Origin of the sequence: Aquimarina sediminis (assembly GCF_002895435.1) — a bacterium.
GTDB classification, from domain to species: Bacteria; Bacteroidota; Bacteroidia; order Flavobacteriales; family Flavobacteriaceae; genus Aquimarina; species Aquimarina sediminis.
The window spans coordinates 115343-173013 of record NZ_POYJ01000011.1 but is presented as its reverse complement, the minus strand read 5'-3'; the positions used below and the strand labels follow the sequence as shown (position 1 = coordinate 173013).

The window sequence follows — 57671 nt, the reverse complement described above, 5'->3', positions numbered from 1 at the left end:
TACGACTTATCGTGCTACCGTATTTTATTAAGATAATTTATACATGAAAAAGCTTGATAATAGGCAATTAGAAAGTATTCTTCAGTTTAGGAATGAAGATATTATTTCCAGATTTAGTGATATGTATCGACTGGACATAAATGAAGTGAATGATATATTTGATGAAACACTTAAATTTTTGTTTATAAGCCAAATTCCAGGAGTTTTTATACCAGATGATCTTTTGATTATAGACGAGATGTGGCACAATATGATCTTGTTTACACCACAATATCATGAATTTAGTAAACAATATTTCGACACACCATATTTTCATCATATCCCAGCTTCTAAAAATGAAAAAGATGAGCGTAAAAGGGAGATGGTTAAAAACCCTGAGAAGACAAAGAAAGAATATCTGCAAAAGCTAGAGTTTTTATTATCTGTTACCTATGATTATTTGGGAGAAGAAACCGTAGAAAAATGGTTTAGAGAGTATGCAACCAAATATAGTAAGGAACAGATCAAAGCATTAAGAAGGTAACCATGAGTATTTTCCCTAAAAGAACAGTCCCAGGCAAAACAGTAACCATTCATTGGAATTTTAATATCTCTTCGCTAAAAAACGTACATATATTTCCATGGGTGAGAATAGGAGTAAAAGATCCTAAGGGAAATGTTACCATGCTCTTTGAAGAACATGTGTTGGGTTTGCCTGATGCTGAAGATCATGTAGAAGAGAATGAAAAACCCAAGTTAAAATATTTAAACAAAAATATTCCTCTTTTGTTATTGGCAGATTATTTAGAAGGAGCATGTAAAAGAGAGCGATTGATAGAAATACTAGAGAATATTCAATCAGGAAGGCATTACTATTTTACATATAAAATCCCTGAAGATGGACCAATTGGTAAATACACACTTATTTCTGAAATACATAACTCAGGAAGTATAAAGTACTCGAAAACTATAGCTGATGATTTCTTTTTTGTTGAGAAAGTAACTGTGGATAGAATTGTAGAAGGTAAAGAAAGGAAAGCAGTTGTCGTTAATCATTCTTCTGAGAAAACTCCGATAAAAGTAGTCACATGCCTACAAAATGACAGAGAAGAACTAAAAACAGAAGTGTCTGTATTTGAAATAGAACCTCTCCAAGAAACAATAATAAAACTTTCTTCAGACAAAGAGTTTTTATTGTACAATGAAGAAAGAGAAGTACTTTCCTTAACAAGTGAATCTCCTTCATATTTATTGAGAAACCAACAAGTATTAGAAATATCTAAAAATGATCAACTGACTTGTTTGTTAAAGAAAGATAAGGAAGAATCTTATCGCCTGGATGAACAATCTAAAAGATTGTGGGATAAATCAAACGGACTTCTTCATAAGGATGGTATATCTGAAGAAGAAAAACTGATTTATGAAGAAATGAATTCAGAAGAATTGATTCATGAAATTACTTTGTAGATACATATCAACTTGTAACATTCAAAAAATGTTGGAAACTAGTATACGAGACATAAAAAAAACTACCCCAGTTATATGCAGTACATTTTATTTTTTATAACTGTGTTTTTTACTTTTCCTGAAACTATATTAAGTCAGGAAGGAGTAATTTCTGGTGTTGTGATCAATGAAAAAGGAGAGCAATTGTCTGGAGCTCATATATTTTTATCAAGTGCCAATAAAAGTTTGACATCTGATGACTCTGGATTTTTCAAGATTAGAAATTTAAATCTAGGTGAGCACCAAATTATAGTATCTCATTTAGGATATCAAACACAACAAAAAACAATCATCCTTTCAAAAATTGAACCCGAGACAAAAATAACTATTCATTTAATAGAAGAATCAGATCAATTAAATGAAATTACTGTACTAGGAGCCTCTAAAGCAACAAAAATAAAGAATGGCACAACTACAGTATCAATTGTAGAAGCCAGTAAAGTTAATAGCAGATCAGTAACCACATCAGATTTATTAAGTACAGTTTCTGGGGTGCAGATAAGGCAAAGTGGAGGTGTAGGTAATTCCACAGAAATCTCTATTCAGGGACTTAGTGGTAGACAAGTCAAGTTCTTTGTTGATGGTATTCCTATGGATTTTTTATATCCCGTAGAAGAATTAGGGATTGGCTCATCTTTAGCAATGCTTCCTGTTAACCTAATTAAACGAATGGAAGTATATAAAGGTGCAGTCCCAGTTGCGATGGGAGTAGATGCTTTAGGAGGAGCAATTAATATAGTAACAAGAAAGGAAAAGCATGATTTTCTGGAAGCGACAGTAGCGCATAGTTCATTTAATACCTGGAAAGCTACAGTAAATACCAGAAAAGTGTTGCCTTCTGGTGTAACAGCAGGATTGGCGGGATACTACACCTACTCAGATAATAGTTACACTTTAGAAGATGTAAATATTGTTAATGATCAGGGTAATCCAGAAAGTATTTCAGCCAAAAAATTTCATGATGCGTTTAGAAGTTATATGATCAAAGGAGATATTGGGGTTATCAATAAGTCTTGGGCAGATCAGATCACTCTTAATTTTTCGTATGCAGACCTTTATGACGAGATTCAACACAATTTTGAAATGAGACAGCCTTATGGGGAGGCACTTAATAGAGTATCTACTTTTAATAATTCATTACAATATCAAAAAAGTGATTTGATAAAAAATCTTGATGCAAATCTGTATTTTGGATATAATAGTATCATTACCAGGTTTGATGATAATACACTAAATATATACAATTGGCGAGGTGAAATTATAGGACAAAGAACATCAGGAGGAGAAATTACTGCTTCTCAGAATAAGCTAAAACTTAACGGAGAAAATGTTTCAGGTCGAATTTTTCTCAAATATGATTTTTCTGCCACTTCTCGACTTATTTTTAATGGAGTAGCTTCTTTCTTCAGAAGATCAGGAGAAGACCCTGTAGCTGCAGCGTTTTATGGAAATGACTATTATCAAAACCCGGTACATATTCATAAAATTACTAATGGAATAGGGTTAGAAAAATATTTTTTAGATAAAAAAATAACTACCAGTAGTGCTCTAAAATTATATCAATATAAAGCAAAAGGGTTTGAGATAACAAATAATGAGATTAATGAAATAGAACAGCAAAAAACAGCATTTGGAGTTAGCCAGTCTTTTTCCTGGAAATTTGTTCCTGAATTTTTAGGTAAATTATCTTATGAATATGCTACTAGGTTACCCGATAGAATAGAGACATTGGGTGATTTTAGTCTTGCAGTAGCTGCTAATCCTAATTTAAAACCAGAAAGAAGCCATAATATTAATCTAGGAAGCAGTGTTAAAAAACAGACTTGGAATGCCGAGATCAATGGATTTTTTAGAGAAGTAGAAAATATCATTATTCTTCAGGCTGTTCCTCCTCCTGTTCTAAGTACCTATGAGAATTTGTTAAAAACAAGAATTTTGGGATTAGAAGGAGAAATTGGTGTTATGCCATTACCATGGCTAAGCATCACTCTAAACGGAACATTTCAGGATTTGCGAAACAGATCTAAAAAAGAAAACTCAGGAGTCTCAAATGATCGTTATTTTGGAGCTCGCCTACCCAATAAACCTTACCTGTTTGGTAATAGTGAAGTGCAAATCACTAAAAACAACCTCTTTAAAAACAAAGACAAAATGCAGTTTTGGTGGTCTACCCGTTATGTCGAAGAGTTTTTTCGATATTGGGAAATTGATGGACGAAAAGAGGACAAATTGGTTATTCCAACACAATGGCTTCATAATCTCGGAATAAGCTATACAGGTAAACAAAAGAGATACACACTAACTCTCGAAACTCAAAATATTTTTAACCAACAGGCTTTTGACAATTTTGGAGTTCAAAAACCTGGAAGATCCTGGCATCTTAAGTTAAAAACTTCACTATTTAAATCATAACACAAAAATCACAATGGTAAACAAAAAGAAACTAAAACAGGCAAGGCACATAATCGTAAGGATTTTGATTTTGGTCACAATAAGTATGACTTCTGGGTGTAGTAGCGATGATGACTCTACGATACCGCAAGAAACAGGAGTAGAAGTAAATCATGCCTTATCAATAGTATCGGGGGCAGGAGAGGTTAAAACAACCTTTTTACAAGGACTTACAGATCTTAATGTATCTTCAATAGATAATACTAAGGGTACAGAAGTAGGGCAATTCTCATCTATTTACTCAGATGGAAAATCGATGTTTACTGCAGGATTTGGAGCCCCTGCTACAATGAAAAAATATGTCTTTGATAAAGAGGGAAAAGCAATTCTGGATCAAGAAATTATTATTCCGGGATCTAATTCTTTTTCTTCTCTCGAAATTCTTAATGAAACTACTGGGTATGCCACAGTTGGTGGAGGAATATCTAAAGTAATTCAATTCAACCCCAATACAATGAGAATTACCGGAGAAATAAATATAAAAGATGCCGGTGATGGGCTTTTTTATTCTGATATGATTATAAGAGACTCTAATTTGTTTATTGCCCTAAATGATTTTGGAGGATCGGGTACAGCAAAAGTTGCAGTAGTAGATCTAAATACAAATTCCTTAAGTAAAGTTATAACAGACGATCGTACTGCTACTCTTTTTAATACCCTTACTACTGAAATTATGACGGTAGACGAAAAAGGAGATATTTATATTCAAGCTTCAGGATTGTTTAGTGGTAAACCAAGTGGTGTTCTTAGAATCAAAGCTGGACAAACCGATTTTGATACCGAGTACTTTTTTGATTTGAAGGCGGCTGTTGGTAAAACGTGCTTTGGATTATATTACTTTAAAGATGGAGTGGCATGTACTACAGTTTCTGAAAATGATGATAATTTTTTTGGTATAGATGGAACTAATCCAGTATTTAGATATCAAAAAATAGATCTTTCCAAAACACAAGATATGGGAGATTTAGATGCTTCTTTACCTAATACATTTGCAGCTTCTCGTACCTCATTTATGAAACAGATTTCTGAAGAAAATGTTCTTTTCCCAATTGCTGGTACAGAAGAGGATGCTCTGTATAGTTATGAGATTAGTTCAGGAAAAGTTTCAAAAAAGATGAAGAGCACCAGTGGATATATTACCGGGTTAATCACCTTAAAGCAATAGAAGATGCTGGAGACAATTGATTTGACAAAGAAGTATGGGGATTTTACGGCTCTTAATTCGTTAAACCTTAAGATCAAAGAAGGTGAGATTTTTTGTTTGCTAGGAGCCAATGGTGCTGGAAAATCAACTACGATTAACCTGTTTCTGAATTTTATTAAAGCTACCCATGGGAAAGCAATGATTAATGGTATGGATGTGTCCAAACATGTCAAAGAAACCAAACAAATGCTATCGTATATTCCTGAAAATTTGATGTTGTATAAAAATTTGACAGGCTTAGAAAATCTTCGTTTTTTTTGTGGATTAGGAGGAAAAAACCAAAGTAAAGATGAACTCGTAGATTTATTAGAAGAGTCTGGGTTGCAAACAGATTTTATACATAAAAGAGTAAGTAGCTATTCTAAAGGGATGCGCCAAAAAGTAGGAATAGCATTGGCTAGAGCTAGAGGAGCAAAAGTATTATTACTAGATGAACCTACTTCGGGATTAGATCCCAAAGCAAGTAATGAGTTCTCTGAATTGTTATTAAGTATGAAAGAGAGAGGAGTTACCACACTAATGGCGACACATGATCTTTTTAGAGCAAAAGATACTGGAACACATATCGGAATTATGAAAGAAGGTGTGTTGTTAGAAAAATTTGAATCTAAAGATGTTAGCTTTCAGGACCTTGAAAGATTGTATTTAAAGCATATGCATAATTAAGATGATGAATACGATACTGCTGATTGCCAAAAAAGAGATACAAATTGCAATACGCCAAAGACTAATAACCGCTTTGGCGATAGTAATAATGAGTCTTCTTAGTGTTGCTTTGTATGCTGGGTATGTAGCTTATGATCAGCAACGAACCTTAATAGAACAAGCTCATGAAGATAACAGAAAAGAATGGCTAGAGCAAGGAGATAAACATCCGCATATAGCAGCACACTACGGTACTTTTGTCTTTAAACCCAAAACAATACTAAGCTTATTTGATTTTGGGTTAGATACCTATACCGGCACTTCAGTATATTTAGAAGCACATTATCAACATGAGTTCATGTTTCGCCCGGCTCAAGCTCATAGCAGTATGATTCGATTTGGTGAGCTAAGTGCTGCATTGGTATTTCAGGTGCTAATCCCTTTGTTAATTATTTTTTTAGCATTTCAGGCATTTACACAGGAAAGAGAAAACGGAACTCTTAAACTATTAGTTAGCCAAGGTATTTCTTACACCCCTATTATTTGGGGAAAAATATTGGCATATCTAAGTATACTTTTGACCATTGTTGTTCCATTTTTTATTGTAGCTTTTGTTTTGTCGGCTTTAGTCAATGATTCGGATAGTATACCTGATGTTGGATTACGAGTGTTTTTTTTGATACTCATTTACCTGGTTTACTTGGCGATTTTTGTAGCTTTTTCGGTTTGGGTCTCCATACGATCATCTACAGGAAGAAATTCGTTACTTACTTTACTTACCTGCTGGATTCTTTTTATGATTATTATACCAAAAACTACAGCAAATTTTGGCGAGAGTTTTTATCCTTTACCATCTATGAAAATCTATAGAGAAGCTATTCAAAGAGATATTAAAAATGGCTTGGATAATAGAACATCAAAAACTGTTAGAGAAGAAAAGTTGAAGGAAGAATATCTAAAACGTTATAAAGTAGATTCAATTCACAAATTACCTTTAAACTTTGAAGGAGTACGAATGCAGAAAGGAGAAGATTATGGAAATATGGTATACGATATACATAAGGATAGCTTGATTGATCTTTTTAATAGACAAAATCGAATAAGTAGCTTATCCAGTTTTGTTTCACCGTATTTGGCAGTTCGTAACTTATCGATGGGACTTACAGCGACAGATCTTAATACATCAATTCATTTTCAGAGAGAAACAGAAAATTATCGTCGAGAATTAGTTCGGAAAATGAATAATGATATGGCACAAAACTCAAAATATGGTGAGTTTTATGAGTATAAAGCAAACAAAAATCTATGGGAAACGGTTAAAGATTTTCAATACACAACTATTACAGGCTATGATATACTCAGTCTATATTTTATAGAGTTGTTATCGTTAATCTGTTGGGGAATATTTGTATTCGTTCTTCTTAGTTATTCATCTCGTAAAATGAAACTGGTATTATGAATAGAGTAACTATTACATTATTGCGTTATGAGTGGATTTCTTTTACTAGAAATACTTTTCAAATAGTAATGTTGGGGTGTACTTTCTTGTTAGGTCTTTACTCGATATATTATGGACAATCTGAGATCAAAGTGCAGAGAGAAACGATTAATGATGTGATGAAGATCGAAAAAGAAGAATTTCATCAGTATCAAACGAGTTTTAAAGAAGAATTAGCATCAGTAACACAAAAAAAGAAATTAGATATAGCATCTGATCCGGCATATGCCTGGCATAGACATGGATATCATGCTATATTACATCCTCATGATTATGCTGCATTGGCGATTGGGCAATGTGATTTGCACCCATATTATTATCGCCTTACAGGAATGAGCTTGCATTATCAGCTTTTTGAAAATGAAATAGCGAATCCTGTAAAATTGTATGTAGGCAATTTTGATTTGTCATTTGTATTTATCTATCTCTTCCCTCTATTGATTATAGCATTTTCATACGGGTTATATGCTATAGAAAAAGAAAATGGAGTGTTGCCGTTACTACATATTCAGACGGTTAGTATACGCAAGATAGTCGTTGTAAGGTTAGCGTTTTATTTCTTCCTGATCACAGGGTTGGCACTTTTGATTTCATTTATAGGATTGATTACCTCTGGTAATATGTTTACTTCCGAAAATGGACTGGCAGCTTTATTTTGGCTACTTAGTGTTATTATATATTGTGCTTTTTGGTTTGCTGTATTGTTCTGTATCATAAGTTTTAAAATGAATTCATCTTTTACAGCGATTACGGCAGCAGGAGTGTGGTTATTGTTTCTTATAGTAATACCAGCAATTCTTAATGTTTGGGTATCTACAAAATATCCATTGGATAGTATCTCTCTAGCAGAGATTACTCGTAGAACCAGTCTAGAAAATGAAGATGATGATAATGAAGCAAAAGAAGTTATTCACGAATTTTTAGAACATAAGCCTAACCTTCGAGGTTCTGATAGCCTTTTACATAATAATACATTAGCAAAAGCATATGCAGCATTAACATCATTAAAAGATATACATCATAAAAAAGATGTAGATGCCTATAATAACCAAGTGTATCAAAGAAATCAAAAAATAGCAGATTTACATTGGATAAACCCAGCCGTAAACATGCAGGGGATATTTATTCATATTGCAAAAACGGACCTCAATACTTTTCATCAGTTTCATACCTCTATAGAATCTTTTCATAGCAAGATTTCTGATTTCTATTTTCAGAAATTGTTTTGGGATAAGCAAATAAGAGAAGAAGATTACTCTCAATTACCATCTTTTACTATAAAGAAGGATGAAGTAAAATGGAGTACTCTTATCATGTTAGGAATAATGAAAGTTGCTATTACAATGATTTTATTCCTATGGATTGGTTATGCGAAAATGAAAAACAAGGGAATATGAAAAGTATATTAAGTGTAGTATTAATCGTTATATGTTGCATAGCTGGAATATCACAAGAGAGAAGTCAAAATTTTCCTCCTCCCGATGATTCCCCAAATGTATATGCAAAACGTGCAACAGGGGTAATAAAAATTGATGGAAAGTTAACAGAAAAGGATTGGGAAGAAGCTTCGGTAACCACAGATTTTTTCCGAATGGAACCTAGGCAAGGAGGAACCTATAGATACAAAACTGAGGTTCGTATTTTGTTTGATGATAAACAATTATATGTAGGGGTGTTCTGTAAAGATTCATTAGGTAAAAAAGGAGTACGAGTTCAGGATTTGAGAAGAGACTTTAGTGATGGAGAAAATGATATTTTTAGTATACAATTGGATCCTCAAAACCTTAAACAATATTGTGTGTCTTTTCAGACAACTCCCTATGGTAATCAAAGAGATTTGCAAAATTTTAACGATGAGAGTACTGATAATGACTGGAATGCGCTATGGTCTGTTCGTACCCACAGGGTAGATGAGGGATATTATGCAGAATTTGCGATACCCTTTACATCTATTCGGTATGATGTTAATAAAAAGGATGTTACATGGGGTATAACATTTAGTAGGTTGGCAAGAAGGGATTATGAACGAACCGTTTTTCCTGCGATTCCACAATCTTTTTCTCCTTATAGAATGACTTATGCTGCAAAGTTAAAAGGGTTAGAGCTTCCAGGTTCAGGGGTTAACCTAAGAGTAGAACCATATTCTTTATATCAATACGCCAGAACAGATTCAGAAGGAGAGAAAGTTACGGATAGCAAAATAAAATTTGGAGGTGATGCAAAATGGGCTATAAGCCCACGTTCTGTATTAGATATCACTGTTAATACTGATTTTGCACAAGCTGATGTAGACAGAGCGGTAAACAATCTGGATAGATTTAATATTTTTTTTCCCGAGAGACGACAATTTTTCTTAGAAAATTCTGGAATATGGGCAGGAGCCTCTAGTAATTTGGTTAGACCTTTTTTTAGTAGAAAAATCGGATTAGAAGGTAGGTTTAATGCTGTTCCTGCACCAATAGATGTAGGAACACGTTTTACAGATAGAAATGATAAACGTACTCTGGCAGGGTTATACATTCATCAGAGAAATACAGATAATGCCCCCAGTGCCAATTTTGGAGTATTTCGGTATTTGCAAAACTATGGCAAAGAAAATAATATAGGGGTGATGCTAAATCATCGTTTGGATGAAAAAAGTAGAACCCTAAATGTAGAAGAGAATAATAATACCACAGCTACTATCGATGGTTTTATTAGGATCAAAAATAAATGGACTATTTCTTATTTAGCTTCAACTTCCTATGATGAGCATTCAAATGAGTGGGGAGCCTCAGGAAGCATATCTTCGGGATATACAAGCAATAAAATGTATTGGGGATGGTCTACAGATGTGGTAAGTAAGAATTACAACCCGGGAACGGGGTTTGTTTTTCAAAATGATGTTATAAAACATAATCCAGGAGGGTATTTTATTCTAAGGCCAAAGAAGCTACCTTGGATTCGACGTTGGGACCCTGGTTTTTTTGCTAATTACTATCATGATTTTGAAAATCCTGAAAAATTTCAGCAAGCAAACCTATACCTTTTTCCTGTTTATACATTTTTTAAGGATAATAGCTTTATAGAGTATGCCGTAACACCTTCTTGGCAGAATATAAACTTTGACTTCAAACCTTTAGGGCTGCAGATAGAAGAAAAAAGATATTTCTATACAAGACAGTTTGTACGTTATAATTCTGACCGATCCAGAAAGTTATCTGCTTCTCTTAAGTATGAGTGGGGAGGTTTTTATAATGGGAAAAGAAATACCATTACGGCCGGAGCGCGGTATGCTCCACTACCACATATTGCATTAACAGCAGATTATGAGTATAATAATCTTAAGGATATTGGTGTTTTAGAAGAAGATCTAGAAACAAATCTGTATTCGGCAAGCCTTCGTTTGGCAGTTTCTCCTAGAATGCAGTTATCAACCTTTTACCAATATAATTCTTTTAATAAGCGAGGAGGGTGGAACACGAGGTTTAGTTGGGAATATATGCCATTATCATTTATCTATCTGGTGTTTAACGATACTCAAATCCAGTCATTAGATCCTACGCAAAGAAACCAGCAGTTTATTAGCAAAATTACCTTTTTGAAACAATTTTAGGTGTGAAGAAAAAACCTGATATATTAAAAGATAATCTTTGGCAGTTAATGTGGAAACTTTCTTTGCCGGGGATTTTAGGAATGATGGTTATTTCTATTAACTCTCTTGTAGATGCCATATATGTGAGCCATTTTGTTGATGTAAAAGCGTTTGCAGGGATTTCACTTTTGTTTCCGCTCACTTTGGTAATTACTAGTGTTACTGTTTTTATTGCTGCTGGATCATCTTCTGTTTTAAGTAGAGCCATTGGAGCCAATGATATTGAGAAACAACAAAAGGTGATTCCCAATATGATCGCATTGTCACTCATTAGTACAATGGTATTGATGATTATTGGTCTATTGTTTTCTAAAGAACTGGTAACTTTTATGGGAGCCAAAGGAGCTATGCTCGATTATGGAATTTCATATTTCGAAATATCTGTTTTGGGAATTTTTTTTAGTATCTACGGTCTTTCTGCAAATGGGCTTATCAGGTCTGAAGGTAAAATCAAACAGGCAATGACATTTACAGTAATCTCTGTATTGTTAAATATCTCATTGACTCCTTTATTTATTCGTACTTTTTCCTTGGGTATAGATGGAGCCGCATGGAGTAGTATATTATCTATGTTGATATATTCGATAATGACTTCTTTTTATTTTATTAATGGAAAGGCATCTTTTAAGACAGGAAGCTTTGGAGTAAGGATTGAAAAAAGTATCATTAAAGATGTAGTCAATGTAGGTACATCTGCTTTTGTGATGCAATTGTCTAATGTGATAAAGCAGTTTTTTTTATTTAGAACTTTGGCGGGATATGGCACTTCTCATGATATTGCTTTTTTTAGCGCAGCGTTTAGATTGTTCTCCTTCTTGGCAATCCCCGTTTTAGGACTTTTACAACCAATGCAACCAATTATCGGAATTAATTTTGGAGCGTCTAATTTTTCTAGATGTATTGAAGCGATGAGAACGTTTAGAATTGGAGGTATTTCATTTATTTTGATTTTGATGGTGCCCGTGCTAATTTTTCCTGAATATTGTATACAACTAATGGTTCCTGATATGGTTTTAAATACTCAGGAGATTTTTAATCTAAGAAGTATTTTGACCGTGTTGTTTTTGTTGCCAATTGCGTCTAGTAGTATTATTTTTTTCCAAGCAATTGGAAAAGGAAAACTTGCCAGTATGTTTCCGATAGGAAGACAAATTGTTTTATTCCTACCATTAATATGGTTTTTACCTCAAATATTTGGAATTAATGGCATTTACTATACTTTGGTTATCGAAAATATACTCTATACATTAATCTTGTGGATCGTTTCTTATTCTGAATTGAGAAAACTCATTGGTCCTGCTACAGAAAATATTGTTTTTCAAAAGTAAAACAGATCATTTTTTCTGCGCTACAATATGAAAAACGTGCCAATACTTTTCTTTTCCAGAAATTGTTTTACCCTGTTTTTCTATCTCTTTGTAATATTCGATATTAAAATTGGTAAATAAATCTTTAATCTGTTTCTCAGTATGAAATGTCATTTCTGTATTAGAATTCCAGGAATCATTAATGCCAAAGAAATGCCCGCTAAAAATCCCTTTTTCAGTTAGCGAGTTTGTAAGATGATACCATAATTTGTCAAAACCATTAGGATGGCAAAATGGTAAGCTAAATGTGGCATTAACGAGCTGACATGCAGGTAGTTTCTTAATATTTTCAAAGGGGTTTAAATCCAATTGAAGTTGTTTTGAATATTCTTCAGGAGTATTTTCTTTAATTCGTAATAACGCTTCATTTTGTTTGTCAATCGCTAGCACATGCCAGTTTTCCTGAAGCAAAGCAAAAGTATCTATGCCATTTCCACAACCCAAATCTATTGCCAATTTGTTTTGTTGTGCTGTTTCGTTTTTTTGAAAAAGAGAAAGAGCAAAGTTTAAGGTTGCAGCAGGAGGGTGTTTTTTTTTGTCAAAAAAATGATAATGAGAATTCCAAGTGTTGTTCATTACTTTCTTTAGCTAGAAAGGCATCCGTTACAAATACCATTGATTGTGTAATTTATCTTTTGAACTAAGAATTTTTCTAAAGTCTTGATTTTAGGTATTTTGATATCCTCTAGACAATACGTTTGTGAGCATTGCTTACAGATCAGATGCACATGCTCATCTGTATGTACTTCTTCAGGGCATTCATGGCTACATAATGCATACCGTATGCCGTGACTATCCTCAGAAGCTTTATGTAATATTCCGTGTTTTTCAAAAGAGCTTAATGCACGATAAATTGTTACTCTATCATGATTCACTTTCATATGAGAGATTACTTCTTTGGCAGATAATGCATACGTATAGTTCATAAAGATTTTAAGCATTTCTATTCGAGCAGAAGTTTTTTTCAGCTTATGTGATTGAAGTAATTCTTCAATGTCTTTTTGTGTACTCATAAATAGTCCTTAGCCAGAATAGAAAAAAAACGTATGAATATGATTTTATCATTTTTTTCAATCTACTCTTAATTTTTACCCTATTCCAAATATACTTAATCTATGTAGAATATGGGTGGTTTAACGCCTTAAAGAATGTATAAATAGCATGTATTTATATGAAAAAATCTTATTTGATGGAGTTTTTTATACCCTCGATATCCTTTTGAAAAGGGATCTCGAATGTTATCGGATAATGTATAAAGGTGTCTATATCAAAATAGCATCAAAAATTGTCCCTTTTTCTCATGCACAATTGTTTTATAGATATAGTTAAATACTTAAAAAGAAAATCATGAAAAAAATCATTATTGTTTTATTAGTTTTTGTACCCGTGTATAGCAGTGTTTGTCAATCAGATATAAAAGAAGGGCAAAAAGAGTTTATGTATTTTGTCTATTCAGATGGTAATCGAGTGGCCGATCTATCATCAAAACAACAGCAATTACATATTCAAAAAATTGGAGCTTATATTCAAAAGTTGGCAAAAGCGGGGAACCTAAAAGATGCTCAACCCTTGGGAATGGAAGGAATCAAGATATCATTTAAAAAGAAAGTTTTTAGTGAAACCTCGATAAGCAAGAATAAAATGACCATTGCAGGGTATTATCATATTCTGGCAAATGATATGGAAGAAGCAATCACTATTGCCAAAGCCGACCCAAGATTTGAAGAAGATGGTTGGGAAATAATAATCCGACCTATAAAAAAAGTGGAAAGGATCAATTAGAAATTACAAAATTAACTTTTTCTAGGTATTTGTCATAATTTACTTGTAATGAAGTACTTATTTTTTTAAAAATTTACTAAAGCCAGATAGTTTTGTCTGGCTTTTTATTTGTATTTACTATTTTTATATACCGATTGGTATCCACTATGGTAAAATAGAAAAATAATGGTAATACTCACCAAAAACGAAATTGAAATAAACTCAAATATTAACGATGTTTTTGAATTTACTTCTGACATGGGAAATTTTGGGTTATGGTTTCCTGATGTTATAAGCATTAGGTCTAAGGATAAATTACCTAGTGCTACTATAGGTAAAGAGTATTTGGAAACAGCTAAAAAACCTTTTGGAGGTACTGTAAAAATTTTAATCCAAGTAAAGGAGGTAATAAAAAATAAGATCTATGTTACCGAAGGAAATTTTTTTCCATTGTTTCCAAGAATGACTTTGAATTTTAAGAAAAGGAGTGAGGATAAAACATACCTTTATTTTAAAATGGAAAGTAGGTCAAAAAGCTTTTTCTTTAAAATGTTTCTTTTGCCTATTGTTAAATTAATTTTGAAAAAAAGAGCTAAAGCGGGATTAATTAATCTCAAAAAAATACTCGAAAGTAAATAATGTCTATAATCCAAGATGAGTTTATGCATATTGGTTATATGATTAAGATACTTGGTATGGTAGCGATATGTATATATGAATGTTAATACAATTCAATACAGAGTTAGTACTCTTACTCTTATAAAATAAAGTTAAACTTCTTTTTTTAATAGTATTACTATTATATATTTGCACAGCATATGAAAAACCTGCAAATAAATATCACTATCAGTCCTGAACTGTATACTAAAAATCCTGAATCGACAGACTTGGGAAAGAAAATAGTAAGCACCAGTATCGATATGATAGATGAATTAGGATTTGAAGGGTTTACATTTAAAAAACTTGGAGTACGAATAGGTTCTAATGAAAGTTCTATTTATCGTTATTTTGATAGTAAGCACACCCTTTTGGTATATCTTATAAGTTGGTATTGGAGTTGGATAGAATACAAATTGGTATTTGCAACAACAAATGTTAACTCACCAGAAGTTAAGCTTACAAGTGCAATACAGATAGTAACAGAACCTGTAATACAAGATAATTCATTTTCATACATTAATGAAGTTGTTCTTAATAGGATAATTATTGCAGAATCTTCAAAAGCGTATCATACCAAAGATATCGATAAAGAAAATGAAAAAGGATATTATAAAACGTATAAGCGGGTTGTAGAACGGATAAGTGATATTGTATTAGAGGTAAATCCTGAGTTCGAATTTCCTCATATGTTGGTTTCGACAGTTATTGAAGGAGCTCATCATCAACGTTTTTTTTCAAAACATTTACCATCTCTTACAGATGTTAAAGAAGGAAAAAATAATATAGTCCGTTTCTATAATGATCTAGTAATAAAAATGATTAAATGAGTTTAAAGAGAATATACATAAAAGCATTTTTCAGGCATTTCATGATAGTAATGATGCTGTTTGCTATGGGTATTCAACCAATAACTCAAATGTTGGCTTTGGTTACAGATTTCACCTATGAATTAGTAGAGGTGGATAGTGAAGAAGACACGGATAAAGAAGAGAAACAAGAAGATGATCATAAGGACAATAAATTAAAATTACAGATAGTAAGTCCATTTGATCATTCTCATTATTCTATTGCTGTTTCTAATGATACCAACAATTCACTGATATGTTACGGTTTTGATATGGAGATTCCTATTCCTCCACCGGATGTAGTTTAATACTTTGATAACTATGTGGATGCAGCGATATACTGTTGCCAATAGCTACTAGATTACTAAACTATACTACTAACCGAGATGGATTAATACACTATAAATCCTAGAATTTTTAATGCCCTTTTTTAATTAAAATGAAAGAAACAATGTCTCCGTGGAAACGTTTCACAAGCCTTCTACAACTCGATAAAAAAGATATTCGTCAGATTTTTTACTATGCTATTTTTGCTGGTCTGGTAGCACTTACCTTACCATTAGGAATACAAGCCATAATTAATCTTATACAAGGAGCACAAGTCTCTACATCCTGGATCGTTCTGGTTGTACTTGTTACAATTGGGGTGGCTTTTCAGGGAGTTTTGCAGTTAATGCAGGTAAGAATTCTAGAAAACATGCAACAAAAAATATTTACCAGAGCTTCTTTTGAATTTGCATACCGTTTTCCGAAAATTAAAGTAGAAGAGCTTCGTAATTATTATCCGCCAGAATTAGCCAATCGATTTTTTGATGTACTGACGATACAAAAAGGACTTTCAAAGATCTTGATAGATTTTCCGGCTGCGGCGCTTCAAATTATATTTGGATTGATGCTCCTTTCTTTCTACCATCCTTTTTTTATTATTTATGGATTGCTATTGGTATTACTTATTTATGTAGTATTCAAATTTACTGCCAAAAAAGGTTTGGATACCAGTATTTTGGAGTCGAAAAGTAAATATAAAGTGGCACACTGGATACAAGAAGTATCACGTTCATTAATTAGTTTCAAACTTTCGGGTATTACAAATCTCGCAATGAATCGCAATGATGATCTTACAACTGAGTATCTAGAAGCACGGGAGAGTCATTTCAAAGTGTTAGTACTTCAATTTATTCAGCTTATTGGTTTCAAAGTTTTAGTAACCGCTGGATTATTGGTTATAGGTGGCTTATTAGTACTTAATCAACAAATGAATATTGGTCAGTTTGTAGCCGCAGAGATTATTATCTTATTAGTGATCGGTTCTGTAGAGAAATTGATCAAAGGACTTGAATCTTTTTATGATGTATTGACTTCTCTAGAAAAAATTGGTCAGGTGGTAGATAAAAGTTTAGAGGTACAATCTGGTAAGGATCCATTTGCCAATACAGATGAGTTACATATAGAACTAGATGGTCTTAAATATACTACCGTAGAAGAGAAGGAGGTATTGAGTAATATTGATTTTAATATAGAAAAGTCAGATCGTATTCTTTTTGATGGAGCGTCCGGAAGTGGAAAAACCACTTTGCTAAAGATTCTTTCAGGTCTTATTTCACCAACAAGTGGAGCTCTATATATCAATGATGTCTCTATAAAAGGGATTTGGCTTAATAAATATAGATCATATATAGGACAGGTATTACCAGGGCAGTTCCCTTTTGAAGGTACAATTTTGGAAAATATTACTTTTGGTCGTACTGACATACCGCAAGAACAATTACACAGTGTACTTAAGAATACTGGGTTACTTTCTTTTATCAAAGAGCAGCCCAATGGGATTAATACTATATTACATCCCGAGGGTCAACAGATACCATTTACGGTATCCAAGCGTATTGTCTTGGCTAGAGCAATTATTCATAACCCCAAATTACTTCTTCTCAAAGACCCATTAGAGCATTTTGAAAAAGATGAAGCTACAAGAATTATAAAATATTTAACCGCAGCGGAACGCCCATGGGCACTTGTGGTTTCTAGTAGGAATAGGCAATGGAAAAATGATTGTAACCAAACCATTACGATTTGCGAAGGGAAAATAACCTCAAAAAATAAGAATAATGCTTAATATATCTCATAATCAACTTAATAAAAAAGTATCCCTTGAAGGTTATACAGCTTTTTCAAAAGCATTTACTTCGAAGCATAATAAGCTATTTAATCGTTTCTTAGGAGCATTTGCTATAATGGGGATCATCGTTCTGTTTTTACCCTGGACACAAAACGTAAGTGGTAATGGTTTTGTAACTACGCTTACTCCGGATCAACGTCCTCAAACAATACAATCACCAATTCCCGGGCGTATTGAAAAGTGGTATGTAAAAGAAGGTGATTTTGTTAAAAAAGGAGATACAATTCTATTTATTTCTGAAATAAAAAATGCCTACCAAGACCCACAATTAGTAGAACGAACTAATAGACAACGAGATGCCAAAAGCCGATCAGTAGTCTCGTATCAGGAGAAGATCAAAGCGCAAGAAAGCCAAATTATAGCATTAGGGAGTCAACGTAAGCTAAAACTCTCGCAAGCAGAAAACAAATTACAGCAAGCACGTCTAAAAGTTGAAAGTGCAAAAGTTGATTTTCAGGCAGCCGAAACTAATCTGGATATTGCAAAACGACAGTACGATCGTACCGTAATATTAAAAAATGAAGGGCTAAAAGCGACCGCAGATGTAGAAGCAAAACGTTTAAAGCTTCAGGAAACACAGGCCAAGCTTGTATCTCAGGAAAATAAACTATTGGTTAGTGAAAATGAGGTTACTAATGCAGAATTAGAAATTAACAGAATTGCTGCAGAATACGCAGATAAGATTGCTAAGGCAAGAAGTGATCAGTTTACGGCAGAGTCAAACCAATTTGAAGCAGAAGCACAGGTTACCAAGCTCGAAAACCAATCGACAAACTACAAAATGCGTAATGCCCTGTACTATATTACTGCTCCCCAGGATGGATATATCAATAAAGCTATAAAGGTTGGTATCGGAGAGACTTTTAAAGAAGGAGAAAAGCTGGTGGGTATTATGCCTACCAATTATGATCTGGCTGTAGAAACTTATGTAGATCCAATTGATTTGCCATTGATGCATATCGGTGAGGATGTACGAATAGAATTTGACGGCTGGCCCGCAATTTTCTTTAGTGGTTGGCCCAATGCCTCTTTTGGAACCTATCCAGGAAAAGTGGTAGCTATAGAAACGTTTATAAGCGATAATGGAAAATTCAGAATTCTGATTGCTCCAAAAGAAGGAGAAAATGTATGGCCCAAAAATGTAAGAGTAGGCTCAGGAGCACATACTATTGCTTTGCTCGAAGATGTGCCTATCTGGTATGAAATGTGGCGTCAGCTTAATGGGTTTCCTCCTAATTATTATACCCCAAAGGGGAAAGAAACTTCTAAAGAGAAAAAGTAAAATGAAAATAGGTATAAATTATATAATAGTACTGGTTTTACTAATTTCAATAAAAAGTGTAACCGCTCAAAATGATCATGAACCCTTTGACAACTCTCTTACTTTTGAAGAATATATTGGGTACGTAAAAAAACATCATCCTCTCATGAAACAAGCCGAGATCATTTTAAATATGGGAGAGGCTAAATTGCTAAAAGCACGAGGAGGTTTTGACCCTAAGATTGAAGTTGATTATGATAGAAAAAAGTTTAAAGGAACAGAATATTTTGATCAACTCAATGCAACATTTAAGATCCCTACCTGGTATGGAGTAGAGTTCAAAGCAAATTTTGAAAACAATACAGGAGAATACCTAAACCCTAACCTTACGGTACCAGATGAAGGGTTGTATAGTGCAGGCGTATCATTTTCTCTTGCCCAAGGTTTTTTAATCAATGAAAGAATGGCATCACTAAAAAAAGCGCGATTCTTTATAAAACAAACCAAGGCAAATCGAGATTTACTGGTTAATAACCTAATTTTTGAAGCAAGTAAAGCATATTTCGAATGGTTAGAAGCTACTAATGAGCAACGTATTTATAACACCTTTCTGGAGAATGCTTCTACTCGGCTTGAAGCCATTAAACAAAGTGTAGAGGCAGGGGATAAAGCAGCAATAGAGATTACAGAAGCACGAATAACATTACAAAACAGACAACTAAATCTGGAGGCAGCTTCTCTTAAAAAAAGAAAAGCGATACTCAAGGTAAGTAACTATTTATGGATCAATACTATTCCTGTAGAGATAAGAGAAGATATAATGCCAGTATTACCCGAACGCAATCATATCGAAAATTCTTTAAAATTAGATGGGATTACAGATACTTCTACTTTATTAGAGACTCACCCTAAATTAGTAAGTCTTGATGCTAAGATTGGAGGACTATCTGTAGATCGTACTCTAAAACGTAATAAGCTATTGCCAAAAATAGATCTTCAGTATAATTTCTTGACACCCGAGTATCAACAGATACATACATTTACTACAACAAATTACAAAGCTTTTGTCAATTTTAGTTTTCCAATATTTCTTAGAAAAGAAAGAGGAGATGTACGCCTTATCAATTTAAAATTACAAGATGCAAATTTTGAAAGAGCAGCTACATCACTAAAGCTTCAAAATAAGATCGAAGCAGTATATCAAGAGATCAATTCATTATCTACACAAACAGAACTTATTGAAGATATTGTTACAGATTATAAAACATTGGTTAGTGCAGAAGAACGTAAACTATTTTTGGGAGAAAGCTCTTTGTTTTTAATCAATTCGCGAGAACAAAAATTGATTGATGCTCAACTGAAAGAGAATACTCTTAAGATAAAACAGCTTACAGCTACAATCAACCTGTATTACGCCTTGGGAGTAGCGATATAGATGTTAGTTTAATCCGTCATATTATGCATTAGAACTGCAATGATTTTCTAATGCATAATACGGGTTGAATGTTGTATCTTCCATCTTTTTTTAGAAAAGTATTTAAACCACTTCAATAATTATAACAATGATATTAGCATTCGATACCTATTACTATGATAATAAAGCAAAAACGGTATGTGTAAGTTTTGAAAACTGGAATGATAGTAAGCCCCTTGATATTGATAGCGAAATCATAGAAGGAGTAGAGGCATATGAGCCAGGATCTTTTTACAAAAGAGAGCTCCCATGTATACTTAGCCTTCTTAAAAGAATGCCTATTACTGACATAGATTATATTATTGTAGATGGTTTTGTTTTACTTGATGATGAAGGCAAATTAGGCTTAGGAGGACATTTGTTTGATGCTATAGATAAGAGCGTACCTGTTTTGGGTGTGGCAAAATCAGGATTTCATGAAAACAAAAAAAACGTAAGAGAACTGTTACGTGGCGAAAGTATAAAGCCTCTTTATATATCAGCAATTGGTGTTGAGCTGGATAGAGCTTATGATATGATAAAGTCTATGCATGGAGATTTTAGAATGCCTACCTTATTGCAGATATTAGACACTAAAACAAAAGAAAAAGTAGACGAATCAATTTGATTTGTATTCATGTTTTCAGTGCATAAGATGTTATATGCGCTTCAATTGATTTTGAAATATCATGAAAGATATTGCCCTACAACTACAAAACATAGCTAAAGAATCAATGTATTCGTATTCAGAATTGGTTGAGCTTTATGCTATGGAGGGTTTGATTCGTAGAGTGGCGAGATCAGAATATAAAGATCTTTTTGTTTTGAGAGGGGGTATGATGTCTCGATTTTGGTATTCTCCCGGGAAATGGATGCCCCAAGATGTGGATTTTATGGTTGATGTACCAGTAGATCCAATAGAAATGGAATCTCGATGGCAAGATATCTTACAGGATAATCTGATACATGATGGGGTTTCATTTGATCCTGCAACGTTAAGAAGTGAAATCATATGGATCGATGCCAAAGACCCCGGATTAAGGTTGTTTGTTTCTACAGTTTTAGAAGAAGTAAACATCTCTTTTTTACTACAAATAGATATAAGTTATTCTGATCCAACTATTCCTGCTGCTAGTTTTCAAGAATATCCTTCTATAATCCCTAACCAATCTATTTATTGTAAAATGGTATATAGAGAGACTTCTGCTGGATGGAAATTCTATGGTTTATTTGAACGTAAACAAGATAAATGGCGACCAAAAGACTTGTTTGGGCTTTATTGGCTGATCAAGAACTATGACCTTGATTTATCTCAGGTGATGAACTCTTTTAAGGAGACCTCTTTTGAACGAGGAACTCCTCTCGAGATAGCAGCAAGATTTTTTGAAGGTAAATTTGGGCAAGGAAAAAATAGTCGTAGTATTTGGAGAGCATTTTGTAAGACACACCCCAGTTTTAAGATAACAGAAGATCTACAAGAAGTGCTCACAGTTGTTCGAACAACGCTACAGCCTTTGTATATGGATATGATCGCCAACTATAGTTATATCTCTAAAATAGGAAATACAGGATTCCCGATAATAGAACATATAGACCAAGTGTTGCCGGCAATAAAAGATAGAGATGAGTTTCAGGTATTCAAAAAAGAGGGCTATCAGATAATTGATTATACTATTCCTTTAAAGTATTCTTTTATTCCGATTACTCAGGCAATACACTCTTCAGTAGCAAATATTTACGCACTTCGTAGAGAATGCCGAGGTTTGATTTTTGACTCAGAAGGAACTTTAGTAGCCCGAAAGTTTCATAAATTTTTTAGGATAGGAGAAAGAGAAGAATCGCAAATAGAAAACATAGATTGGTCTTCGTCATGCCGGGTAACTGAAAAACTGGACGGCTCATTGGTTTCTCCTGTATTATGGAATGGAATACTAAGGTGGACAACCAGAAAAGGACCATCTGCAATTGCTGATCAAGCGGCAACTTTTGCGGATAATACTACGAGGGCTATTCAAAAAGAAACCTCTGATATAGGTTACCTACCCCTGATAAAAGAGCTGTTAGAAGGAAATTGGACACCAACATTCGAATGGTGTAGTCGTCAACACCCTATTGTTCTCGATCATCCTAAAGATCGCTTGGTATTAACAACCATAAGAAATAATCTAACTGGTGGATATCTTAATTATGATACCATGGTTACAATGGCAAAATACCATAAGATAGAATATGTTAAACAGGTACGATGGATTCACTCTATTGAAGAAGCTAAGGATTTTATACAAAAGATATCTTCCGAAAAACAAGGAGAAGGATATGTTTTAAGGTTTGATGATGACCGTTTTTATAAGGTTAAAAATAATCAATACATAAAATTACATGATCTGGTAGCGCACCCCCATAAAGAAATTTATATATGGCAAGCTACATTAGAATTAAAAATTGATACCATGCTGGATCTTGTTGCCCCTGGTCTGCGCCCCCAAATAAAAAACTTTTCGATAGGGTTATCTCAGGCTATTCATAGACAAAGCATTTGGCTTCAAAGTTATATCGAAAGCGCTAAGAACACTATCGATAAAAAGACAAAAGATAATCAATTAGCAGACAAGATGTTTGCTGTAGAATATGCATCTACACTTGATTTGATAAGAAAAAAAATCTGTTTTATTGCCTGGCATAAACTTAGAATGAATACTGGTTCGATGGATTACGAGCAAATCATTAGAGCGTTTCTTATACCCAGATGTAAGACCAGAAGAAGTTTGTCAAAAATGAGATCATTGATTGATGTTACTTTTGTTGATAAAGGTTTTCCCGATACAGGAGGATACTGATACCATTACATTAAAATTACTGTAAGAGAAAATCAGGTATTTTTTAAGATTTAATTGGTAATATTGTTATTCATGATCAAAAGATGAAAGGAAAAATTATATATCTCTTAACGAGGAACAATTACAAGCTCAAAGAATACCAGGAATTTTTTCATAATTATAATATTACCGTAAAGAAAATTGCAGATTTTACTCCTTTCAAAGATGCAAAAGAACTTCTGGAGAGATATTACGATATCCTAAAAAAACCACAAGTGTTTACCGTAGTTTTTGACGAAACGCATTTGTTTAGCAAAAAAGATAACACACGTATTTATAATGTGAATAAGGATAACGACCTGGAATTGGTATATACTAAAACAATTCTTTATTATCTCGAAGGAGAAAATATATCTTCTATATCCTCAACAACATATGATGGAGTGATAGACTATGCTGCAAGAAAAAAGGAAACAAATGTATTTGGTTGGGATGATATTTTTATTTTAAAATCTACCGGACTTTCTTACCAGGAATTGAAAGACAGAAAAATGAAGAATCATTGCCGACAGGAGGTACTTTCTAATTTTGTAGAGAACTATTTATATTATAGAGAGAATATAGATCTTAATTATAACAAATTGAATCAGAAAGAAGTCATTGAATTTTCAAATAAAATCTTTGATTTCGTCGCTACAAACAGGTATCTCAATTTGGAGTCGGTAAAAGAAAAGAAACTGAATGTTCTTTTTCAATACGCCCTTAATAACGGAGGTTTTTTTCGCTCATCAAAAAACAGGAGACAAAAAAACTACTGGGTTCCAGGTTTGAATGCTGGAATTCCTTTGGTTCCTAAGTCTGATGAGATTCATGAGATTACTTTTTTTGTTCACGATCTATGTCATTTCATTATACCCGATCTGATTTTTAATGGGGTGTCCAACACATTGTACGACAATGTTTATATCATCTATAGAATGATGTCTGAAGCCTTAACACAGGTAGTGGCGGATATGATTTTTATAGACTGCCTGGTCAAAGATGAGGTTACTTACGATTTTTCAAAAAGAAAGATTTATCCGCTATACGCAGCTATTACCAGGAAGAATCCTCATGTCACTCTGAAAGAACTCATGTATGCTAATGTGCAATACTCAATTTTGGGAGATGATTCGGGCTATAAAAAACTTATAGATATTAATGATATACCTGTACTAGTAGATTTCAAAAAAAAGTACGAAACTTTTTTTATAGAAGATTTTAAATGGACACAACGAAATCTTGAAAACATGAAAGCCAATTCAAAATCTTTTGGGAGGTGGAGCAAAGAAAATCAAGATGTTTTTAAAGACCAGCAATTGTACACTATTGAAGAATACGTTACCTCGGTATTACATTTGGAATTAAGTTCAAGTATTGCGACTTCTCAATTAGTCAATCTGATCTTTAATCAGGTGATGAATCAGTATGATACAATTTTAAATTCTTTACAGAAATATTCGATAGAAGAGCAGATTTCTAATTCGTTTAAAAAATATATGCTGGGACAGATAATGATTTTTTATCGAATAGATTTTTTACACTATAGTAGGTTTGTCAAAAATAAAATAGCACAACAATTACGAAAACAACAAATAAGCCTTTCGGATATTAGAAGAATTAGATCGTTTTATAATGATTATCTGTCATTATTAGAATCAGAATACCATCTTATTAATAAGGATGATATGGAAACATTTAAGGAGGTATACCCCATATTTGATACTTTTTTTGTCTTTTATGATACATCAAAAGAGAAGCATGATAATTTAAAGCAGGTTGCTGCACAGTATTTAAAAAACTAAAAACGAGATGTCTCAAACACCATTAACCCCATACCAGGTAAAACACAAAATAATCATTGAAGCAGCAAACGGGATAGTTGAAGATATTTTTGTGTTAAAAACAGGGGTGTTACTGACTAAGAGAAGTAAGATTACGCCAGAGGCAAAAGTACTTTTTGATACTCTAAACATAGATACAGACAGACCCGAATACGAGCAACATGCCGAATTCAATAGTCGGATAACCTATCTATCTTTTAAAGATAAAAAAGGAGATTCTAAAGTGTTTAATGAACGTATGATTCATGAGTATCAGCATAGAAGTGTATACAATGATGAGTATGTTACTTTTTTGATAGCAGGTTGTGCCATTGAGACCGAATTAGAATTTCTTGCCCATAATGAAGCTACTGTAGCAAGACTTACTTCGTCAAGAACCAATGCACAGAATACTCCTTTGTTCAAAATAATTAACAGAGGAAATAACCAGGAACTTGTAGAAAAACAAAAGGAAATTTGTAAAACCTATGTAAAAGAAAAAAAGCTTTTTGAAACTTCGGGAAAACAATTCGACAATGAAGTAAGCAATATACTGGCTCCTGGAAATAAAGCCGTTTCTTTTACGATTACCATGTCTGTCAAAGATTGGCATAAAACACTTATAGGGCGTTTAAGTCATGAAGGCGTAGAAACAGATATGTTACTGGTTTTAGAAGACATCGCCACCCAGCTTAAATCCAATTACCCAGTTTTTTTTAATACTGTTGACCAGTATTATAAAATGGGTAATGGTTTAAAATATGAAGGGGAGTAATATGTATATAATAGTACGATATTTCGCTATTTGTAGTCGATTAGACTTGTTCTACAATTATTGTAAAACCAATTGTCATATTCTGGATACCTTACGCAAGTATGGAAGAGGTTATTGGCAAGTATAAATGTTGGCAACCTATTGCTATTACTGACCCGCGCACTGGGTTGAGGTTCCAGCGCGCCGCTGGTCACTCTCTGTACTGCGGGGGTCTGTTTTGCCCTTGCGCGGGACACATACCCTATACCGATGGTCGAGACCAATAGTGCGGGGGACATAGACCCTAGTGCGATGGTAGTGCTACACCTGCCGATGGACGATAAAAATATGCGGGGCTGATATATATTATTAGTGAATTATTTTAAAAACAGATGATAGGATTCTGTAAATATCTTATTTTGAGATGTTCTAGCGTTACTTTGACTCTGTAACCCAAACAGAACGATATACTTGATAAAGAATATGGGTTTTACATTGGACTATTCGTTTTATTTGGTTAGGTGGTAATTGCCAGTCAGTATTTGTCAAAGAGATTAGAAAACGGGTATTTAAACCCAGTTTGATAAGCTTATGTATGACTAAGAATATTAAATTATCTTTAACTAAACAATATAGTCTCACTTTAGTTAATAAAATATATCTTATTTGATGATTTTGAAACTAAGTTGGCTACGTGCAATTAATGCATCAAACACATAACGGATTAAAATAAAAAGTTATCTTCGCGCCCGATAAATGGTTTTTCACCTAAGGTGAAAATTAAAAGGGAATCTGGTGAAAATCCAAAACTGTTCCCGCAACTGTAAGACTCATAATAAAGTAATGCCATATAACCACTGTAGCAAGGCTATGGGAAGGAGGCAAAATACCGAGTTAAGTCAGGAGACCTGCCATGAATTGTAATAATTATTAACTCTCGGGTAAAGAGTAAGAATAATGATTCCTACCATTAGGGTAGAATGTTTATTTCTACAATTTTCCCTGCTTAATCTCGATTTTTTAAAATGAAAAAATTAGTATTATGCAGTGTCTTATTAGTATTGGCCACTATAGCCTATTCACAATCAAGCACTACAATTACAGGAATTGTCAAAGATCAAATTTCTGGAAAAGGAATTCCGAATGTATCTGTTAGTTTCCTAGAAACAAACAAAGGAACAGTAACAGATGTAGACGGAAACTACTCTATTATTGTCGAAAGTGGAAATTACAATATTCAGTTTTCGGCAATGGGCTATCAAAAAGAAGTATTGAGTGCTAACCTCAATAAAACAATGCAGGTTATCGATGTTATTCTTAAAAAAGATATTACAGGATTAGAAGAAGTCCTTATCGGAGCCGAAAGCAAATCAATAACAAAAGAAGTTCTTAATGTAAACAAACTAGGAATTAAAAACATAAATGTTCCTATGACGGCATATAGTATTAACACCAAGCTTATGCAACAGCGTAATGTATCTGATTTGGGAGATGCAGTCAAAAGCGCAACAGGAGTAAGACCCATAAACAGGTACGGAGGGTTTCAAACTTTTAGAATCAGAGGGTTTAATAATTTTGTGATGTTGATTGATGGAGTAAGAGATGAGCGACATAATATATCTACAAGTGCACCTACCACAAACCTGGCTAATGTAGAGCGAATAGAAGTCCTTAAAGGTCCTGCAGGAGTATTATATGGTCATTCGGCATTAGGAGGAATTATAAATATAGTACGTAAAAAACCTACCGATATACAAAAAGCCAATTTTAAAGTAACCTACGGAAGTTTTGATACCTATAATTTTGAAGGAGGCATCGGAGGTCCTATTTCTGAAAAACTACGATATCGGGCAGATGTTGGAATGACGCGTACCGATGGATGGAGAGATTTTGGCGTAGCAACCAATAACGGATCGTTAATGTTGGATTATACACCATCCTCAAAAGACAAGTTGGCTTTCTATTTTCAAGCCAATAAAGACAAATATGATACAGATACAGGTATCCCGGTAGATGAGAACAGTTCTGTTATTGAAGGAATGAATCCAGAAACCAGATATAATGATCCGCAGGATTACTTAAAGCATAAACGCTTTGATTATCAGCTTAACTATTCGCATGATTTTAATACTAACCTGAAGTTATCCAATCTCTTGTCTTATTCTAATGATGATATAGATTATCTGTCCACAGAATTTTTGGAATTAAATGCTACGCGAGATTCTATTACCAGAGCATTTCCGTTTTATTTTAACCATAAAACCAAGACCCTACAAAACCAATTAGATGTAAGCTATAGGTTCAAAACAGGATCAATAGCTCATAAAGCATTGGTAGGGAATTCTGTAAGTATATTAGATCGTAGAACATTCAGAGGAGAAGTGATTGGTCCCGGGATATTTACAACTATTTCTGTTCAGAATCCTATCTTAAATCAAGGACATATCGAAGCTATTGATAATAGGGTAGATGTAAAAAAAGAAGTGGTATATGCTTTTTACCTACAAGACTGGATTACTATTTCAGATAAATTCAAAGCGTTAGTAGGGCTTCGATATGATACCTTTACGGGAACCTATTACAGAGACGAACTTGATAGTGATAGAAATGTAATAACTCCAGGTGAGCGAACAGAAATTCCGTCATCTTCTTTTTCATATCGAGCAGGTCTTGTGTATCAACCTGTTAAAGATGTAGTTAGTGTATTTGCTTCATACTCTAACTATTTTAAACCCACTAGAAGAATAACACCCAATGGCAATGTATTTGATCCCGAAAGAGGTTTCCAGAATGAGTTAGGAGTCAAATTTCAAAAAAACAACCTGCTTATTGCTACACTTTCTGCGTATTATATGCTAAAAAACAATATTGTGGAAAGAACCTCTGTAGATGATTATCGACAAATAGGATCTGCCGATTCAAAAGGGTTCGAACTGGATCTGGAATCAGAACCTGTACAAGGACTTTATCTAAAAGCAGGATATGCATTTGTTGATGCCAAAATCAGAGACTATGATCAAGCATTACAGACGGTTCCTGCCGGAAACAGATTGCAATATGCTCCCAAAAACTCAGTTAATTTTTGGGGGAATTATGAATTTCAAAAAGGTACACTACAAGGTTTTGGGGCAGGATTTGGGTTAAACTATGTAGATGATAATTATACCAATTCAAGCAATACATATGAGCTGCCTTCATATACTACTATTGATGGAACTCTGTATTATCAAACAAAACAAGTTAGAGTGGGGGTAAATATTAACAATATTACCGATGAGCTATATTTTACCGATGCGATTTATGGGAATCAGTTTTTTCCGGGTCAGGGAAGAAACTACAAACTTAGCTTAGCATATAGGTTTTAAGATGTATTGCGAGATGATACCGTCTGAAAAGTAAACTGTTTAGACGGTCTCATCTTACTAACTGTTATTCTATCTGTATTATGAAATAAGCCATAACAATTATGAGGAAACCCACCGTTATGATGATATGGCGATTCCATCTGACCATTAAAAAACAATAAATATAAACAGATGAAAAAGATAATTTCATTACATCACTGGCTTGGGACTTTTTTTTGTGGTCTGTTCTTAATATGGTTTTTATCTGGTTTTGTTATGATGTACCAGAGCTTTCCTTATTTAAGTCAGGCAGAAAGAATAGAAATGCTTTCTAAAGGGAATAATTCTCAAGTATTATCTCCTAAAATCGTTTTTGAGAATGATCATATTGAAGAGGTATATCGACTAAGGTTAAATTATCTTCTCGATCGACCTGTTTTTCATTTGGTAACTGAAAAAGGAAAGTTTATTTCCAGATATGCTGACAATGCAGAACAAGTCTCTTTAACTAAAAAGCAAGCTTTAGAAATAGCAATTAAAAATACCAAAATAAAGGATACATTCGGGATTCAAACTTTAACAGAGTTAGATCAATGGATACCCAGAACCAGGTATTTATCACATATGCCTATTTTTAAGATAGAGTTTGAGGATACAAATAATACGCTGGTGTATATTTCTTCTCTTACAGGAGAAGTATTAGCACATAACACAAGCACCGAAAGATTTTGGTCATGGGTGGGAGCTATACCACATTGGATTTATTTTAGGGATATAAGAGTACATAACACATTATGGGCACAGCTGGTGATGTGGTTATCAGCTTTGGGGTTTGTTATGGTAATCACAGGTATTGTAACCGGACTAGTGAGGTATAAAAAGAAACCAAAAGCACGATTTAAGAGGTTTAAAAATAAATGGTACAACTACCATTATTATTTTGGGCTGTTCTTTGGGATATTTGTTTGTACCTGGATATTTAGTGGGTGGATGAGTATGACGCCTTTTGGGTGGACACCCAGTACTCAATTGAATAAAGAAGAGAAGTTAACATGGCAATCCAAAAAACATACAATCAATGATTATGACGGTAACCATTGGAACAGTTTTATAGGTCAAATCAGTTTTAAAAACTATAAAGAAATTCAGTTTAATATTTTTCAAGATCATATTTACGCTCAGATCTTTTTAGAAAATAAAAGCGTTTTACAAAAGGTAACAGCCTTTGATACTGTTATAAAGATAGATGACTACAAAAAGGTTATCTCTTCTTTTTCTACAGAAAATAGAGTGACAGAAAGTATTTTACTAAATAAGTATGACAACTATTACTACAGTCGCCATAATGATAAAGATTTACCTGTAATTAGGATTAAAACAGTTCAAAACACTAATTATTATATCAATCCAAAAACAACTCGGGTCGTCTACAAGTGCGCTACAAAAAATAAAATCCAACGTTGGATTTATCATGGATTACACAGTTTGGATTTCTCATTTTTGGCTTGGAACAGACCATTATGGGATATTATCCTTTTTATCCTGTTACTAGGGGGGACAATACTAAGTTTTTCGGCTACTGGATTAGGGATCAAGTTTATTAAAAGAAAGTATAAAAAAAAGGTAAAGAAGCGAGTAAAACAAAAAAAGAGGTCTAAAGAGTAATTTTTTGTCAAACCGAGCCCTTCGACAGGCGCAGTTTGACAGTTTACTCTCTAGATCTCTTTACTACTAATAGTTTTAATCTAAGTAAAAATCTGAAGTTACTAGTTTTTTCTACCCCTAATACAAAATGTTTTCTTTTACCAATCAGGTGTTCCTGTTAACCCTTCTACTTTTTCTTTAATATATATTCTACAGTTTTTTTTATTGGGAATTGGAAAATCATTTTTGTCATATTCCTTGTAAAAAAGAAAAATGCTATCATTTTTTATATAACCTTGCCTTTTATCATAAAAACCACCCTCTCCATATTTTACACGAAAGTATTCAAGCTGTATATATTTTTTGTTCTGAATGTTAAAGTACCCTATCATTAGAGAATTATTAACGTTATTAAAATTCAGTAAATTAAGGTCTTCCTTTTTTGATACTAAATCTTCCATATATTGTCCGTTTTTAAAAAATCTTAGATAATGGAAGTCAATATGTGTTTTTTCTCCATAATACATTTCAGTTTTATTAACGTACACCGCTACTGTATCAATTAAATCTCCTTTTGTTAAATTGTAAGAAGGGGTGTTAAGTGTGAATTTGCTTTTTTTGGGTCTATTTCCTCCTTCTTCATTTGTATAGTAGTTTTTAAGAAAATTATTACAGCCTAATAAGGAGACTATGACTATACAACTAAAAAAAATTACCAGTTCTTTCCACCCCATACTTTTATGTTTTTATAATTGTATTCAAATTTAAAATCTTTAATGGCACTATGAATAGCATTTTGTAACCAGGCATCACCAATTAAATCTACAGTTGCATTATACCCATTATTATTGACTCGAATATAGGTTGAAGCTTTATTTGCTGTTTCTTTTTAGACTTTTAATAAGTGTTTTCTTTTACCAATCGGGTGTTCCTTTTAGCCCTTCTACCTTAATTTTTTTATAGCCTGCTATACTATCTCCAATTATATTAGATTCAGCTCTATAATAATCACCACAATTATGAGCTGTTACCAAAAAGTATTCATACAGTATTTTATCATTTTGTGTTTTATAATAGCCTATAATTCCCGATTTTAAATTATTAAAATCTTCTAATCCGTTTCTAATATTTTTCGTAGTACCTTCTATATATTGACCATCAGAAAAGAATCTTTTGAAAGTATTAACAATTTTTAATTCCTTCTTTTTGTCCTTAACTTTTGTTATATAAATAGAGTCAGTTCTGAAGTAAATATTTTTGGTTAAGCTCTCTTCTAATATAGATTTGGTTCTATTTCTAGTTGTTTTGAATTTACTTTTTATTGGTCTGTGACTACCATATTCTGTTGTATAGTATTTTTTTTGAAGTAAGGGAATACAACAGCTGTTCATCGAAATAATAATTAAAATAAAGCTTATCAGTTTTTTCCACCCCATACTTCTATGTTTTTATAATTGTATTCAAATTTAAAATCTTTAATGGCATGATGAATAGCATTTTGTAACCAGGCATCACCAATTACATCTATAGTTGCATTATACCCGTTATTATTGATACGAATATAGGTTGAGGCTTTGTTTGCTGTTTCTTTTTAGACTTTTAATAAATGTTTTCTTTTACCAATCTGGTGTTCCTGTTAGCCCTTCTACTTTTTTTCTTATATAAATCTCTACATTACCTTTATTTATTTTTTCTTTAGTAAAGGGAGCGTTAAATAAAAATATAGTATCCCCTTTTAAAACACCATAATCTTTAATATACTTTCCATTTTCTCCGACACCTACAGAGAAGGTCTCGGTTACCAAATTGTTAGAATCTTTAATCTGATAATAGCCAATAAATGATCCTCCACGATTCAGGTTGTTAAAATCACTAAGAATCAATTTGTTTCTTTTAAAATCAGATGGGAACCCACGAATACATTTTCCATTAGAAAAAAACCTGTAAAAATACTCTTCTATTTCCTTTTCTCCATTACCATAAACAACCTCTTTTTGATAAATGTAAACAGCACTGGTATCAATTATATCGTTTTTTGTTAGACTATAATTTTTTTTTGCTAATTCAAATTTTGGTCTTTTAGGTCTAATCCCCCTGTCTTTAGTTCTATAATAGTTTTTAAACAAAGCATTACATCCTACAATTGCGAAAAATGAAAAAATTACCAGTTTTTTCCACCCCATACTTCTATGTTTTTATAATTGTATTCAAATTTAAAATCTTTAATGGCACTATGAATAGCATTTTGTAACCAGGCATCACCAATTAAATCTACAGTTGCATTATAACCATTATTATTGACTCGAATATAGGTTGAAGCTTTATTTAGTTTTTTTTGATAAGAGGTTTGATTATGATAATTAGATGTTAATTTTTTGAGTTCAACTTCTAATTCGGATATCTTAATTTCTTTTTGAAACTTACTTATATTATTATTTTTTTTAGCTTCTTTTATTTGATCTAGAATGAAATCTCTTTTTTCATCGTCTTTTCTTGAATAATCCCCAGAAAAATCTTGAAAACCTACTTCAAAGAATGGTGTTGCTACCGAGATTCCTCCTGTCCATGCCATATCTGTACCTCCTCCCAGATATAGTCGTCGAGTATCATTATTGGTACTTACATTAACGTCTCCCAGCCTAAAACCAATCATCCCTTCTCGCTGGATTCTGTCTAATGAAAATTGATTCTCATTCACTCCGGAGTTCCAGGTGAGCAATTGCCCATAACTAAAAGAATTCTCAAAATCATTAAGTGTAGGTATGGGAGAATTATAGTTTAGAGAATAGGATTGCAGAGCAGTACCTTGTCCTCCTCCTACAGTAAGATTTACGGCTGCCGTTACATCCACCACCAGATCTTTTTTATGGATTCCGGTTCCAATCCCACCGTTATAAACCGCAAAGTGAAGCGAGGATGTAGCTCCAAAATTGCCCCATCGGTTTCCGTATCCTATATTGGCATTACCTCTCAATCTAATTTTGTAACCTACTAAAATCTGAAGCCCAAAAGTTACCCGAAACCCATGTCCCGGAGGATCAACTCCAAAACCACTACTCATCGTGTTTTTGCTATTGGCAATCTTTCCGGCTGCTTGTTCTACATTATTTTGCAGACTTGTTATAGCCCAGGATTCTGCACTGCTATAAGGTTCTCCAAAATCAAATAAAGCAGAATACAATGCCATCTCCAATTCGCTTTGGATAGACTGTATGTCAAACAGAGAATTTGATACCATAGGGTTGGTTTTATGTGTTTACCTAAGAATGATGTACTACAGGGTAGCTAAGTTAAGAGAACTATTTGAATAACGATATACGGTAAATCCTCAAAAACGAAGGTGTTACAGTACTATTTTACCTACAGCCTTTGTACGAAATTTGGTATAATACCAGTTATACTTTGAATTTACCGTAAAAGAAAATAAGCTATTTTTTGTTTATGCAAAGAAGAAAAATTCAGCATAGCTATAGCTATGGTTAATTTTTATTCTGAAGCATAGGCGAAAAAGAGAATTTTATTGCGGTAAATTCAAAGTGTAAATGGTATAAAATTCCAGATATACAGTTTTACCCCTTAAAGACATGCCTATGACCCCTCTCGATAAGGGGTATCCCTCATATTGTGAGGATTCTTTTTGATCCCGAGGTGGTTCGAGCTGATAGATTGCCGCTTCGCGCTGATAGTTTATCGTTTCGAGCTGATAATTTGACGATTATTTTTGATAAAATCACGCTTCGAGCTGATATTTTATCGAATATATTTGATGCGTTCAGGCTTCGTTTTGATAAATTATCAAATCGAAGCACCATTTTATCAACTCGAACCACCTATGTAGGTGGTTCGAAGGACTTCGGGATCGGCTCGAAGCGTGATTGTATCAGTTCTAACTACCTATGCAGGTGGTTAGAACCGTGATTGTATCAGCTCGAACCACCTCGGGATCAACTCGAAAGACCATTTTATCAGCTCGGGTTATCTAAACTACCTTGTGTTTTTTATTGAGGTGTCAGACTGAACCCTTCGACAAAAGCTCAGGGAACACCCGTCAAAGTTCAATTGAAAATGAAGGACTAAGACTGGCAAAAAAAATGATTCTGTTAACATGTATGAGCTAACAGAATCATTTTGAGGCATAAGCCTAAGTTATGATCAAAGACTATCTTTTGAGCACCTTTATTATTCTTTTGGTTGTGCTAGAATATACAGTTATAAAATATATCCCTTGAGCCAGATCATCTAGTGACAGGGTAACATCATTGGCATTGTATGTTTTGCTAAGAATGGTTTGCCCGGAGATGTGAGCAACTTTAATCTCTCTAATAGGATCACCGGATTCTATAAAGACTTTACCCGTAGTTGGATTTGGGAAATAAGAGATGCCTTTTTTTATAGGTTCAGGTTCCAAAACATCTGGTTTTGGAGCGGTCTTAAACGAATAAGGACCTTTTAGCTCTCCATTTACAGTATTACAAATACTTTTTATAAATACGTCATATTGAGTATCTGGGGATAAACCTTTTAATATAGCAGTATGTTGGTTGACTACTAATGTTTTTTGACTACTGGTATCTCCCGATACAGTATACAGGATTTCCCACTGGGTATTGCCCGAATGCTCATCCCAGGATGTGTTGACACTAGTAGAAGTGATTTCTGTAAAATTAATGGCGTCAGGAGATTGACATACCGGGATAGGTTTGGGTTCACAAATTACCCGGGCATCCCATCCTGATTTTAAAACACTATATTGACTTGAAACAAACAGTACGGTTAGCTTTCCACTGGGATGAGTAGATACAATTTCTGGTGGAGCGGTATCTGTATACGTACCGATATGTGGTGCAGAGGTATCAGGACCATCATAAATATCAATAGTACTGCAACAAGCTGCAATATCAAAAGTATCAAAGATGAGTCGAACACGAGACTGCTCGTCGTTTGGTGCCAGCACCGTAACACGGTGTTCTTGATCTTTATAATTAAAGTCGGGACCACCAGAGTCATAAAAACGATCTCCGCCACAATAATCCGGGGCGATACCTACAAAAACATCATCAATTAAGATATCTCCAGAACCTTGATAAGAACCATTTTCTTGATATCGAGTCACTTCGAATCGTAGTTTGATCGCATCGGTAATCGTATATCCCGAAATGTCAAAATAGTATTCTGTCCATCGTTGTGAACTTTCTTGCTTAGTAAGCAATACATTCCACTGATTTCCATCAAAAAAGCTAACCTCTATTTTGGAGTGCCTATCTTCAGGAAAGACTTCACTAAACAGTGCAAATCCAATACTGGGTTTTTCTAAGCCACTAACATCAATAAGTGGGCTTTCTAATGTTGATTTGGATGTGGGTTGATTGGTTGGTTGCGTATGATTACCGTAAACCCATGCATATCGTGTTCCTCCTCCGGGGGTATGATCACCGGCAGAATAGGCGGCACCGCCATAGTGATAATCTACTGACCAATTGGGAGTTCCATTATCCGTCCAGCAATCAGGAATTGTATTATCAGGGAATGATTCATAAAAAGGTGCTTTTACAATGCCGCATAAGGTTCTAAAGGTAAATGAAACGGGCATAGGATCACTATACCCTCCGCCAATACATTTGGCTCGTACATATATATCGTATTCTGTGTTTGAGTCAAGGTTTTGCAGGGTATGACTATTGGTATTTGCTATTACAGTAGTGCCTTGTCCCCGAGTAAACCCTTTTAAGCCATACTCCAATTCCCAGGATTCTTCGGTGTCTTGCTTTGACCAGTTGACTGTAGTCGAGTTTGAAGTAGTGTTCTCAAAGGTCACTATATCCGGAAATCTACAAAGAGGCTTTGGTTCACAGCTTACTATAGCGTCCCATCCAGCGCTGGTTGTATTCTCATCAGATATAAAATGGAGTGTTAACTTTCCACTTTGGTGAGTAGAAATTATAGAAGAAGGAATTCGTGTGCCAGACACCCATGTGATCAGTCTGGAGTTGGTGTCGGGACCATCATAAATCGCTAAATCATCATAATACGGCTCAATATCCACATGTTGAAAATCAAGTCTGATCCTTTGTGTATCATTATCAGGGGTTAGTACAATAATTTCATCTTCACGATTACTATAATTTCCATTAGGCCCTCCCGAGTCATAAAAACGATCTCCATTACAATAATCACCTAATGTTTTTATTTGAATTGGACCTATATTGCTTCCTGTTTGACCTACAGTACATTTTGATCTTAGGTAAATATCATATTTGGATAATTGTAGTAATCCCGTTAATTTGTAGTTAGCGGTATTAGCTGTTTTTATCGTTCCTGTTCCTATTGCAAAACCTTCTGTGCCATATTCTAATTCCCAGGAACTATTATTGTTATCATCCCAATTAAGATCAGCATAGTTATGCCCTATTTCGGTTGCTATGAAATTTTGAGGATCGCTACATGCAGTAGTAAAAGAAAAAGGAGGGGAGTACATTCCTGATTGGCATGCATTATTTTTTTTAACTCTCCAGAAATACGAGGTATTGTGTTGTAAAGACTGAAGTGTTACTTCGGATAGTGTTACCGTATTACTTTCAATAATATTGATAAAATTGGCATCTGTAGCCACTTGATACTCAAAAGAACTGACATTTGAATCATTTTGCCAACGTAGGGTTGGAGTTAGGGTATACACAAATGAAACATTTGCTGGATTGGTTAGTGTTGATGGAGTTATGGTAGCATCATACACATTAAGTGTTACCTTGACTTCTTTTTTTTGACCGCCAGTCGCTGTTCCTACAAGGGTAATATCATACGAGCCAACGGTTACATTGGTGGTGTTTGATATCCTTGCTCTTACTTCTTGTTCGGCAAGTTGTTTACCGTTAATCGTGGCGGGTATAAAAGAAGCAGTAGCTCCTGCCGGTAAATTTTGCGCTGTAAAAGTGACCGTCTCATCAAAATCTAAAAATGTCTGGTATTTCAATGTATAGATGGCTTCTTCACCTTTACAAATATCCAAACTGGAGTTAGAGGTATGTAATGTGAATTCTGACGCCTGAATTTTGAAATTGGTGCTGTTAATAGCATAAAATATGTTACCCACAGCCTGTACCATAACTCTTGCTCTTTCAGTAGATGCTGTTGTAGGTACTATAATCGTTTCAGAACCATCATTGGGGATATTATTGGCTAAAACAAGAGGATAAGTATACCCGCCATCAAGAGATAGAAGTACATTTACATGAGAAACTGATATGGGTGCCAGGTCTGTTTTACCTACATTCCAGCTTATCGTTTGTTGCTCATTTTGATTCCATACAATATTTGGCTGATTTTGTGATGTTACGGTAAACATTTCAGAACCTGATGCTACGGTTACCGTCATTAGGTCAGAATCGGTTTGACCTCCTTCAACACCATTATCTCTTACGGTAAAGGCAAAATCTATAGTTCTGGCTACACTGGGTAGTACCTCCCAGGTAGGAGTCAAATTGCCTTCAATAACATGTTGTAATGCCGGGAAATATCTTTTTGGAGAATTGGCAGGAGGGAGAGAACGAAATAAAGGACCAGTTGCCGAATTGGGTTTAGGAGATGTTGAGGTACTGGGTCTTTCGGGGTCATTTTGCTCCCAAGTATAGGTGTGGTTATCTACTCCATCAATATCGGTTGCCTGCCCAGTTAGTACAAAAGGAGTAGAGACAGGTATTACATAATTATTTCCCGCATTAGCAACAGGAGCATTATTAGTTGTGTTAATGGTCTCTCCACAAGACATCGTATTGAGGTATGTTTGAACATCTCTGATATTTACATAGTTATAATACCCATCCATTTCGGCTTGGACATTTGGAGCACATATGCCTGCATAACTCATAATAGTACTACCACTTCCTGGTTCTACCTCACTGATCCCGTTACCACTTCTACATTTACTGCTTACATGATAAGCTCCAAATTGATGCCCCATTTCATGTGCTACTAATAGCCTCATATCTTCGGATTCAGGATTTCTATGTACAGAATAGGCCTTTCCTTTATGTTCATCCAAACATACATTTCCTACACTTCCTGCATTTCCATATTTGGCGTCCTCTACCTGAAATAAATGCCCTATATCGTAGGCAGCAATTCCGATATTTGGGTTTTGATTTAAAGTACTTTTTAATGCATTTGCATAGTTACCTCCGCCTGAATACCAGGAGTAGTAAGGGTCTGTTTTCGAATTAAGAAAAATTACTTCATCAGTACTAGGGATAAGTTCTACGACAACTCCAAAATCACGTCTGAATATTTCATTTATTCTGTTAACAGTGGTAACAATCGAGGCTAGAACCTTGGTTTTTCTTTCGGTGTCATCTTTTTCGGTACCATCCAGATAAAATTGAGAATATTCTCCAGGTACCGATACTGCCAATCGATATTTTTTTAACTCTTTCGGAAAGCTTTTAGTCCCTAATTTGTTCTTTGGAGCAGCGTTTGACTTTTGTAATTCTTCTGTAAGACAATCAAAGGAGTTGTAAAGTGATTGTTCTTGTATGGCATTATAAAAACGATGTTTCGATTTTCCTACCGGTTGTATCGAAGTTTTCTTTTGGTTTTGGTCAGATATAATCCCATGGATACCCGTTAGTTTTGAATAGGTAAAACGGATGGTTTTATTGGATCCATCGGTTGCTTTTCCGGTATAGGTTTTAATGCTCTTATACTTCGAAGCTAATAAAGGATGCATAACCTGGGTTTCCTGTATGCGATACTCCTGAAATTGATTGTAAGTATCAGGAAAACTTAGTATAATTTTTTTTTTTGCTGGTAACTGCTCCAAAACCGTATGAAGGGTATTCTTTTGGAGTTCATAGATAGATTCATCTATAGAAATTTTAGATTTGGATACTTCTTTTTTTGAAATATCTGTGGTTGTTTTTTTCCAGATTTCGGTTTGCGATTGACCATTAGTGGTTGTCCCTAATAGGATAAATAGTACAATCAGTTTTATTAGTAATGTAGTTTTCCCCATGATATACATTATTGTTTAAAATTGTAAGATTATGTTGTTGTTTTAAAAGGCTTTACAGAAAAGGTGAGCCCACTTTTTTAGGGAAATTCTATGTTTTAAAATACATAATATGATCAGGTTTATTTTGGGTTTGATATGGTTTGTTTATTGCTACCAAATAGATGGCACATTAATAAAATACAAGTACTTTTTTTGATGATGTAATATTACCTAGAAAGCAGTATCTTTTTCTTAAAGAAAAGATAAAAAGTAAGACGAAATAGTTAATAAAATATGCTCTAATAATTGATCTTTTCTCTATTGGGATTTATCAAATGATTTGAGGTAATCTCCAAGCTAAAGTTCTAAGATTGATGTGTAATATATTAGGTATAGATTATTTTGTTTGTTAGTTATGACTAACTTTTATAATTTTGTATTATCGAAAGAACAAATAACCGTTACAATGAAGTATGTCATCGAATTATTAGAAGCCCAAAAAAAGATAATAGATTATAAGGTGAGAGATCAAAAGCTTATGAGAAGAGATATGAAAATGGCAGTTGCAGAGTTGTCAAAGATTACAGAGATCAAAAAGGCTATAAAAATTTTAAAGTCTAAAACCAACAAACATAGATACTGAAAATATGAAGATTATTCAGTTATTTATTTTGATATGATATCGAATCGATTACCCCAAAATTTGTAGAGAGTTTTTGGGAAGTGGTGAATTGGAATTTTGAAAATGAAAACTTAAGATGATATGAGTGAAGTATGTATAAAGCATATAGCAAACTATTGGAAGGCGAAGACAACAATATCCAATAGACTATTCAATCAAGGTAAATTTAAAGAAGCATTATTGGGATATAAGGATGCACTTTATAGAGCAGAAGTTCTTAATATGAATCAGGAAGATTGTATTCGTGATAAGGTTCCTTTTATGCAGATATATATCATTTCTTACAATAATTTAGCAAATGTCTACAAAGAGTTAAAACAACAGGAAGAAGCCGAAAATACACTTAAACGGGTTGTGTATTACCTTTTATATTTGGTAGGTACTGATTGTATAGATGTCAACGAGATTCAAAAAGAACTTAAACGAGCTACAGTAAGTTATCTTGATTTTGTAGAAAAAAATGGAGGTGACAAAACACAGAGAGAAAAGCTGTTTCCGATCTTAAAAAATCAACTTACAGAGCTATGTTAGTATAAAATACACTTAAAATCAATATGATATTCCTATTCTAAAAACTGCTATTCCTGTATAGCTAATTTTAGAATAGGAGAGTTGTAAAGAAAAATGACAACTAACTTCTTACCGTATCTGTATTAATAATTTAATAACAATCCATTTTGAGTTGCCCTTTATTTTGATAATAACTTAACGGTTTATTATTAACCTCTTTGCAGATTCCATCCAAAATGGTGATAACTTCTTTTTGCATTGCGATAGATCCACAAATAAGAATAACTCCTTTTTTATATAGTGTTTTTGCAATTAGGTGTGTATTTCTTTTTAGCAAATGCTGTACATATATTTTTTCTTGCGTTCTGGAGTACGCTGGGTAAAAAGCTGTTAATTTGTTATTTTTAATACCATCTTGAATTACTTCGTTATATAAATCAAGAGATTTTTCATTTCGACCACCCCAAAATAAGTAGGTATTCCCTTTTTGGCTTCTATTATTTATCATTCCCAAAAATGGAGCAATACCAGTTCCGTTTGCTATCATTACAACATTTTTGGTGTGTTTAGCTAAATTAAAATCTGGATTTCGTTGTATTGAGGCTTTAATAATGTCTCCTTTGTTAAGTGTACTAAAGTAAGTTGAACATATACCAAACTCATGTTTTTTTATACTTAGAAAGATATCATTATCAATTTTTCCAATAGAATACAGACGTTCTATATGATCATTTTCTGGGCAAAAACTCAATAAGTCTCCTGATGTAAAAGGTATTTTCTTTTCTGAACGTAACCGTAGTAGAAATGTAGCATCAGTATTTAATAGTGATCTGTTCTCTACAACAAAAGATGTTTCTTTTTTAGAGTGTTCTCTCTTGGGAGATTCTTTTAGTTGTATGGGGACTCCTGTATTTTTACTCCATTGTATAGACCAGTTTTTAAAAGCCTCAAAGGATTGATTGTTTATTTTATGTACATCCATAACCGGTTCAAAAGAGGGGAGTGACTGTAGTTCTTCATTAATATCAATGGCGTATTTACAATAATCTGGATACGCCAGAGAACCAAAGCCTAATACAGTATATAAAATCTCGCTTTTAGGCTTAACTTTCTTTAATAGAGATACAAAATTCTTAGCATTTGCAGGAGGTTCACCTTTACCATACGTAGCAGTCAATATGATAAGATGTTTTGCTTGTTGGTATGAAGTGTATTTGTTTAACTCTGCAATAAAAACAGTTTTATTCTGGTCTAATAGTGAATTATAGAAAATTTTAGCAAGATCAAAAGTATTTCCGGTTTCAGAACCTACCAAAATGATATACTCAGATTTATCCTTATGATACTTATTTTTGAGAATAGAACTTTTCTTTCTTCGTTTTATCGTCATTAAGAACCCTGAGTAAATAAAAAACAAAATAGAGCAACTTACTATTCCTAATATTATAGACCACAAAATACTGCCTTGTCCAGTATGTAATATTAAACTCCAGTGAGAAGCTAGAGCAACAAATGGATATTCTACGGTACTTACTACATGACCTGTGAGTTGATTTACAACCAGTTCTTTATCCGATAATTTCACATAAAAAAAGTCTTCTGCATCATCAGAAAAAGGAAATTCTACGGATCTTACATTTTTTAGTGCTATTTGATTAAAAATAGCAAAGTCATTAATTTGTTTTTGAGGAGAAGTTTTTATGTTGTCATAATCTATAAGGTGTTCTGTATTATATGAAGGTAATAATGAAAACTTTTCTAAAGAAAGGTATACACCAGTTGCAGCTACTATAATAATAGGGATAAGCGTAAGTCTTCCAACTACTATATGATAATATTGCTCAAAATTTTCTTTTATGACTTTAGAAAAAAGACGATGAATACCCTGTTGTCTTTTGATAATAAGTAATAGACCGGTCAGGGCTATCAAAAACAATAGAAACGATATAAGTCCGACAAAAAAACGACCAGTACTTTTTAAGAATAAAGAGCGATGTAAGTTTGTTGCAAATTTAAAAATAGGCGCTTTTTCAATTATATCTCCCAGTTTTTTTCCTGTATTGGGATCTATATAAAAGGTTTCATTTTTTCCTTCATTGGTTATCACCGAAGCAGATACAAAATCATTATTATCAACTTCAATTGATATTACTTCATCGTATTGTTCTTGTAAAACCGTTATGGTTTTTGCCAATGTAAGGGTTGCTGTGTCTTCTATAGCATACGGTTTTATTTGGTTCGATATAGGTTCGAAAGCCAAAATAATTCCTGTTACAGCTGCAATTACTATAAAAACAAAAGAAGATATAGCCAAAGCTAGGTGGCTATATCTCCAAATTGAAATGGTCATTCAGTTAGTTTATTATTGTGGCATCATACGAACATAACGTATAAAACCTTTTCCTTCAACTTTACTTTTTACGGTTTGAGATGTTAGGTCAAATTCAACATCATTTAGGTAGTATTCCTGATCTTCTACTGCAGACTCAAAACGTATTTTGTAACCCGTATCGATTTTATCAGATTCGATTTCAATAACACTGATTGTTCTTCCACCACCGCTTACAGTGGCTCCTGTTATGGCATCGATATTTGGGCGTCTTTTCCCGTAGAATTTCCACCAATCTATAATGTCGTGATACCATTCTTCATCATCTCCCAGTACATACAGGGTCTTTTCATAATTTCCTTCAGGGTTAATTAGAGAAATAACAATATATGCTCCTTCTCCAGTATAATTGGTCATTTGAATCATACACTTATAAGTGTTACTTTCTTTACCATTCGTAAAACCAAATATGGTGAAAATAGCAAAAACAAATACTGGAAAAAATTTAAAAATGAGTGCTCTTTTCATCTTATTTCAGGAATTTAATATTTACGTCATTGACTTTTAATATTTCATTTTCACTTGCTAAATCAAAGACAGATTCTTCAAAGTTTGTTTTTATAGTTTTATCTGCACCAATAGATAACAAGTATGATAATATTTTATCATTTTTGGCAGTCATTGCAGCTTTATGTAAGGCTGTAATTCCTTCCAGGTTTTTGGCATTAATATCTATATCATATCCGTAGCTATGAATTGTTTTAAGCAAGTCTAAGTCATTTTTATCTACAGCCAAGTGATATATTGTATTACCATCTTTTTGTGATAAGCTAAGGTCAAGCCCATTTTGCGTTAACACTTCTTTTTTAGCCTTAAATAAATCTACTTTACCTGGCTTATAAGACTCAATTAAATAATATCCCAAATGGTTTCCTTTAGCATCTATTAGAGATAAATTCGCCTTTTTTTCAATTAAAAAAGTAATAACATCGAGAGTATTGCTTTTAATAGCATGAGATAACGCAGATTGCCCATTTTTATTTACTTTATTTAGATCACTTGTGTTTTTTGCTAATAATTTTATAGCATCAAGTGAGTTGCTATGAGCAGCATTTAATAAAGGAGTATTGCCTTTATGGTCTGCTTGATTAACATCAACATTTTTATTTAAGAAATAGTTTAAAACATCAAAGTTTTTATTTCTATATGCTAAAGAATGCAATGGTGTTACTCCGTTCTTAGTGGTTATATTAGGTTGAATACCCAGGTTTTCCAGATAAGTGAAAAAATCTAAAGAATTAGGACCTTTACGGGTTCCTTGGCTAGCAAAAATCATAGCATTTCCGCCCTGCTTATTCAATTCTTTATAAGAGATTCCTTTTTTTATTAGTTGGTCTAGCATTTCTTTATTACCGGTGCGAGCAGTGTAATTGAAAACACCATTTCCATCATTATCAGTACTATTCAGATCTAATCCTTTAGCGGTAAAATAATCTACTAATGTAAAATCTTTTAAATAAGGAGTTAGTAATAGTAGCGCATTTGCTCCATGCTCGTCTCTATCATTTTTTATGTCGATCCCATTTTCAATGCATAACTCATATATTTCTTTATTGGTTTGACCTGTAGCAGCAGCAAAGGTTAATACCGAAAATTTATGAGAATCAATTAAGTCCATTCTGGCATTATTAGCTATCAGATGCTTCATTAGTTCTACATTGTTAGCATATGCCGCCCAAAAAACGTATGTTCTTTTATCATGGGTTAATTTATTGACATCGTTTCCTTTTTTAGAAAGTAAATGTATTACGGATGCATTAGGGGCTTTTTCCAAAATAGCATATACCACAGCATCAAATCCATAAGGATTTAATGCTGATGGGTTATTGCCTTCAGAGATTTTTTGCTCTATGATATCAATGCTCGGGCTTGTCTTCCAGAATTCTCGGTCATGAAAAACATTTTTGGTCTGAGCTTGTAACATAGTCACAAACAAAATAAAAACAAGTATTACTTTTGTTTTATTCATATTTTATCGTCTTAAAATTTATATCGCAACGTTGTTCCGAAAGTTGCTGGCTGTATTCTATTAAGATAAACCGTACGATAAGCATTAAAACCTACTTCATCAAAAGCATTATTAGCAAAAACATCTAAACTAACGTTAGTGTTAAATTGGTAAGATGCTTGTACGTTTACCGTTGTATATGCTTTTAGGTCAAAAGGCTTTTGGTCAGGTTGAACCCCGCCATGAGTGTAATCTCTTGACCATACATTATGAGGTCTTTCTCCTAAATAGTATGCTCCAGCGCCCAAAGATAATCCTTTTAATGAATTGGTAAAGGCATATCGTGCCCATATATTAGCTGTATGCTTAGGAGTGTTTATAGGGCTAGAATTATAGTAATAAGATACGTGATCTTTGTATTTTGCATCCAGGTAAGAATATCCTCCGATGATTTCCAGATTCGGTAGTACTCGACCAATCAACTCTACTTCAACACCATTTCTGGTATCTTCACCTCCTTTTAGATAATATCCAAGAGAATTACCGGCATTATCGATTGCTTCTAAGTTTAGATTCTTACTACTAGTTAAAAAGTAAGTAACATTAAAACGTAAAGCTTTATCAAACCAGTTAGACTTAACTCCTGTTTCGAATTGATCCCATCGTTCTGTACCCAATTCTTCGCCATTAATATCTCTGTAAAAAGATGTCATAGGATTAGAAGTACTAGCGTAAGAACCAAAAATGATAATATTTTCATTTGGCTTAATGTTAATTCCTGCTAAAGGATTGATGGCATCATCTCGTTTTGCACCAGTTAAGCTACGTCCGATAAAATTACCTTTTGTTCTTTCTAAAGATGTGTATCGCAATCCTAAAAATACATCAACCCATTTTGTAAAGGATACTTTGTCCTGAATCGTAAAACCAAAGGATTTTGTTTTGGATCCTGAAGCTCTGGCAGGATTAACCGTTAATGAGATATTTGATGGTAGGATATTACTTATTGGTTGGGTTACATCTATGATATCAACAAATGGATCATCACCTGGATAATTGGTTGTGTAAGCCGTATTGTCAAAATTTGTATTTCTGTAATCTACACCGACCTGGAACGTATGCTTTAGAAATCCTGTTTCGATATCTTTACCTACCAAATCAATTTGAAGAACACTATTTTTATCGCTTCTTCCACCACCATAATACTCTCTGTATCTTTGAGTATTTGATAGTTCAGGTAAACCAGATCTTCCACCTCCTTCAAATGCATAGGCTCCCTCATTATAGGTTTCTAAGTCAGAAGCAAAATAGCCAGCTTTTATGGTTAAATCATCATTTATTTCTCTTTCAAGTCTTACGGCATAAGTACTGTTTACAGAAGTATATCTGTCTGATTCGAAACCTAAAAATTTAGAATCTGGTAATTTCAAGATGTTATTAGTGCTATAATCTCCCAGGTTGATTGTACCCTGATCTGGAGTTGTGCTAAAATCTGTATAATCCATTTCTAAAACTATAGACGTTTTATCATCTGGTCTCCATGCCAATGATGGATTGATGTAAAAACTCTCTGAATTTACTTTTGCTCTATAACTATCTGCTCTATCATAAGAACCAGCTACTCTAAAAGCGATTGTTTTTTCTTTATTCAATGGACCATAAAAATCAAAAGTGGGTCGTGCTTTTCCGTAACTACCAGCTCTTAAGGTTACTTCACCACCACTATAAAACTTTGGTGTTTTAGTTACTATGTTAATAACTCCTCCTGCAGAACCTAGATCTCCTCCCAGACCTTGACTAATAGCAGAAACACCTTTTAGAACCTGGATGTTATCTACACCAGCCATATCAGTAACAACGCCAACCCCTCTAAAATCAGAGTTAATTCTAACTCCATTTTTTAGTATGGGAATACCTCTGTACCCTCTTAAAGACATACTTTCTCTAATGTTTCCGTAGGTGGCAAATGTATAAACACCTGCTACGTTTTTGGTAACATCACTTAAGGTTAGTGCATTTTGTTGATCAATAAGCTTATTAGACAAGATTGAGATACTTTGTAATTGCTCATTAGGTTTTAAAGGAAGCCTGGTTAATGTTTCCAGTTTTTCGGCTCTTTTTTCTCTCGACCCAAAAAGTTCAACTTCTTCTAGTTGGGTATCATTTTGTAAAACAAAAATGATTCCTGAAACATTTCCGTTTACTTCAATAGTCTGTACAGTTTTTGTATGACCTACTGATCTGGCTATAACTTCATAGGTCGCATAAGGTACATCGTTAATTGTAAATGTACCATCACCACCAGCTTCGGCACCTAATCTAGTACCTTGAAGTGATATGGTAGCATAGGGGATAGGTTCATTAGAACTGTTTTTTACCACTCCCTGTAGTGTAGCTTGACTATAGATCAAATTTATACTACATAAGAATAGTAGTATTAGGGGTAATTTTTTGTTGACTGACATGTGGTTGTATTATATTTATTTATTAAAGGTTAGTATTAGTATTTGATTGTTTTTTTATTGTGTTACAAAAGATTCAATCACTTTATTAATATCTTCTTTTTTGGTGTATTCATCAGAAAATAGATGTTTGTAAAGTGCTTTGTTATCTACTTTAGCTTCTAGTACCAAATTGGTATTTCTACCATAGACTTTTTCCCATTTGTTACGTACCAAAGCCCATTTTTCATTGTTTTCTTTCCACCAATCTGCGGCTGCTTTACATTTGCTGTCATCTACTTTTACATAGGTGTTATATCCTTTTTCTTTGGCAAGGAGTACATCTTCTTTACCAGCTTCACGAATTACTTTATCATTGTTTTGATCATGTACCCAACCGTTTTTGGTGATTTCATGTCTGTTTCCTCTAACGGTAATATTATAATCACTTCTTATGGTGTATTCTCTTCTTGGTAGCGGTGCATCAGTAGTATTTTCCCAAAAGCTTTTTCCATCTACATGAACCCAGGTAGCAGAGCCTTCATAACGAGGACTGTCATCTACTTGAAATACCTTTTGTGTCCATTGCCCTTTTACCTCAGAATCTGATTTCTTTTCATAATTCCAGGAATTGTTTCCATTAAACATGTAAAAATCTGTGTTTTGAAAGATCCAATCTTGTCTCCAATGTTTTACAATATGAGGTTTTGATGGGTCTCCAACTTGTAATAAATGTTGGATCGAAACTTTGTTTTTATCATCTTCAATTAACTGAGCCCATTCTAGCGCTTTAGCAGTTTTAGATTTTGAAGGTTTATAAAGAGAATCGTTGCTGTACTGGAAAGTTTCAGCAAAGTTAAAAGTCACTTCGTAGCAGCCACACATCTTTTTTATGGCGTTTTTGTCTTGCACTTTTTTGTTCTGCGCATTAGTAGTAAATACAAATACTAATAATAAAAGCGATGAAAATGTAAATCGTTTCATTTGTGAATTTTTAAAAAATTATCAATTCTTATTTAGATTGAATTAAAATAAGATATTATATTTGCTGCAAATTTATTAAGAATGAATCTAAATAAAAGCAAATTTTTGTTATTTTTTTTGTTATTTTTTTATAGCATCATATTTGCTCAAAAAAATGAAGTAAAAAAAGATTCTGTTAAGACAGAAAAGCTTGAAGAAGTAATAGTTACAGGGCAGTATTCTCCCCAGTCAATAAACAAATCAGTTTTTGAAGTTAAGGTGATTAGTAGAGCTCAGATAGAGCAACAAGCTGGTAATAACCTTGCCGATGTATTAAATCAGACATTAAATATTAATATTATCCCAAGTGCGTCTACAGGAAAATCTGCCGTACAATTGTTTGGGTTAGATGGTCAGTATTTTAAAATATTAATTGATAATATCCCGGTAGTTAACGACGAAGGTCTAGGAAACAACACAGATTTAACCCAAATGAATCTGGATGATATACAGCAGATTGAAATTGTAGAAGGGTCGATGGGAGTGCAATACGGTGCTAATGCAGTCTCTGGGGTTATTAATATAATAACCAAAAAAAGCAGCAAATATAAGTGGGAGATAACCCCTTATATACAAGAAGAAACGGTTGGAGATGAATATGGGTTATTTGATGAAGGGAGGCACATACAATCTATAAAAGTAGGACACAAAATAACCGATAGATGGTATGCCAATGCAATATATACCCGAAATGATTTTGCTGGCTTTTGGAGTGATAAAAAAGGAAAGCATCATGATCTGAACGATGGTAAAAGAGGATATTTGTGGCTGCCAAAATTGCAAAATACGGCTAAAGCTTTACTGAGTTATAGAGGGGATAATGCATTTAGAACCTTTTATAAGTTTGAGTATTTTAATGAAAATATAGATAGGTTTTCAGAACAGGTAGATCCTAATTATAATCCATCTACACAAACAAGCGACCCTATTGGCGATGATCTTGTTTTTACATCAGAACGTTTTTATCATCATCTTAATTTTTTGGGAAAATGGAAAGATGGCTTTAATTACGATATCTCTTTATCATATCAGCAACAGAAAAGAAATGTAGAAACTTTTAGGTACAGAATTAAAGCAAGAGAAAAATTTGATGTACAAGAATTCGAGTACGAATCAAGAAAAGTATATTACTCTAAAGGAAACTTTAGCAACTTTTTACAAAACAATTCTTTTGATTTTCAACTGGGTTATGAGGTAAATCATATTGATGGGTATGCCTCCAGCACTTCAGGAAGTTTTGATGGAGAGAATATAAAAAGAGAATTAGGGTCTTATGATTTTTTTGGTTCCTCAGAGATTAATGTCAATGATAAGTTTTCTATCCGCCCTGGTGCAAGACTATTGACCTCTTCAGTATTTGATCCACAAGTGGCAGTCTCATTAAGTACCAGACATCGATTTGATAATGGTTTGGAAATAAGAGCAGTAGTCGGTTCCTCTCCTAGATTACCAAATTATGCAGAACTGTATACTTATTTTGTTGATGCGAATCATGATGTAAGAGGAAACGAAAACCTGGAACCAGAACAAGGAACTTCTGTTTTTCTACATCTCAAAAAAGGTTTCGATTTAACAAACGATGGAGCATCTAAACTATTAAGTAAACTTTCTTTAAACTATCTAAATGTTACTGATAGGATTGAACTTAGTGTTGTAAACCAAATACCATTACAATTTAAGTACATCAATATAGATTCTTATCGAACCATTGGTGCATTTTTTAACAATACCATGAATTACAAAAACTTAAAAGCTAATGTAGGGATTGGTTTTGCAGGAGAATCAAAAGTTTTAGATAGTAGAGTCCTGCATAATGATGACTATTTGTATAGGATGCAGTTCAATGCAAATGCAGCGTATTATGCAAAAAAACTGGGCATGGTCTTCTCTGCATATTACAAATATAATGGTCCTTCACAACAATTTGTACAGCGACAAAATGAAAATGATGAAACTGTATTAATAAGAGGAAAACAAAGCGACTATAGCTGGCTAGATGCTTCTGTACGCAAGAACTTTTTAGATAAAAAAATACAGCTCACTCTTGGAGCTCGTAATTTATTAGATATAACCGAAGTAAATACCACTGCCTTAGAAGGCGGTGCGCACTCTGGACCACCATCAACCTTATTGCTTGGTTACGGAAGGTCCTATTTTTTAAAACTAGTATATAATCTTAATTTTTAATTGACAAGTCACAATGAAAACAAATTTAATTTTTATTAAAGCTTTACTACTACTCTTTATAGTCAGTGGATGTAGTAGTGATGATGATACCACAATACAGGAGTTTGCTGTAGCATTCGAGAACCCCTCAGTAAGTTTTTCTACTACAGATGAAAACAAAGAGGTAAAGATTGTTTTTTCAAGTAAAGCCCCACAGGCTGGAAATGTAACTGTAAATTATACAGTAGAGAATGCCGTGTATGGCGCTGATGCAGATTTTACTACGGTACCCTCTGGAGAAACAGGGAGTATTACTGTAGCATTTAAACAAGGGGATAGTGATGTTTCTTTTACTATCAATAAGTTAAAGAACCCTATCGAAGGTGTTACTCAATCAGTATCATTCTCTTTAGCAAAAGTAAGTGTTCTTAATAGTATTATGAGTGGTAATACTAATTTGGCTGTTAGTTTTACAGAGTCAGCAGCATTGGGAGGAATTATTTCTCCAAAAGTTGGAGGTGCCAATGAACCAAATCAAGTATATGTAGATCTAAGTGCTCAAAGTCAGGTAGATGTACTAAGAGACAGTTGGGATCTTGGTTTCTATGGAGGTAGCGAGTTTAGAGTTAGCATAAATGGATCGATATTTATGGGTGCTGCCCAATTGGATGCAACCGATATTAATACTGTTAAAGAAGCCGATGTAACAGCTATTAAGGATCTTATAAAAACAAGTGCTCCTAATACAGCGCAATATTTTGATGGTCCAACAGGAGAGATTACCAAAACAGTTATCGCAGAAGTATCAGAAACAGATGCCGAAAATAAAGTATACCTTCTAAAACTAGGATTTGAAGTATCTACTAAAGCTGCAGAAGTTGGAGGTGTTGAGCTTAGCGGAGATTTAAGAGGGTGGAAAAAAATAAGAATCCTAAGAAGTGGTGATGATTACGTATTGCAGCATGCTGATATAGCTGCAACTACTTTTGAAGAAATTAAAATCTCAAAAGATAGTGACTATAACTTTAGGTTTTTTAGCTTCAATACCAAGAATATTGTAGATGTTGAGCCTAAAAAAGAAAAGTGGGACTTAAATTTTACAGTTTTTACTAATATTTTGGATTTTGGAGGAGGAAACCTTGGAGGATATGGATACTCTGATTATGTAGTTACTAATCTTAAAGGAGGAGCTAATTCTTACATGGTAATGACCGCAGATTTTACATATGAAGATTTTACATTAGCCAATGTTAATAATGCCAATTTTATTGTAGATCAAAGAGGAATCGGAAGTAACTGGAGAAGCGTGTTTACTGGATCCGTAAAAGACGATAGATTTTTTGTTGTTAAAGATACCGATGGTAATTTATACAAGATAAGATTTAACGCACTTACAGATGATAGTGGCGTTAGAGGAAATCCAAAATTCGAATATACCTTATTGCAGTAGTTTATTTTCTTGATGCATTTTATAGTTAAAATGCTATTGTTATCCCTCTATGTTCTGTAGCATAGAGGGATTTTTGATTTAGCATAAATCATGGATTATATATGTCAGTGAAAATAACAGATAGTGAGATGTTATCTTTTATGGAAGAAGAGAAGTTGTAAGGGGCTTTTGAAGCGATCCCGAGGTGGTTCGAGCTGATACAATCACGCTTCAGACCACCTGCTTAGGTAGTTCGAGCCGATAAAAGCATGCTTCGATTTGATCCCGAGGTACTTCGAACCACCTATATAGGTAGTTCGAGTTGATAAAATGGTGCTTCGATTTGATAAATTATCAAATCGAAGCGTGAACCTATCAAATATATTCGATAAAGTATCGGCTCGAAGCTATACTTTATCAAAAACAATCGTCAAATTATCAACTCGAAACGATAAACTATCAGCTCGAAGCGGCAATCTATCAGCTCGAACCACCTCGGGATCAAAAAGAATCCTCACAATATGGGATATACCCCTTGCAATGAGGGGTAGTGGATATGATTTTAAGGGGTAAGCTAATATAAAATCCTATGTCATGATTAGTACTTCAAAACACCTCGGTAGAAATGGTAAAAGATATCTTAATCTCATAAACATATCGATAATTGTTTTTTCCTTTAAACAATAATAAATAGTTTTGTTACAAATCATTTCGATAAGGACTTATGGCAATAAATACACAAAAAATACCGGTAACTATTATCACTGGATTTCTGGGATCTGGTAAAACAACTTTGATCCATCAAATCGCTAAAAATGCTAATGGCAGGCGATTGGCAATCATTGTTAATGAGTTTGGAGAGTTAGGAATGGATGGAGAAATTCTAAAAGGAAATGATTGTGGATGCGAAGAAGAAAACATTCTCGAACTAAGCAATGGATGCCTTTGTTGCACTGTGCAAGAAGAATTTCTACCCACCATGCTTCAATTAATGGAGCGAAAACAAGATATTGATCACATTATTATAGAAACTTCTGGTTTGGCTTTGCCCAAACCACTATTAAAAGCCTTTAACTGGCCTGACCTAAAACCTCAGATTACGGTAGATGCAGTAATCACTGTAGTAGATTGCGTAGGGCAGGCAACAGGTGAAATATGCGATCGTGATAAAGTACAGTCTCAACGATTAGATGATGAAAATCTGGATCACGAATCTTCTATCGAAGAATTATTTGAAGATCAATTGTCTTGTGCAGATTTGATTATAATGACCAAATCAGACTTGATTAATGAAGCAGAGTATAATCAGGTAAGAGATATTATTCAGAATCGGGTAGGATCAAAAATCAAGCTGATCTCTGCAGTAAAAGGAGATATCCCGGCAGATGTATTACTAGGAATAGATGCAAAAGCCGAAGATCATGTAGATAGTAAGCATTCGCATCATGAAGAACATCACCACCATCACGACCATGAAGAGGGACATCATCATCACGATCACGATCATGACGATGATATAAATTCTATTGTTATAGAAGTCAAGGCTCAACACACTCCACAATTGCTAATAAAAGCACTAAAAGAGATGGTGGATGAGCATCATATCTACAGAATTAAAGGAATTATTCATGTGCCAGGTAAACCAATGCGTATGATTGTTCAGGGAGTAGCCGATAGATTCGAAAACTATTTTGATAGAAAATGGAATGAAACAGAGATCAAAGCTACACGCCTGGTCATTATCGGAGAAAAACTTGACGAGCAGAAGATCCAGAAAAATCTGGAAGAAAAATTAATGATAGGAGTAGAAGCGTAGAAAAACAGTTTCTAACCCTTTACAAAAGTATTTTAACTATAAATTCGTACCCTTGAAAATATACACAAGAAAAGGAGACACAGGTAAGACTGGGGTTTTTGGAGGAAAAAGAGAATATAAAGATTCTCCCCGTATAGAATGCAATGGAGCCCTGGACGAGGCAAATTCTACTATCGGATTACTACGTGCAAAATTAGGTAATGATCATGAGTGGCAGCCTAATCTTCATAAAATCCAAAAAGACTTAATGGATATGATGTCTCACCTTGCGAGACCATCAGATTCTAAAAAAGAAAATCCTAATCCAAGACCTGTAGATGGAGCAGATTTTTGTGAACAATGGATGGATGATATGGAAGCCAAAATAAGTTCTCCTTCGGATTATTTTTTACTACCTGGAGGAAATGAAATATCAGCATTATGCCACGTATGTAGAACCCAGATCAGAAGAGGAGAACGTAGATTAGTTACTTTAATGCACGAAGATCCCGAGTCTGTAGAAGAATATGTAATTGCCTATGTGAATAGATTGTCTGATTTATTCTTTACTATGGCAAGAGCCGAAATGGATAAAGCAGGAGTAGCCGAAGAGAAATGGCAACTGTTTTTATATAAAAGAAAAAAGAAAAGAACAACATAGTTTTGCATACAATTCATGGAATAGCTTTAGGTCCCGGAGATCCGGAACTAATCACCTTAAAAGCATTACGGATATTACAAGAAGCAGATCTTGTTTTTTATCCCGGGTCTATTACCAAAGATCAAAAAAAAAGTTTTGTATATCCCATATTGCGATATCATAAGTTAGAAGAAAAAAAGCTGGTAGGTTTTTTTCTTAAAATGTCGAATAATCGAGAAGACGCCACAGAAACATATGCAGCAACAGTAAAAAGTATTGGAGAAGCGTACCGTTCAGGAAAAAAGGTAGCAATCGTATGCGAAGGAGATATTAGTCTATATGCTTCTTTTTCATACCTGCTAGAACAACTTCGAGAATTACAGTTCCCGATATCTTTGATACCGGGTATAAATTCTTTCTCCCTGGGAGCGGCACAACATCAGGTTCCATTAAGTTTACTCAATGACAAGATCGCTATCATACCCAGAGTCAAGGATATTAAAGAAATTAATCAATGTTTTCAAGAATTTGATACAGTAGTATTGATGAAAATACGTTCAGGTTGGAGTAATTTTCATTCAGAACTAGAGAAAAAAGATTGGAAATGTTATTATTGCGAACGCTTAGGAACCGATGAAGAGTATATTACTACAGATTTAACCACCCTGACAAGTAGAGAAATCCCTTATTTCTCATTACTTATCATCAAAAAATAAGTAAAGAAGCGATAATCACTATGCTATGTAGTATAAAAAATTGCGTAGATCATATCAAACAATAAAATAAAAAGATCAAATGATCAAAGTTGTAGGGTTAGGCCCAGGACATTCAGATTATATCATCCCAATGGCTACTCAGGCAATTTCTGAAGCCACCGTAGTAATTGGATATCATTATTACTTTCAATTTATTCAACATTTGGTTCATTCTGATGCGTTGTGTATAGGAAAAGAACTTAGTGAAGAAGAAAAAAGAGCAGAAATAGCAATACAGCACGCCTTAGAAGGAGAACGTGTTGTAGTCATAGGTTCTGGCGATGCCAGTATATATGCCATGGCATCTATAGTATACCAGAAAGTTGCAGAACAACATCTGGATATCCCCGTAGAAACAGTACCAGGGATTTCTGCATTTATTACCGCAGGAAGTAAGTTAGGAGCGATATTAGGACATGATTTTTGTTGTATCTCGTTATCAGATTTGATGACTCCATGGACAACCATTCAAAAACGTATTCATGCTGCTGCAATGGGAGATTTTGTAACGGGGTTGTATAACCCCAGAAGTAAAAAACGCTATTGGCAACTTCAGACATTAAAAAACATTTACCTGCAATATAGACCCGCGGCAACACCGGTAGCCATATGTAAGCAATTAGGTAGAGTAGAAGAAGATATTAAAATCACCACTTTAGGGGATCTGGATGTGAATGATGTAGATATGTTTTGTGTGGTGCTAATAGGCAATAGTCAGACATTTAGATATAAAAATCATTTAATTACTCCAAGAGGATATTTAAATAGAAAACCAGAAACAGGAGTAGAAATACAACAAGCCAGTTTTGCAGAAATCCTAAATGCTATTCCACAAAATACATTGCCAAAAGATACATTATGGGCAGCGATACGATGCATACATACCTCTGGTGATTTTGAATATATTAATTATGTACAAGCTTCGCAGAATGCCATTACTATGTGGCATGATTATTTGAAAAAAGGTGGAACAATTGTTACCGATGTCACCATGGTAGCAGCAGGAATTACAAAAGCATATACTACCCAATATAATAATGAAGTAGTTTGTTTATTAAATGATAAAGAAACATTGCAATTAGCAAAGGATGAAGGATTGACAAGGTCGCAGGCAGGAATAAAATTGGCTGCAAAAAAATATCCACAAGCACTATTTGTTATCGGCAACGCACCCACAGCTCTGATAGAAATAGCCGATCAGATTCAGGAAGGAACCTTATCTCCAACAGGGGTTATCGGGGCACCAGTAGGATTTATTAATGTAATAGAATCCAAAGAGAGGCTAAAAACAATTGAACATATACCATATGCATTAATTACCGAAAAAAGAGGAGGAAGTAATTTTGCCGCCGCTATTGTTAATGCAGCTTTTACTCTAGACGAAGCTAAAATGTAAGAATATATGAAAGAGCAACCCCAACGTACATTTACTAGCCAGGAGCAACAATTGTTAGAGGAGATCATGATGCATCGTAGAGATGTTAGGGGAAATCATTTTTTAGACACTCCAATCCCTGAAGAGGCAATAGATACTATTATAAAATCCGCATTAGTCGCTCCGTCGGTTGGATTTTCACAACCCTGGGAATTTGTTCTGATACGAGATCAAAAAACAAAACAAGCCGTTAAAGCAACTTTTTCTGAAGAAACAGAACGAGCAGCCTTGCAATTTGCTGATCAAAAGCAAAAAGAGTATATCAAGCTTAAGTTAGAAGGTATTTTAGAAGCTCCTCTCAATATTGCAGTATTCTATAAACCCAAAGAAGGACCGGTTCTGGGGCAAACCAGTATGCCAAATATGGGAAAATACAGTGTAGTGTGTGCTATACAAAATATGTGGCTTATGGCACGATCATTAAACATAGGAATGGGGTGGGTAAGTATTCTGGATCCCGAAAAAGTAAAAAAAGTACTTCGAGCTCCAAAAGAAAACCAGCTGGTAGGATATTTGTGTTTTGGGTATACTGATATGTTTTATAACCAACCCGAACTTGAATTGCGTAAATGGGATCGTAAAAAACTTCAAAAAGAAGTCGTTATTCAGGAAAGG

43 protein-coding genes and 1 riboswitch (1 of these 44 cut by a window edge) are annotated in these 57671 nt (G+C 33.9%); of the genes, 31 read left to right on the top strand and 12 right to left on the bottom strand.

Annotated elements, in window-relative coordinates; genetic code table 11:
* Positions 1–43 precede the first annotated feature (43 nt).
* The 9 genes from C1X07_RS20015 to C1X07_RS19975 all read left to right on the top strand — a co-directional run bounded on the left by C1X07_RS20015 (position 44) and on the right by C1X07_RS19975 (position 12245).
* Positions 44–523: a glycine-rich domain-containing protein gene (locus tag C1X07_RS20015; protein ID WP_103071814.1), complete on the top strand. Its 480-nt coding sequence runs from the start codon at positions 44–46 to the stop codon at positions 521–523.
* A 2-nt stretch (positions 524–525) separates the two neighbouring features.
* Positions 526–1446 (top strand): hypothetical protein, encoded by a 921-nt coding sequence (locus C1X07_RS20010; RefSeq protein ID WP_103071813.1) that lies wholly within the window; start codon positions 526–528, stop codon positions 1444–1446.
* A 75-nt stretch (positions 1447–1521) separates the two neighbouring features.
* Positions 1522–3897: a TonB-dependent receptor gene (locus tag C1X07_RS20005; RefSeq protein ID WP_103071812.1), complete on the top strand. Its 2376-nt coding sequence runs from the start codon at positions 1522–1524 to the stop codon at positions 3895–3897.
* A 13-nt stretch (positions 3898–3910) separates the two neighbouring features.
* The gene (locus C1X07_RS20000; RefSeq protein WP_128755333.1) at positions 3911–5101 is read left to right on the top strand and encodes a hypothetical protein; all 1191 of its coding nucleotides are present in this window, start codon (positions 3911–3913) and stop codon (positions 5099–5101) included.
* A gap of 3 nt (positions 5102–5104) precedes the next feature.
* Positions 5105–5806: an ABC transporter ATP-binding protein gene (locus C1X07_RS19995; RefSeq protein ID WP_103071810.1), complete on the top strand. Its 702-nt coding sequence runs from the start codon at positions 5105–5107 to the stop codon at positions 5804–5806.
* Position 5807: 1 nt separating this feature from the next.
* Complete coding sequence (locus tag C1X07_RS19990) at positions 5808–7244, top strand: ABC transporter permease (RefSeq protein WP_206604257.1); 1437 nt, start codon at positions 5808–5810, stop codon at positions 7242–7244.
* Positions 7241–8680: a DUF3526 domain-containing protein gene (locus C1X07_RS19985; protein ID WP_103071809.1), complete on the top strand. Its 1440-nt coding sequence runs from the start codon at positions 7241–7243 to the stop codon at positions 8678–8680. Before C1X07_RS19990 ends, C1X07_RS19985 begins: the two co-directional genes overlap by 4 nt.
* Positions 8677–10878 (top strand): DUF5916 domain-containing protein, encoded by a 2202-nt coding sequence (locus tag C1X07_RS19980; protein ID WP_103071842.1) that lies wholly within the window; start codon positions 8677–8679, stop codon positions 10876–10878. The genes C1X07_RS19985 and C1X07_RS19980 overlap by 4 nt, the downstream gene beginning before the upstream one ends.
* 2 nt (positions 10879–10880) lie before the next feature.
* A complete protein-coding gene (locus C1X07_RS19975; protein WP_103071808.1) occupies positions 10881–12245 on the top strand; it encodes an MATE family efflux transporter in 1365 nt (454 codons plus the stop codon).
* 6 nt (positions 12246–12251) lie between these two features.
* Here C1X07_RS19975 and C1X07_RS19970 read toward each other — a convergent pair whose 3' ends face one another.
* Both C1X07_RS19970 and C1X07_RS19965 read right to left on the bottom strand, forming a co-directional pair.
* Complete coding sequence (locus tag C1X07_RS19970; RefSeq protein ID WP_103071807.1) at positions 12252–12860, bottom strand: class I SAM-dependent methyltransferase; 609 nt, start codon at positions 12858–12860, stop codon at positions 12252–12254.
* Between the two features lie 8 nt (positions 12861–12868).
* On the bottom strand, positions 12869–13297 hold the full coding sequence (locus C1X07_RS19965; RefSeq protein ID WP_103071806.1) for a Fur family transcriptional regulator: 429 nt from the start codon (positions 13295–13297) through the stop codon (positions 12869–12871).
* 334 nt (positions 13298–13631) lie between these two features.
* On the opposite strand from C1X07_RS19965, the gene C1X07_RS19960 reads away from it, so the two are divergent.
* The 13 genes from C1X07_RS19960 to C1X07_RS19900 all read left to right on the top strand — a co-directional run bounded on the left by C1X07_RS19960 (position 13632) and on the right by C1X07_RS19900 (position 30881).
* Positions 13632–14066: a YciI family protein gene (locus tag C1X07_RS19960; RefSeq protein ID WP_103071805.1), complete on the top strand. Its 435-nt coding sequence runs from the start codon at positions 13632–13634 to the stop codon at positions 14064–14066.
* A 165-nt stretch (positions 14067–14231) separates the two neighbouring features.
* Positions 14232–14684, top strand: a complete 453-nt coding sequence (locus tag C1X07_RS19955; protein WP_103071804.1) for an SRPBCC family protein — start codon at positions 14232–14234, stop codon at positions 14682–14684.
* A gap of 179 nt (positions 14685–14863) precedes the next feature.
* A complete protein-coding gene (locus tag C1X07_RS19950) occupies positions 14864–15532 on the top strand; it encodes a TetR/AcrR family transcriptional regulator (protein ID WP_103071803.1) in 669 nt (222 codons plus the stop codon).
* On the top strand, positions 15529–15858 hold the full coding sequence (locus tag C1X07_RS19945) for a hypothetical protein (RefSeq protein ID WP_128755332.1): 330 nt from the start codon (positions 15529–15531) through the stop codon (positions 15856–15858). The genes C1X07_RS19950 and C1X07_RS19945 overlap by 4 nt, the downstream gene beginning before the upstream one ends.
* Before the next feature lie 131 nt (positions 15859–15989).
* Positions 15990–17663: a peptidase domain-containing ABC transporter gene (locus C1X07_RS19940; RefSeq protein WP_103071801.1), complete on the top strand. Its 1674-nt coding sequence runs from the start codon at positions 15990–15992 to the stop codon at positions 17661–17663.
* Positions 17656–19008, top strand: a complete 1353-nt coding sequence (locus C1X07_RS19935) for an HlyD family secretion protein (protein WP_103071800.1) — start codon at positions 17656–17658, stop codon at positions 19006–19008. Before C1X07_RS19940 ends, C1X07_RS19935 begins: the two co-directional genes overlap by 8 nt.
* A 1-nt stretch (position 19009) precedes the next feature.
* On the top strand, positions 19010–20422 hold the full coding sequence (locus C1X07_RS19930; protein WP_103071799.1) for a TolC family protein: 1413 nt from the start codon (positions 19010–19012) through the stop codon (positions 20420–20422).
* A gap of 127 nt (positions 20423–20549) precedes the next feature.
* On the top strand, positions 20550–21068 hold the full coding sequence (locus C1X07_RS19925) for an endonuclease V (RefSeq protein ID WP_103071798.1): 519 nt from the start codon (positions 20550–20552) through the stop codon (positions 21066–21068).
* A 61-nt stretch (positions 21069–21129) separates the two neighbouring features.
* The gene (locus C1X07_RS19920; protein ID WP_103071797.1) at positions 21130–23277 is read left to right on the top strand and encodes a nucleotidyl transferase AbiEii/AbiGii toxin family protein; all 2148 of its coding nucleotides are present in this window, start codon (positions 21130–21132) and stop codon (positions 23275–23277) included.
* An 83-nt stretch (positions 23278–23360) separates the two neighbouring features.
* On the top strand, positions 23361–25100 hold the full coding sequence (locus C1X07_RS19915) for a Maf family protein (RefSeq protein ID WP_103071796.1): 1740 nt from the start codon (positions 23361–23363) through the stop codon (positions 25098–25100).
* Positions 25101–25107: 7 nt separating this feature from the next.
* Entirely contained in the window at positions 25108–25893 is a 786-nt protein-coding gene (locus C1X07_RS19910; protein ID WP_103071795.1) for a hypothetical protein, read from the top strand.
* A gap of 719 nt (positions 25894–26612) precedes the next feature.
* Positions 26613–26802: riboswitch (cobalamin riboswitch) on the top strand.
* A 95-nt stretch (positions 26803–26897) separates the two neighbouring features.
* Complete coding sequence (locus C1X07_RS19905) at positions 26898–29237, top strand: TonB-dependent receptor (RefSeq protein WP_103071794.1); 2340 nt, start codon at positions 26898–26900, stop codon at positions 29235–29237.
* A gap of 171 nt (positions 29238–29408) precedes the next feature.
* Positions 29409–30881, top strand: coding sequence for a PepSY domain-containing protein (locus tag C1X07_RS19900; RefSeq protein WP_103071793.1), 1473 nt, complete (start codon positions 29409–29411; stop codon positions 30879–30881).
* Between the two features lie 137 nt (positions 30882–31018).
* Here C1X07_RS19900 and C1X07_RS19895 read toward each other — a convergent pair whose 3' ends face one another.
* From C1X07_RS19895 to C1X07_RS19875, 5 genes are all read right to left on the bottom strand, one after another.
* Positions 31019–31594 (bottom strand): hypothetical protein, encoded by a 576-nt coding sequence (locus C1X07_RS19895; RefSeq protein ID WP_103071792.1) that lies wholly within the window; start codon positions 31592–31594, stop codon positions 31019–31021.
* 180 nt (positions 31595–31774) lie between these two features.
* Positions 31775–32296, bottom strand: a complete 522-nt coding sequence (locus C1X07_RS19890; RefSeq protein WP_103071791.1) for a hypothetical protein — start codon at positions 32294–32296, stop codon at positions 31775–31777.
* Between the two features lie 180 nt (positions 32297–32476).
* Entirely contained in the window at positions 32477–33043 is a 567-nt protein-coding gene (locus C1X07_RS19885; RefSeq protein WP_103071790.1) for a hypothetical protein, read from the bottom strand.
* On the bottom strand, positions 33022–34098 hold the full coding sequence (locus C1X07_RS19880; protein WP_128755331.1) for a hypothetical protein: 1077 nt from the start codon (positions 34096–34098) through the stop codon (positions 33022–33024). Before C1X07_RS19880 ends, C1X07_RS19885 begins: the two co-directional genes overlap by 22 nt.
* Before the next feature lie 921 nt (positions 34099–35019).
* Positions 35020–39864 carry a reprolysin-like metallopeptidase gene (locus tag C1X07_RS19875; protein ID WP_164914209.1) on the bottom strand — a complete coding sequence of 1615 codons (4845 nt, stop codon included), beginning with the start codon at positions 39862–39864 and terminating at the stop codon, positions 35020–35022.
* Between the two features lie 445 nt (positions 39865–40309).
* Between C1X07_RS19875 and C1X07_RS25090 the strand changes: the two genes are divergently transcribed.
* Positions 40310–40486 (top strand): hypothetical protein, encoded by a 177-nt coding sequence (locus C1X07_RS25090; RefSeq protein ID WP_164914208.1) that lies wholly within the window; start codon positions 40310–40312, stop codon positions 40484–40486.
* Positions 40487–40606: 120 nt separating this feature from the next.
* Positions 40607–41056: a tetratricopeptide repeat protein gene (locus tag C1X07_RS19865; protein WP_103071786.1), complete on the top strand. Its 450-nt coding sequence runs from the start codon at positions 40607–40609 to the stop codon at positions 41054–41056.
* A gap of 130 nt (positions 41057–41186) precedes the next feature.
* Here C1X07_RS19865 and C1X07_RS19860 read toward each other — a convergent pair whose 3' ends face one another.
* From C1X07_RS19860 to C1X07_RS19840, 5 genes are read right to left on the bottom strand one after another with little or no spacing between them, the layout of a single operon-like run.
* Positions 41187–43385 (bottom strand): PepSY domain-containing protein, encoded by a 2199-nt coding sequence (locus C1X07_RS19860; protein ID WP_103071785.1) that lies wholly within the window; start codon positions 43383–43385, stop codon positions 41187–41189.
* A gap of 12 nt (positions 43386–43397) precedes the next feature.
* Positions 43398–43892 carry a DUF2271 domain-containing protein gene (locus C1X07_RS19855; protein ID WP_164914207.1) on the bottom strand — a complete coding sequence of 165 codons (495 nt, stop codon included), beginning with the start codon at positions 43890–43892 and terminating at the stop codon, positions 43398–43400.
* 1 nt (position 43893) lies between these two features.
* Positions 43894–45393 (bottom strand): ankyrin repeat domain-containing protein, encoded by a 1500-nt coding sequence (locus tag C1X07_RS19850; protein ID WP_103071784.1) that lies wholly within the window; start codon positions 45391–45393, stop codon positions 43894–43896.
* Positions 45394–45404: 11 nt separating this feature from the next.
* Positions 45405–47837, bottom strand: coding sequence for a TonB-dependent receptor (locus C1X07_RS19845; protein ID WP_103071783.1), 2433 nt, complete (start codon positions 47835–47837; stop codon positions 45405–45407).
* A 54-nt stretch (positions 47838–47891) separates the two neighbouring features.
* Positions 47892–48797, bottom strand: a complete 906-nt coding sequence (locus C1X07_RS19840) for a DUF6607 family protein (protein ID WP_103071782.1) — start codon at positions 48795–48797, stop codon at positions 47892–47894.
* 81 nt (positions 48798–48878) lie between these two features.
* On the opposite strand from C1X07_RS19840, the gene C1X07_RS19835 reads away from it, so the two are divergent.
* The 7 genes from C1X07_RS19835 to bluB all read left to right on the top strand — a co-directional run.
* On the top strand, positions 48879–51023 hold the full coding sequence (locus C1X07_RS19835; RefSeq protein ID WP_103071781.1) for a TonB-dependent receptor plug domain-containing protein: 2145 nt from the start codon (positions 48879–48881) through the stop codon (positions 51021–51023).
* A gap of 13 nt (positions 51024–51036) precedes the next feature.
* A complete protein-coding gene (locus tag C1X07_RS19830) occupies positions 51037–52452 on the top strand; it encodes an HmuY family protein (RefSeq protein ID WP_103071780.1) in 1416 nt (471 codons plus the stop codon).
* A 703-nt stretch (positions 52453–53155) separates the two neighbouring features.
* Positions 53156–54247: a cobalamin biosynthesis protein CobW gene (gene cobW / locus C1X07_RS19825; protein ID WP_103071779.1), complete on the top strand. Its 1092-nt coding sequence runs from the start codon at positions 53156–53158 to the stop codon at positions 54245–54247.
* Between the two features lie 52 nt (positions 54248–54299).
* Positions 54300–54887: a cob(I)yrinic acid a,c-diamide adenosyltransferase gene (locus tag C1X07_RS19820; protein WP_103071778.1), complete on the top strand. Its 588-nt coding sequence runs from the start codon at positions 54300–54302 to the stop codon at positions 54885–54887.
* A 2-nt stretch (positions 54888–54889) separates the two neighbouring features.
* Positions 54890–55582, top strand: a complete 693-nt coding sequence (gene cobI, locus C1X07_RS19815) for a precorrin-2 C(20)-methyltransferase (RefSeq protein WP_241507296.1) — start codon at positions 54890–54892, stop codon at positions 55580–55582.
* A 79-nt stretch (positions 55583–55661) separates the two neighbouring features.
* Complete coding sequence (cobJ, locus tag C1X07_RS19810) at positions 55662–57017, top strand: precorrin-3B C(17)-methyltransferase (RefSeq protein WP_103071776.1); 1356 nt, start codon at positions 55662–55664, stop codon at positions 57015–57017.
* Between the two features lie 6 nt (positions 57018–57023).
* Positions 57024–57671: the 5' portion of a 5,6-dimethylbenzimidazole synthase gene (gene bluB, locus C1X07_RS19805; RefSeq protein WP_103071775.1), read on the top strand. It continues 9 nt past the right edge of the window; only the first 648 of its 657 coding nucleotides appear in the window; its start codon is at positions 57024–57026; its stop codon lies beyond the right edge, outside the window.

Coding starts and splice junctions, on each gene's coding strand:
- C1X07_RS20015 (WP_103071814.1), top strand. CDS start 44: ATGAAAAAGCTTGATAATAGGCAATTAGAAAGTATTCTTCAGTTTAGG.
- C1X07_RS20010 (WP_103071813.1), top strand. CDS start 526: ATGAGTATTTTCCCTAAAAGAACAGTCCCAGGCAAAACAGTAACCATT.
- C1X07_RS20005 (WP_103071812.1), top strand. CDS start 1,522: ATGCAGTACATTTTATTTTTTATAACTGTGTTTTTTACTTTTCCTGAA.
- C1X07_RS20000 (WP_128755333.1), top strand. CDS start 3,911: ATGGTAAACAAAAAGAAACTAAAACAGGCAAGGCACATAATCGTAAGG.
- C1X07_RS19995 (WP_103071810.1), top strand. CDS start 5,105: ATGCTGGAGACAATTGATTTGACAAAGAAGTATGGGGATTTTACGGCT.
- C1X07_RS19990 (WP_206604257.1), top strand. CDS start 5,808: ATGATGAATACGATACTGCTGATTGCCAAAAAAGAGATACAAATTGCA.
- C1X07_RS19985 (WP_103071809.1), top strand. CDS start 7,241: ATGAATAGAGTAACTATTACATTATTGCGTTATGAGTGGATTTCTTTT.
- C1X07_RS19980 (WP_103071842.1), top strand. CDS start 8,677: ATGAAAAGTATATTAAGTGTAGTATTAATCGTTATATGTTGCATAGCT.
- C1X07_RS19970 (WP_103071807.1), bottom strand. CDS start 12,860: ATGAACAACACTTGGAATTCTCATTATCATTTTTTTGACAAAAAAAAA.
- C1X07_RS19965 (WP_103071806.1), bottom strand. CDS start 13,297: ATGAGTACACAAAAAGACATTGAAGAATTACTTCAATCACATAAGCTG.
- C1X07_RS19960 (WP_103071805.1), top strand. CDS start 13,632: ATGAAAAAAATCATTATTGTTTTATTAGTTTTTGTACCCGTGTATAGC.
- C1X07_RS19955 (WP_103071804.1), top strand. CDS start 14,232: ATGGTAATACTCACCAAAAACGAAATTGAAATAAACTCAAATATTAAC.
- C1X07_RS19950 (WP_103071803.1), top strand. CDS start 14,864: ATGAAAAACCTGCAAATAAATATCACTATCAGTCCTGAACTGTATACT.
- C1X07_RS19945 (WP_128755332.1), top strand. CDS start 15,529: ATGAGTTTAAAGAGAATATACATAAAAGCATTTTTCAGGCATTTCATG.
- C1X07_RS19940 (WP_103071801.1), top strand. CDS start 15,990: ATGAAAGAAACAATGTCTCCGTGGAAACGTTTCACAAGCCTTCTACAA.
- C1X07_RS19935 (WP_103071800.1), top strand. CDS start 17,656: ATGCTTAATATATCTCATAATCAACTTAATAAAAAAGTATCCCTTGAA.
- C1X07_RS19930 (WP_103071799.1), top strand. CDS start 19,010: ATGAAAATAGGTATAAATTATATAATAGTACTGGTTTTACTAATTTCA.
- C1X07_RS19925 (WP_103071798.1), top strand. CDS start 20,550: ATGATATTAGCATTCGATACCTATTACTATGATAATAAAGCAAAAACG.
- C1X07_RS19920 (WP_103071797.1), top strand. CDS start 21,130: ATGAAAGATATTGCCCTACAACTACAAAACATAGCTAAAGAATCAATG.
- C1X07_RS19915 (WP_103071796.1), top strand. CDS start 23,361: ATGAAAGGAAAAATTATATATCTCTTAACGAGGAACAATTACAAGCTC.
- C1X07_RS19910 (WP_103071795.1), top strand. CDS start 25,108: ATGTCTCAAACACCATTAACCCCATACCAGGTAAAACACAAAATAATC.
- C1X07_RS19905 (WP_103071794.1), top strand. CDS start 26,898: ATGAAAAAATTAGTATTATGCAGTGTCTTATTAGTATTGGCCACTATA.
- C1X07_RS19900 (WP_103071793.1), top strand. CDS start 29,409: ATGAAAAAGATAATTTCATTACATCACTGGCTTGGGACTTTTTTTTGT.
- C1X07_RS19895 (WP_103071792.1), bottom strand. CDS start 31,594: ATGGGGTGGAAAGAACTGGTAATTTTTTTTAGTTGTATAGTCATAGTC.
- C1X07_RS19890 (WP_103071791.1), bottom strand. CDS start 32,296: ATGGGGTGGAAAAAACTGATAAGCTTTATTTTAATTATTATTTCGATG.
- C1X07_RS19885 (WP_103071790.1), bottom strand. CDS start 33,043: ATGGGGTGGAAAAAACTGGTAATTTTTTCATTTTTCGCAATTGTAGGA.
- C1X07_RS19880 (WP_128755331.1), bottom strand. CDS start 34,098: ATGGTATCAAATTCTCTGTTTGACATACAGTCTATCCAAAGCGAATTG.
- C1X07_RS19875 (WP_164914209.1), bottom strand. CDS start 39,864: ATGGGGAAAACTACATTACTAATAAAACTGATTGTACTATTTATCCTA.
- C1X07_RS25090 (WP_164914208.1), top strand. CDS start 40,310: ATGAAGTATGTCATCGAATTATTAGAAGCCCAAAAAAAGATAATAGAT.
- C1X07_RS19865 (WP_103071786.1), top strand. CDS start 40,607: ATGAGTGAAGTATGTATAAAGCATATAGCAAACTATTGGAAGGCGAAG.
- C1X07_RS19860 (WP_103071785.1), bottom strand. CDS start 43,385: ATGACCATTTCAATTTGGAGATATAGCCACCTAGCTTTGGCTATATCT.
- C1X07_RS19855 (WP_164914207.1), bottom strand. CDS start 43,892: ATGAAAAGAGCACTCATTTTTAAATTTTTTCCAGTATTTGTTTTTGCT.
- C1X07_RS19850 (WP_103071784.1), bottom strand. CDS start 45,393: ATGAATAAAACAAAAGTAATACTTGTTTTTATTTTGTTTGTGACTATG.
- C1X07_RS19845 (WP_103071783.1), bottom strand. CDS start 47,837: ATGTCAGTCAACAAAAAATTACCCCTAATACTACTATTCTTATGTAGT.
- C1X07_RS19840 (WP_103071782.1), bottom strand. CDS start 48,797: ATGAAACGATTTACATTTTCATCGCTTTTATTATTAGTATTTGTATTT.
- C1X07_RS19835 (WP_103071781.1), top strand. CDS start 48,879: ATGAATCTAAATAAAAGCAAATTTTTGTTATTTTTTTTGTTATTTTTT.
- C1X07_RS19830 (WP_103071780.1), top strand. CDS start 51,037: ATGAAAACAAATTTAATTTTTATTAAAGCTTTACTACTACTCTTTATA.
- cobW (WP_103071779.1), top strand. CDS start 53,156: ATGGCAATAAATACACAAAAAATACCGGTAACTATTATCACTGGATTT.
- cobJ (WP_103071776.1), top strand. CDS start 55,662: ATGATCAAAGTTGTAGGGTTAGGCCCAGGACATTCAGATTATATCATC.